Annotated in this window: 38 protein-coding genes and 2 pseudogenes (1 of these 40 only partly in view); 18 read left to right on the forward strand and 22 right to left on the reverse strand. The window is 70.4% G+C overall.

Annotation, left to right across the window (positions count from 1 at the left end; translation table 11 throughout):
* Positions 1-248 carry the 3' end of a DUF6624 domain-containing protein gene (locus ACIBL4_RS31125; RefSeq protein WP_399415107.1) on the forward strand. The gene continues 259 nt to the left of window position 1, outside the view, so only the last 248 of its 507 coding nucleotides appear in the window; the start codon falls outside the window, past its left edge; its stop codon occupies positions 246-248.
* A gap of 43 nt (positions 249-291) precedes the next feature.
* Here the strand turns inward: ACIBL4_RS31125 and ACIBL4_RS31130 are convergent, their stop codons facing one another.
* The 6 genes from ACIBL4_RS31130 to ACIBL4_RS31155 form a co-directional block, all read right to left on the reverse strand.
* The gene (locus tag ACIBL4_RS31130; RefSeq protein ID WP_399415108.1) at positions 292-1,503 is read right to left on the reverse strand and encodes an NAD(P)/FAD-dependent oxidoreductase; all 1,212 of its coding nucleotides are present in this window, start codon (positions 1,501-1,503) and stop codon (positions 292-294) included.
* 104 nt (positions 1,504-1,607) lie between these two features.
* A complete protein-coding gene (locus ACIBL4_RS31135) occupies positions 1,608-2,552 on the reverse strand; it encodes an RNA polymerase sigma-70 factor (protein ID WP_399415109.1) in 945 nt (314 codons plus the stop codon).
* Positions 2,553-2,571: 19 nt separating this feature from the next.
* Complete coding sequence (locus ACIBL4_RS31140; protein ID WP_399415110.1) at positions 2,572-3,576, reverse strand: TAXI family TRAP transporter solute-binding subunit; 1,005 nt, start codon at positions 3,574-3,576, stop codon at positions 2,572-2,574.
* Complete coding sequence (locus ACIBL4_RS31145; RefSeq protein WP_399415111.1) at positions 3,573-4,964, reverse strand: sensor histidine kinase; 1,392 nt, start codon at positions 4,962-4,964, stop codon at positions 3,573-3,575. The genes ACIBL4_RS31140 and ACIBL4_RS31145 overlap by 4 nt, the downstream gene beginning before the upstream one ends.
* A gap of 27 nt (positions 4,965-4,991) precedes the next feature.
* On the reverse strand, positions 4,992-5,651 hold the full coding sequence (locus ACIBL4_RS31150) for a response regulator transcription factor (protein ID WP_399415112.1): 660 nt from the start codon (positions 5,649-5,651) through the stop codon (positions 4,992-4,994).
* Positions 5,652-5,671: 20 nt separating this feature from the next.
* A complete protein-coding gene (locus tag ACIBL4_RS31155) occupies positions 5,672-7,021 on the reverse strand; it encodes an MFS transporter (protein WP_399415113.1) in 1,350 nt (449 codons plus the stop codon).
* 169 nt (positions 7,022-7,190) lie between these two features.
* Here ACIBL4_RS31155 and nshR point away from each other — a divergent pair, with 169 nt between their 5' ends.
* Positions 7,191-8,000 carry an NshR/TsnR family 23S rRNA methyltransferase gene (nshR, locus tag ACIBL4_RS31160; RefSeq protein WP_399415114.1) on the forward strand — a complete coding sequence of 270 codons (810 nt, stop codon included), beginning with the start codon at positions 7,191-7,193 and terminating at the stop codon, positions 7,998-8,000.
* A 7-nt stretch (positions 8,001-8,007) separates the two neighbouring features.
* Here the strand turns inward: nshR and ACIBL4_RS31165 are convergent, their stop codons facing one another.
* Positions 8,008-8,331: a hypothetical protein gene (locus ACIBL4_RS31165; protein WP_399415115.1), complete on the reverse strand. Its 324-nt coding sequence runs from the start codon at positions 8,329-8,331 to the stop codon at positions 8,008-8,010.
* Between the two features lie 74 nt (positions 8,332-8,405).
* On the opposite strand from ACIBL4_RS31165, the gene ACIBL4_RS31170 reads away from it, so the two are divergent.
* The 11 genes from ACIBL4_RS31170 (at position 8,406) to ACIBL4_RS31220 (ending at position 26,908) form a co-directional block, all read left to right on the forward strand.
* Positions 8,406-8,591, forward strand: coding sequence for a hypothetical protein (locus ACIBL4_RS31170; RefSeq protein ID WP_399415116.1), 186 nt, complete (start codon positions 8,406-8,408; stop codon positions 8,589-8,591).
* 501 nt (positions 8,592-9,092) lie between these two features.
* Positions 9,093-12,374, forward strand: a complete 3,282-nt coding sequence (locus ACIBL4_RS31175; RefSeq protein ID WP_399415117.1) for a putative bifunctional diguanylate cyclase/phosphodiesterase — start codon at positions 9,093-9,095, stop codon at positions 12,372-12,374.
* 90 nt (positions 12,375-12,464) lie between these two features.
* Positions 12,465-15,737, forward strand: coding sequence for an amino acid adenylation domain-containing protein (locus tag ACIBL4_RS31180; protein WP_399415118.1), 3,273 nt, complete (start codon positions 12,465-12,467; stop codon positions 15,735-15,737).
* The gene (locus ACIBL4_RS31185) at positions 15,734-16,522 is read left to right on the forward strand and encodes a leucyl/phenylalanyl-tRNA--protein transferase (protein WP_399415119.1); all 789 of its coding nucleotides are present in this window, start codon (positions 15,734-15,736) and stop codon (positions 16,520-16,522) included. The genes ACIBL4_RS31180 and ACIBL4_RS31185 overlap by 4 nt, the downstream gene beginning before the upstream one ends.
* Before the next feature lie 182 nt (positions 16,523-16,704).
* Positions 16,705-17,094, forward strand: coding sequence for a two-component system response regulator (locus tag ACIBL4_RS31190; RefSeq protein ID WP_399415120.1), 390 nt, complete (start codon positions 16,705-16,707; stop codon positions 17,092-17,094).
* Complete coding sequence (locus ACIBL4_RS31195) at positions 17,094-17,468, forward strand: response regulator transcription factor (RefSeq protein WP_399415121.1); 375 nt, start codon at positions 17,094-17,096, stop codon at positions 17,466-17,468. Before ACIBL4_RS31190 ends, ACIBL4_RS31195 begins: the two co-directional genes overlap by 1 nt.
* Positions 17,468-18,565 (forward strand): HEAT repeat domain-containing protein, encoded by a 1,098-nt coding sequence (locus ACIBL4_RS31200; RefSeq protein WP_399415122.1) that lies wholly within the window; start codon positions 17,468-17,470, stop codon positions 18,563-18,565. The genes ACIBL4_RS31195 and ACIBL4_RS31200 overlap by 1 nt, the downstream gene beginning before the upstream one ends.
* Positions 18,562-20,049 (forward strand): glycosyltransferase family 2 protein, encoded by a 1,488-nt coding sequence (locus tag ACIBL4_RS31205; RefSeq protein WP_399415123.1) that lies wholly within the window; start codon positions 18,562-18,564, stop codon positions 20,047-20,049. Before ACIBL4_RS31200 ends, ACIBL4_RS31205 begins: the two co-directional genes overlap by 4 nt.
* On the forward strand, positions 20,046-22,145 hold the full coding sequence (locus ACIBL4_RS31210) for an ATP-binding protein (protein ID WP_399415124.1): 2,100 nt from the start codon (positions 20,046-20,048) through the stop codon (positions 22,143-22,145). Before ACIBL4_RS31205 ends, ACIBL4_RS31210 begins: the two co-directional genes overlap by 4 nt.
* Positions 22,146-22,520: 375 nt before the next feature.
* Positions 22,521-25,310 carry a response regulator gene (locus tag ACIBL4_RS31215; protein ID WP_399415125.1) on the forward strand — a complete coding sequence of 930 codons (2,790 nt, stop codon included), beginning with the start codon at positions 22,521-22,523 and terminating at the stop codon, positions 25,308-25,310.
* A 59-nt stretch (positions 25,311-25,369) separates the two neighbouring features.
* Positions 25,370-26,908, forward strand: coding sequence for a diguanylate cyclase domain-containing protein (locus ACIBL4_RS31220; RefSeq protein WP_399415126.1), 1,539 nt, complete (start codon positions 25,370-25,372; stop codon positions 26,906-26,908).
* Positions 26,909-27,168: 260 nt separating this feature from the next.
* Here ACIBL4_RS31220 and ACIBL4_RS31225 read toward each other — a convergent pair whose 3' ends face one another.
* The gene (locus ACIBL4_RS31225; RefSeq protein WP_399415127.1) at positions 27,169-28,623 is read right to left on the reverse strand and encodes a non-reducing end alpha-L-arabinofuranosidase family hydrolase; all 1,455 of its coding nucleotides are present in this window, start codon (positions 28,621-28,623) and stop codon (positions 27,169-27,171) included.
* A gap of 364 nt (positions 28,624-28,987) precedes the next feature.
* Between ACIBL4_RS31225 and ACIBL4_RS31230 the strand changes: the two genes are divergently transcribed.
* Both ACIBL4_RS31230 and ACIBL4_RS31235 read left to right on the forward strand, forming a co-directional pair.
* Complete coding sequence (locus ACIBL4_RS31230) at positions 28,988-30,418, forward strand: endo-1,4-beta-xylanase (RefSeq protein WP_399415128.1); 1,431 nt, start codon at positions 28,988-28,990, stop codon at positions 30,416-30,418.
* 100 nt (positions 30,419-30,518) lie between these two features.
* Positions 30,519-31,820 (forward strand): RICIN domain-containing protein, encoded by a 1,302-nt coding sequence (locus ACIBL4_RS31235; RefSeq protein ID WP_399415155.1) that lies wholly within the window; start codon positions 30,519-30,521, stop codon positions 31,818-31,820.
* Between the two features lie 57 nt (positions 31,821-31,877).
* Here ACIBL4_RS31235 and adh read toward each other — a convergent pair whose 3' ends face one another.
* Together adh and ACIBL4_RS31245 are read right to left on the reverse strand one after the other, a co-directional pair.
* Complete coding sequence (gene adh / locus ACIBL4_RS31240; protein WP_399415129.1) at positions 31,878-33,395, reverse strand: aldehyde dehydrogenase; 1,518 nt, start codon at positions 33,393-33,395, stop codon at positions 31,878-31,880.
* 123 nt (positions 33,396-33,518) lie between these two features.
* Positions 33,519-34,751, reverse strand: a complete 1,233-nt coding sequence (locus ACIBL4_RS31245; RefSeq protein ID WP_399415130.1) for a transcriptional regulator — start codon at positions 34,749-34,751, stop codon at positions 33,519-33,521.
* Positions 34,752-35,053: 302 nt separating this feature from the next.
* Between ACIBL4_RS31245 and ACIBL4_RS31250 the strand changes: the two genes are divergently transcribed.
* On the forward strand, positions 35,054-35,356 hold the full coding sequence (locus tag ACIBL4_RS31250; protein WP_399415131.1) for a hypothetical protein: 303 nt from the start codon (positions 35,054-35,056) through the stop codon (positions 35,354-35,356).
* Here ACIBL4_RS31250 and ACIBL4_RS31255 read toward each other — a convergent pair.
* Positions 35,322-35,810: a hypothetical protein gene (locus tag ACIBL4_RS31255; protein WP_399415156.1), complete on the reverse strand. Its 489-nt coding sequence runs from the start codon at positions 35,808-35,810 to the stop codon at positions 35,322-35,324. The genes ACIBL4_RS31250 and ACIBL4_RS31255 overlap by 35 nt on opposite strands.
* A 261-nt stretch (positions 35,811-36,071) precedes the next feature.
* Between ACIBL4_RS31255 and ACIBL4_RS31260 the strand changes: the two are divergent.
* Positions 36,072-36,816: pseudogene (locus ACIBL4_RS31260) on the forward strand (peptidoglycan-binding protein); the annotation flags it as partial.
* A gap of 262 nt (positions 36,817-37,078) precedes the next feature.
* Here ACIBL4_RS31260 and ACIBL4_RS31265 read toward each other — a convergent pair.
* From ACIBL4_RS31265 to ACIBL4_RS31290, 6 genes are all read right to left on the reverse strand, one after another.
* Positions 37,079-38,329, reverse strand: a complete 1,251-nt coding sequence (locus ACIBL4_RS31265; RefSeq protein ID WP_399415132.1) for a glucarate dehydratase family protein — start codon at positions 38,327-38,329, stop codon at positions 37,079-37,081.
* The gene (locus tag ACIBL4_RS31270; RefSeq protein ID WP_399415133.1) at positions 38,326-39,234 is read right to left on the reverse strand and encodes a 5-dehydro-4-deoxyglucarate dehydratase; all 909 of its coding nucleotides are present in this window, start codon (positions 39,232-39,234) and stop codon (positions 38,326-38,328) included. The genes ACIBL4_RS31265 and ACIBL4_RS31270 overlap by 4 nt, the downstream gene beginning before the upstream one ends.
* Before the next feature lie 27 nt (positions 39,235-39,261).
* Positions 39,262-40,206, reverse strand: coding sequence for a carbohydrate ABC transporter permease (locus ACIBL4_RS31275; protein WP_399415134.1), 945 nt, complete (start codon positions 40,204-40,206; stop codon positions 39,262-39,264).
* On the reverse strand, positions 40,203-41,114 hold the full coding sequence (locus tag ACIBL4_RS31280; protein WP_399415135.1) for a carbohydrate ABC transporter permease: 912 nt from the start codon (positions 41,112-41,114) through the stop codon (positions 40,203-40,205). Before ACIBL4_RS31280 ends, ACIBL4_RS31275 begins: the two co-directional genes overlap by 4 nt.
* Entirely contained in the window at positions 41,111-42,430 is a 1,320-nt protein-coding gene (locus ACIBL4_RS31285; RefSeq protein ID WP_399415136.1) for an ABC transporter substrate-binding protein, read from the reverse strand. Before ACIBL4_RS31285 ends, ACIBL4_RS31280 begins: the two co-directional genes overlap by 4 nt.
* 221 nt (positions 42,431-42,651) lie before the next feature.
* Positions 42,652-43,044, reverse strand: a complete 393-nt coding sequence (locus tag ACIBL4_RS31290) for a DUF5997 family protein (protein WP_399415137.1) — start codon at positions 43,042-43,044, stop codon at positions 42,652-42,654.
* A 791-nt stretch (positions 43,045-43,835) separates the two neighbouring features.
* Here ACIBL4_RS31290 and ACIBL4_RS31295 point away from each other — a divergent pair.
* Positions 43,836-44,624: a LysR family transcriptional regulator substrate-binding protein gene (locus ACIBL4_RS31295; protein ID WP_399415138.1), complete on the forward strand. Its 789-nt coding sequence runs from the start codon at positions 43,836-43,838 to the stop codon at positions 44,622-44,624.
* Positions 44,625-44,669: 45 nt separating this feature from the next.
* On the opposite strand, the gene ACIBL4_RS31300 is transcribed toward ACIBL4_RS31295, so the two are convergent.
* The 5 genes and pseudogenes from ACIBL4_RS31300 to ACIBL4_RS31320 form a co-directional block, all read right to left on the reverse strand.
* Entirely contained in the window at positions 44,670-45,434 is a 765-nt protein-coding gene (locus ACIBL4_RS31300) for a DUF4142 domain-containing protein (protein ID WP_399415139.1), read from the reverse strand.
* A gap of 141 nt (positions 45,435-45,575) precedes the next feature.
* The gene (locus tag ACIBL4_RS31305; protein ID WP_399415140.1) at positions 45,576-48,407 is read right to left on the reverse strand and encodes a beta-L-arabinofuranosidase domain-containing protein; all 2,832 of its coding nucleotides are present in this window, start codon (positions 48,405-48,407) and stop codon (positions 45,576-45,578) included.
* Between the two features lie 128 nt (positions 48,408-48,535).
* Positions 48,536-49,231 (reverse strand): annotated as a pseudogene (locus tag ACIBL4_RS31310) (HAD family hydrolase).
* A gap of 43 nt (positions 49,232-49,274) precedes the next feature.
* Complete coding sequence (locus ACIBL4_RS31315; RefSeq protein ID WP_399415141.1) at positions 49,275-49,751, reverse strand: Lrp/AsnC family transcriptional regulator; 477 nt, start codon at positions 49,749-49,751, stop codon at positions 49,275-49,277.
* Between the two features lie 130 nt (positions 49,752-49,881).
* Positions 49,882-50,604, reverse strand: a 723-nt coding sequence (locus tag ACIBL4_RS31320) for an aldehyde dehydrogenase family protein (protein WP_399415142.1), incomplete at its 5' end; no start/stop codon positions are given.

Genomic DNA, 50,604 nt, shown 5'->3' on the forward strand with positions numbered 1-50,604 from the left:
GCGCCCTGCGGCTCATGGAGCAGGCGGTGTCGGCCGGCTCGGCCGGCGCGCGCGAGCTGGCCTTTCTGCGCGACCGCACCCTGGTCAACGAGGGCCGCAACCAGATCTACGGCACCCAGATCGCCGGTGTGAAGGACGGAGCGCCGGTCCCGTGGCCCTGCGAAGAGCCCGAGCGCCTGGACGAACGCCGCGTCGAAGTCGGCATCGAGCCCTTCGACGAGTACGTGGCCAAGTTCGCCATGACCTGACGCCCGTCGGGTCGTCGCCCCGGGCGCCAGGCCGCCGTGCGCGTCAGGCCGCCGTGCCGAGCGGCGAGTCCACCCGGGCCGGCTGCCGTACGACGTGACGCCTGCGGGTCGGCAGGCCGAGCATCGGGTGGGCGACGCCCCAGGCCGCGCCCTTGCAGACCAGTTCCTTGTAGACGGCGGCGAGCCGGCCCGTCAGGGCCGCCCGGACGGCGCGGTCGTCGGCGGTGACGTACTGGATCAGCCCTTCCCGTCGGCCCAGTGAGACGCACTGGTTGAAGTAGCGCAGCGGCGCGTTCGGGAGCTTCCCGCCGGTCAGGCGGGCCGCGATGGCGTCGGCGGCCTGCCACGCCATGGGTGTGCCGGAGGCGCACGACATCCGCAGCGGCTTGTCGCCCGGGCCCATGGCCAGGGCCGCGTCGCCGATGGCGTACACGTCCGGGTGCGAGACCGAGCGCATGGTCCCGTCGACCACGATCCGGCCGGTGTCGGTGACGTCCAGGGTGGTGGCCTTCGCGATCGGGTGGACGGCGAAGCCGGTGGTCCACACGGTGACCGCGGCCGGGATCGTCTCGCCGCCGGCGGTGGTGACCCGGTCGGCCTCGACGCCGGTGACCAGGGCGTTCTCGTGGACGGCGATGCCGAGCTTGCCGAAGACCTTCCGCAGGTGCCGGCGGCCCTTGGGTGAGAGCCAGTCGCCGAGTTCGCCGCGCGCGGCGAGGGCGACGTCGAGGTCCGGGCGGGCCTCGGCGATCTCGGTCGCGGCCTCCAGGCCGGTGAGCCCGCCGCCGACCACGACCACGGACTCCCCGGCGCCCAGGCGGGCCAGGCGCTCGCGCAGCCGCAGTGCGCCGGGCCGGCCGGCGATCTGGTGGGCGTGCTCGGCGGCGCCGGGGACGCCCTGGTCGTTCCAGCCGCTGCCGAGGGCGTACACGAGCGTGTCGTACTCCAGTTCCTCGGCCTCCGGCTCGCCGGGGCCGTTCGCGTCGACGACGGTCACGGTCTTGCGGTCGACGTCGACGCCGGTGACCTTCGAGAGCTTCAGTGCGACGCCGGTGCCCGCGAACATCTCGCCGAGGGGCCGGGGACGGAGGTCCTGGCCGGTCGCGACCTGGTGCATCCGGACCCGCTCGACGAAGTCGGGTTCGGCGTTGACGAGGGTGATGGCGACGTCTTCATGGTGCAGCCGTCTGGCGAGGCGGCCGGCGGCGGTGGCTCCGGTGTAGCCGGCTCCGAGGACGACGATGCGGTGCTGCATTTTCCGGGCTCCTGTCTTGAGCGGGAATCGCCCCCTGAACCGGGCGGCCCGCTGTTTCCTGACAGGAATGCGGTGTGAAGCAGGTCACATCATGGTCGGCAGGGTCAGAAGACCGTGAGCAGGGGATCGCCGTGGTCGGAGGCCGCCCACAGCCTGGTCGCGCGTTCGAGCTTGTCGGGGTTGACCTGGCTGCGGAACGCGGCGATGCCCTCGGCGGTGGCCTCCAGGCACATGACGCCGATGACCCGGCCGTCGAGGACCACCACGAGGGCCGGGTCGCCGTTGGCGGTCGTGGCGTAGACGTCGGGCGATCCGCCGACGAGGTCGCGCTTGGCCTTGCCGGGTTTGAACAGGCCCCGCATGAACTTCGCGACCGCTAGGGCACCCTCGAAGGCCCTGGCGCGGGTCGGGACCTTCCCGCCGCCGTCGCCGACCGCGATGGCGTCCTGGGTGAGCAGCCGCACGAGCGGCTCGGTCCGGCCGCTGGTGGCGGCCGCGAGGAACTCGTCGACGATCCGCCGCGCGGCGGCCTCGTCGACCTCGGTGCGGGCCCTGCCCTGCGCGACGTGCTTCTTGGCGCGGTGGAAGATCTGCTGGCTGGCGGCCTCGGTGATGTCGAGGATCTCGGCGATCTCCCGGTGCGGGTAGTCGAACGCCTCCCGCAGGACGTACACCGCCCGCTCGTTGGGGGAGAGGCGTTCCAGCAGGGCGAGGACCGCGAACGAGAGCGACTCACGCCGTTCGGCGGTGTCGGCCGGACCGAGCATCGGGTCCCCGGCGAGCACCGGCTCGGGCAGCCACTGGCCCACGTAGGTCTCCCGCCGCGCGCGGGCCGAGGTGAGCTGGTTGAGACACAGGTTGGTGAGCACCTTCGTCAGCCAGGCCTCGGGGACCTCGATGCGGTCGACGTCGGCGGCCTGCCAGCGCAGGAACGTCTCCTGCACGGCGTCCTCGGCCTCGCTCGCGGAACCGAGGAGCCGGTAGGCGATCGCCTCCAGGCGGGGCCTGGCTGCCTCGAACCGGTCCACGTCGCTCATGGTCAGGGCCATGACCAGGATCCTAACCGCGCTAGCCGTGCAGTTCGCGATAGGCGGCGACCGCCCCCGGATGCAGCGGGACGGCGCCGGTGGAGATCAGGCTGCGGACGTCGAGGAACTGGGTGCCGAGCGCCGGGGCGGGGACGAGACGGGTGGCCCGGCGGACCAGGACGCGGGTGAGGGCGGCGGCGACGGGGGAGGGGAGGCCGGGGCGGCACAGCAGCAGGTTGGCGACGCCGATGGTGGGCACCTCGGGGGTCCCCCGGTACGCCCCGGCCGGCACCGCCACCGCCTCCAGCCCCGACCCCTCCGGGCCGAGGCCGGCGCGCAGCCGGGGCAGCAGGCCGGACAGGGGCAGCAGACGGATGCCGGGGCGGGTGTCGAGCCCCGACAGCACGGGGAGCGGTACACCACCCGCGACCAGCAGCGCGTCGATCGCGCCGGCCCGCATCGCGCGGGCCGCCTCAGGCATCAGCAGATGCCGGACCTGTACGTCGGCGCCGGGGGTCAGGCCCGCCACGCGCAGCAGACGGTCGCCGAGCACCGCACCGCCGGACGCGGGCGCGCCCAGCGAGACGGTGCGGCCCGCCAGGTCGGACACGCGGTGGAGGGGCGCCTCGGCACGCACGGCCAGCTGGACGTAGTTCTCGTAGACCCTGCCGATCGCGCACAGCGGGACGCGGCGGCCGAACGGCGCGGTGCCGCCGTACGCCGCCCACGCGATGTCCGACAGGGCCAGTGCCACGTCGGCCCGGCGGGCCCGGAGCAGCCGTACGTTGGCCACGCTGCCCTCGCTGTGGACCACCTCGCAGGACAGCCGGGGGTAGACGGCCGTCACCTGGGCCGCGAGCAGCCGGCCGAAGGCCGCGTAGAACCCGTCGGTCTCGCCGGTCGCGATCCTCAGCTCTCCCTGCGGGCCGCTGTCCGCGCGCCGCGCGTCCGCCGCCGCCGAGCCCGCGAGCAGGCCGGCGACGGCCGCGCCGAATGCGGCGCGCAGGACGGTGCGGCGGGTCGTGGGGCGGGCGGGGCCGGTCATGCCGCGTGCCCCTTCGGGAGGACGACCCGGACCCGCAAGCCGTGCGGTTCGGCCGCCGTGAACTCCACGTGCCCGGCGTGACCGGCCACCAGCCGCTCGGCGATCGCCAGGCCGAGGCCGCTGCCGCGTACCTCGCGGTGGTGTTCCGAGCGCCAGAAGCGGGTGCCCGCCCGGGCGAGTTCGCCGGGGTTCAGGCCCGGTCCGTCGTCCCGCACCTCGAACACCGCGTCCGTGCCCTCGGTGAAGCAGCGTGCCTCCACGCGGGCGCCGCTCCCCGCGTACTTGATGGCGTTGTCGAAGAGGATGTCGGCCACCTGGGCCAGCTCTCCCTCCGGGCAGGCCATGGGGACGGCGGTACCGGGGGCGAACTCCAGGCGGACACCGGCCTGTTCGGCCACGGGCTGCCACAGCCGCACCTGGGCCGCCGCGACCGCCGTCGCGTCGCAGCCCGCTTCCCGCGCGTCCGTGACGGCCAGCTCACCGGCACGGTGCTCGGCGTTCGCCAGCGTGAGCAGGTCGTCCAGGAGGTGCTCCATGCGTTCGAGTTCGGACGTCACCCCGGTGTAGGTGCGGCCGGCGGAGGTGCGCAGATGGGGCTGGAGCGAGTCGATGCGCAGCCGCAGGGCGGCCAGGGGGTTGCGCAGCTGGTGCGAGGTGTCGGCGACCAGCCGGCGCTGCTGCTCCAGCGCGGTGGTGACCGCGTCGGCCATGCGGTTGAAGCCGGTGGCCAGCTGGCGCAGCTCCGGCGGGCCGCCCGCCCGCGCGTGCTCGGGCGGCAGTCCGGCGGCCAGGGTGCCGACCGCGCGGTCGAGGCGGTGCAGCGGCCGTACGACCCACCGCGTGGCCCGGCGGGCGAGCAGCACACAGGCCACGGCGAACAGACCGGCGCCGGCCAGCACCAGCGCCCACCGCAGGGCGATGTCGTCCGCGGCGGCCCGCACCGACGCCCGCAGCACCACCGCGCCGGACACCCTGGTTCCGGTGCCCACGGGCCGGGCGAGCAGCCGGTCGGCCCGGGACCAGGGCCGCAGCGTGCCCCCGGGCGAGACGGGCTGGTTGCGCAGCGCCGCGTCGACGAGCCGGGCGACGGCCGGGTCGGCGGCACGCAGGCCGCCCGTCTGCACCAGCGGGGCGCGGCGGGCGTCGACGACCACGACGGCCTCGCCGTAGAGGGCGGTGTAGCGGCGGACGTCGGCCGTGAGCGAGCCTGTGTCGTCGCTCTCGGCGGCCTGTTCGGCCAGCCCCGCGAAACGGTCGAGGTCGGCGGTGCGCGCCGCGACGAGCTGCTGGGTGCGCTGCGCGGCGGTGACGGCCAGCAGCGGGACGGCGAAGCCGGCCACGGCGAGCACCACGAAGGCCAGGACCACGGTGAGGACGCGGGTGCGCATGAGCAGGGCCTGCCGTCCGTGACCGGCTCAGTCGCCGAAGCGGTAGCCGAAGCCGCGGATGGTGGTCAGCACCTCGGGGCGGCCGAGCTTGGCCCGCACCTGGGTCAGGTGCACGTCGAGCGAGCGGGACACGGCGAGGAAGGCGTCGCCCCACACCTCGTCCATCAGCTGCTGGCGGCTGACCGCCGTGCCGGCCCGGGCCGCCAGCGCGGCGAGGACCTCGAACTCCTTGGCGGTCAGCCGCACCTCGGCGCCGCCGACCGTCACCCGGCGCGCGTCGAGGTCGACCTCGACGTCACCGACGCGGACGACGCGCGGCGCCGGGGCGGCGGGTGCCGTGGCGCGGCGGGTGACGGCCTCGATACGGGCCAGCAGCTCGGCCAGCCGGACCGGCTTGACCAGGTAGTCGTCGGCGCCGAGCCGCAGACCGCGTACCACCGACCGCTCGTCGCCCCGCGCGGTGAGCACCACCACCGGCAGGGCACTGACCGCGCGCAGCTTGCGCAGCACCTCCAGGCCGTCCAGGTCGGGCAGGCCGAGGTCGAGCAGCAGCAGGTCCGCCTGCCGGTGGCGGGCGAGCACGTCCTCCCCGCGCAGCACCCGGGCCGGCAGGTGGCCGTTGTCGTACAGCGCCTCGGTCAGCGCGCCCGCCACACCGTCGTCGTCCTCGGCCAGCAGCACCCGCACGGTCGCCTCCTTCCCGCTCGTCAGCCGCGAGACCGGGAAACGTCCTCGTCCAGCGGCGACGCGTCGGAGGTCTCGCGCATCCGAATGTAGACGAGCAGCGAGATCAGGACACAGGCGGTGACGTAGTAGAAGTACCAGTTCTCGTGTCCGGCGTTCTTGAACCAGAGGGCGACGTACTCGGCGGTGCCGCCGAACACGGCCACGGTCAGCGCGTACGGCAGGCCGACGCCGAGCGCCCGGATCGAGGTGGGGAACAGCTCGGCCTTCACCACCGCGCTGATCGAGGTGTACAGGGAACTGACGGCCAGCGGCCCGACCATCAGCAGGAACGCGTACACGGGGTCGCTGGTGTGCGACAGCAGTGTCAGCGAGGGCACCACCACCACGGTGCCCAGCACCCCGAACGCGATCAGCAGGGGACGCCGCCCCACCCGGTCGGAGAGCAGGCCCATGACCGGCTGGAGCACGACGAACACGAGCAGCGCGAAGAAGTTGATCCAGGCCGCCGTGGGCTTGGCGATGCCGCTGGTGTTGACCATGAACTTCTGCAGGTAGGTGGTGTACGTGTAGAAGAACAGCGTGCCGCCCATGGTCAGCCCGACGACGACCAGGCACTGCCGCGGGTAGGACAGCAGCAGCCGCAGGCTGCCGCGGGCCGGGCCGCCGCGCTCCTGCTCGCCCTCCGACGCGGCACGCTCGAAGCTCTCGGACTCGTCCATGCCGCGCCGCAGCCACAGCACGACCACCGCGCCGGCGGCGCCGACGACGAAGGCGACCCGCCAGCCCCAGGACTCCATCTGCGCGGGGCTGAGCACCTGTTGCAGCACGATCTGCAGGCCGAGCGCGGTCAGCTGGCCGGCGATGAGGGTGACGTACTGGAAGCTGGAGTAGTAGCCGCGGCGGCCGGGCGAGGCGACCTCGGACATATAGGTGGCGGAGGTCGAGTACTCACCGCCCACCGACAGACCTTGCAGCAGCCGCGCGGTGACCAGGAGTACCGGCGCGGCGACCCCGATCGAACCGTACGACGGGGTGAGCGCGACGATCAGTGAACCGGCCGCCATGAGCGTCACCGACAGTGTCAGCGCCGCGCGGCGGCCGCGGCGGTCGGCGTACCGGCCCAGGACCCAGCCGCCGATCGGCCGCATCAGGAAGCCGACGGCGAACACCGCGGCGGTGTTCAGGAGCTGGGCGGTCTGGTCGCCGGAGGGGAAGAAGACGGAGGCGAAGTAGACGCTGAAGGCGGTGTACGCGTACCAGTCGTACCACTCGATCAGATTGCCGATCGATCCGCGCACGATGTTGCTGACGACCCTGCGTTCGCCGCGGCGCGGTGTGCGCGCACGCTCGGCGGTGGTCTGTGTGGCCATCGGAACTCCCTTGTCTGCGGCCCGGGAGCACACAGAGTCGACGGCGCGAACAGGGTCGCTCAATGCCGGGAGCCAAGTCCTTACAGTCCCTTAGGGCTCGGGCACGTCGGGAGTTGAGATCTTGCTATCGTGAACCGCGCGGCCTCGAACGGGGAAGAACAGGACGACCATGACTGAGCTGGACATCATCGACAATCCGTCCGACCCGGCGGTGCAGCGGATCATCGACGTCACCAAGCCGTCGCGATCCCACATCAAGACGACGTTGATCGAGGACATCGAGCCGCTGACGCACAGCATCGCGGCCGGGGTGGAGTTCATCGAGGTCTACGGCAGCGACAGCAGTCCTTTTCCGCCCGAGTTGCTGGAGTTGTGCAGGCGGAAGAACATTCCGGTCCGCCTCATCGACTCCTCGATCGTCAACCAGCTGTTCAAGGGCGAGCGGAAGGCCAAGACGTTCGGCATCGCCCGCGTCCCCCGCCCGGCCAGGTTCAGCGACATCGCGAGCCGCAGCGGGGACGTCGTCGTTCTCGACGGGGTGAAGATCGTCGGCAACATCGGGGCGATCGTACGGACGTCGCTCGCGCTCGGAGCGTCGGGGATCATCCTGGTCGACAGCGACATCACCAGCATCGCGGACCGGCGTCTGCAACGAGCCAGCCGGGGTTACGTCTTCTCGCTTCCCGTGGTTCTCTCCGGCCGCGAGGAGGCCATCGACTTCATCCGGGACAGCGGCATGAAGCTGATGACGCTCAAGGCGGACGGCGACATCTCCGTGAAGCAGCTCGGGGACAGCCCCGACCGGCTGGCCCTGCTCTTCGGCAGCGAAAAGGGCGGACCTTCCGACCTGTTCGAGAAGGCGTCCTCGGCCTCGGTCTCGATCCCCATGATGAGCTCGACGGAGTCTCTCAACGTGTCCGTCTCTCTCGGAATCGCGCTGCACGAGAGGATCGACAGGAACCTCGCGGCCAACCGGTGAGTTTCTGTCACGCCGACTCACCGGCCGGGTCCGCGGCGGGCACCTCCTCGAAGGCGCGGCCGACGCCCTTGAAGGACTCGATGACGCTGACGCCTTCCGCGATCGCCTCGACCGCGAACACGCTCGTGGACGTCGGCGGGTAGCCGATGAGCTCGATCGCCCGGCTCACCGACAGCGGATGCTGCATGTTCACGCCGATGAATTCCAGGGCAGCCGAGCCGAATTTCTCGTGATAGGCGGCAACGACGCTCAAGGCATCGGGGTTCTTGGCCTGCGCAGTCTTGGCGCCTTCGTAGTGTGAGCGATAACTGAGCATGCGGAGGCTGGGCACGTGCGGGGGTTGCGCGGTCCGGCGGTCGTGGTGACGCCGCCCCGCGTGATCCGCTCGTAGCGCTGCACCTGGAGGTGCCGCACGTCGTCTCCCGCCGCGTACGAGGCGCACGCCCGCCGCAGTTCTTTCCGCACCCGGTCGCGTTCGGCCTCATGGTCGCGGCGCCGATGTGCGCGCTCCTGGAGTACGAACGTGCCGAGGGTGCCGACGACGGCGACGAGGGCGGCCCGATCTCCACCAGGAGGTCCCTTTCCTGGTGATGCCGGCGGTACGGCGGCGCGGCGCTCCGGTCAGTGTCGGGGGCCCTGGCACCTCGGTCACCGCCCGGGTCGACCTGATCCCGACACCCACTCCTTGGCCACGGCCGGCGTCGCCCTCAGATGTCCGCGCCCGCGTCGCCCGCCGCGGCCCCCGGCATTCCTCAAACTCGCCCGCTGTCTGATCAAAGGCGCCTGAAGGGGTGGACTGGCGGTCTGCCTTCAGGGAGGGCCCGGTCCGGTTTGCGCGTCCTCCATTTTCACGCATGCCGTGGTATCTCGCGAGGTGACGCGGTAGCTCTCCGTGCGCGTGCGGGAAATGGCGATCTCGGTAAGCTGGATGGAGGACACGTCGATATCTCGGTGTAGAAGGAGCCCGCACAACGGCGACCGTGTATACCGCAGACGGAGTATACCGGCGACGTGTATACCGGAAATCGTGTTCAGGGGCGACCAGGGCACGACCAGGGCCGAGTCCCGGCCCGGGGCCCAGGGCCCGGGAAGTTGCCCTCATGTCAGTCCGGCCCCCAAGGCTTCTCCGCCGCCCAGTGCCGTTCGCCCAGCTCAGCCGGTCCGACAAGTAGCCCTCTCAGGAGGTTAGTTGGGATGAACGCGCGACTGCGAAGCCAGGCTGCGATGGCCGCCGTCAGTTCATGCATCGTCGTGCTGACCGCGCTCTACTACGCATTTCCGGAAAAACGGCTGCTCTTCGTCGCCATTGGAGTGACCGGCGTCATCGGTATCGTCCTGGGTGTCTTTCTCAACCACCCGGCGCATCGACTTCCCTGGCTGTTCCTCGCCGCGGGGAACTTCGCCTTCGCCGCAGGCCAAGCCACCCAGATCATCCTCATCCAGTTGCTCGACGAGGAGATCCCGTTCCCGTCGATCGCCGACGGCTTCTATCTCGCCGCATATCCGCTCTATGCGGCCGGGCTGCTGGGCTTCGTTCACTGGCGCACAGGTTGGCGCGACCGGGCGAGCCTGGTCGACGCGCTGACGCTGACAGTCGGCCTGGCGCTGCTGTCGTGGCTCTTCCTCATCGATCCGTACGCCCGCGCCGCGGGTCTGACCTGGTGGCAGAAGGCGTTCGCCATCGCATATCCGCTCGGCGACATCCTCGTCCTGGCGATGCTGCTGCGGCTGCTCGTCGGCCGTGGCGGCAAGAGCCCCTCGCTCATGCTGCTCACCGCGGGCACCCTCGGCCTGCTCACCGCCGACGTGCTTTACGGCCTGATCCAGCTGAACGGAACGTGGCGCACGGGTAGCGCGGTCGAACTCGGCTGGGCCGTCCTGTACGGCGCCTGGGCGGCCGCCGCGCTCCATCCGTCCATGCGTCGGCTGACGCAGCCGGTGGCATGGCGAGCCGAGACCGGCACGGGCCGGCTGAGCCTGCTCACCCTGGCGTCGCTGATCGCCCCGGCCATCCTCCTGACGGAGGCGGTGCGCGGCGTGAGGTCCAACGTCGGCGTCATCGGGGTCTTCTCCGCGGTGCTCTTCCTCCTCGTGCTCTACCGCCTGTCGGGGGTGGTGGCGACCCACCGGCGGGCGGTCGGCCGGGAGAAGGTGCTGCGCAACGCGGTGTCGTCGCTGGGCGGAGCGGGCGAGCTGCGGGATGTGGCCGCCGCCGTCCACTCCGCGGTGACGCAGCTGATGTCCCACGGGCCGCCGCGTTCCGCGCTGCTCACCCTGCCGGACAGCACGTTCTGGGTGAACGGGGCGCACAGCGCCCTGGGCAGGCCCCCGGCCGCGCGGATGACCGCAGCCGTACGGGAACTGATCGCGTCCGGCGAGAACCGCCTGGTGACCCTCGACGGTGTGGGGCGCGATCTTGCCGCCCATCTCACGGGCTCGGACGAGGAGCCGACCCGCACCGGCCACGCGCTGGTCTGCCCGCTCACCGCGCAGGATCACCCCTCGGGCGATCCATTGATCGGCGTGCTGATCGTGGCCGGGGACGAGCAGGACCTGCTCGTGCTCCGCGACACGCTGGCAACTCTCGCCGCGCAGGCAGCACTTGCCGCGGCGCGGGTCACCCTCGCCCAAGAGGTCAACCGGCGCAACAGCGAGATGTACTTCCGCACGCTGGTGCAGAACGCCTCCGACGTCATCCTGATCCTCGACGACGACGACCGGGTCCGTTACGCCAGCCCCTCAGCCGGCCAGGTGCTCGGCGTTCCGGACCTGGAGGGCACCCTCCTCGTCGATCTGGTGCCACCGCAGGACAGCCGCGCGGTGGTCGAGACACTCGGCCGGATACGGAGCGGCGAGTACCAGAGCAAGCGCGAGCACTGGCGTATGCTCCGCGCCGACCGGTCGTCCATCGAGGTCGAGGTGAGGTGGAGCGACCTGCGGGAGGAGGCGACCGTCGGTGGAGTGGTGCTCACCCTGCAGGACGTGACCGAACAGCGCAAACTCGAACGCGAACTCACCCACCAGGCGTTCCATGACTCGCTCACCAACCTGGCCAACCGGGTGCTCTTCCAGGACCGGGTCAACCACGCCCTGGCGCAGGCTCAGCGCGACGGCACGGTGGTCGGTGTGCTCTTCCTCGACGTGGACGACTTCAAGGTCGTCAACGACATACACGGCCACAATGTGGGCGACGAACTCCTGGTCGCGCTGTCACTCCGGCTGCAGACCGCCGTCCGTGCCTCCGACACCGCCGCGCGCATCGGCGGTGACGAGTTCGCACTGCTGGTGGAGGGCTCCGCCACGACGGAGGGCGTGGAGCGTTTCACCGAACACCTGATGAGCGTGTTCGCCGAGCCGTTCCGGCTCAGTGTGGGGCCGATGAGCACGTACGCCAGCATCGGCGTCGCGACGACGGAAGACAGCATCGACTCGGTCGAACTGCTGGCACACGCCGATCTCGCGCTGTACTCGGCGAAGATGGCGGGCAAGCGCCAGTGGCGCCGCTACCACCCGGAACTGCAGAGCGGCATGGCCGAGCGTGCCAATCTGCAGGAGGCCCTGGACAGTTCGACGATCGAGACGTCCTTCCTGGTGCTTTACCAGCCCATCGTGGAGCTGGCCAGCGGTCGGATCGCCGGCTTCGAGGCGCTCGTTCGCTGGCCGCACTCCACGCGCGGCATGGTGATGCCGGAGCAGTTCATCACGCTGGCCGAGGAGAGCGGGCAGATCGTCCCGCTCGGTGCGTGGGTGCTCGACCAGGCCGCGACCGAGGCGGTCCGGTGGGAGGACTCCGTGCTGCGCGGCGGGGAGGCCGACCGCAACGTGCCTTACATCAGCGTGAACGTGTCGCCGCGTCAGTTCCGGGACGACGAGTTCTACAACGTGGTCCGGCGTGCCCTGGATCTCTCCGGCATCGCACCGTCGTCTCTCGTACTGGAACTGACCGAGAGCGTGCTGATGTACAACGACGAACGTATCCTGGCCGAGATGAATTCGCTCACAGACCTCGGTATCCGTATCGCGATCGACGATTTCGGAACGGGCTACTCGTCACTGAGCTATCTGCGTGAGTTCCCCATCTCGATACTCAAGATAGACAAGTCGTTCGTCGACGAACTCGGGCGCTCGCCGGAACAGTACGCCCTTGTCGAGGGCATCACGCATCTCGCCGACACCCTCGGCCTCACGGTTATCGCCGAAGGCGTGGAGAACGTGAGGCAGCAGGAATTGCTGATCTCCATGGGCTGCCGGTTGGCTCAGGGGTACCTCTTCGCCGAACCGGTCAGCGCCGAGGAGGCGGAGCAACTCGTCCTCGCGCCGCCGCTCGGCCGCCTGGCCGCATTGCCCGTGAGGCCCGTGGAAGGGGAGCGGTGATGGCGGCGGCCCTTTCCCGCTAGGGGCGCGGATCGTGCTCCGCAGGGCGCCGCGCGAAGGCAGGAGGCCCGAGTGACGGAACATGAACACATGCCGGCAGAGTCGACTGCACCGTGCGTCGTGCTGCGCAACGACGAGGAGCAGTACGCGATCTGGCTCGCCGACCGCCGGATTCCGGCCGGGTGGCGCCGGATCGGCGGACCGGAGTCCGCCGCGTGGTGCGCGAGTCTGGTCGACCGCCTGTGGACCGACATGCGGCCCGCGAGCGCCCGCGCCGAGGGGCGGCCCCCGGAATCCTGGCCGGGCACCGTGCCCGAGCTGGTCCGGGAGCGGGCGCGGCGTGAGCCGTCCGCTCTCGCGGTGCTCTCGGACGACGGTCGGCTCAGCTACGCCGAGCTGAGCGGCCGCGCCGACCGGCTTGCCCACCGGTTGCGGGAGTCGGGCGCCGGCGCAGAGTCCGTCGTCACCGTGTGCCTCGACCGCGTGCCCGAGCTGATCGTCGCGCTGCTGGCGGTGCTGGGTTCCGGAGGCGCGTTCCTGCCCCTCGATCCGGCGACTCCCCGGCAGCGGATGGTCGCACTGCTCGGGGAGACCGGCTCACGCCTCATCGTCTCGAGCCGCGTGCACGCCTCGATGTTCGCCGGGTGCGAGGCGCGGATCGTCTACGCCGAACCCCCCGGAGAACCGGCCACGCAGGCGCCGCCGGAGGCACCGCGGCCGGCACGCGGCCCCCGGCCGGACGACCTCGCCTACGTGATCTACACCTCCGGATCCACCGGGCCCCCCAAGGGGGTGATGATCAGCCACCGGTCACTGGCCCACTCGCTCACCGCGGTGGCCAGGGCATACGAACTGACGCCCTGCGACCGGGTGCTGCACGCCGCGGCGCTCGGCTTCGACACCTCACTGGAGCAGATCTTCGCCACGCTGATCAGCGGCGCGACGCTCATCCTCGCGGGAACACCGACGTGGGCGCCCACCGATCTGCTGCGCCGCCTGCCCGAGCTCGGGGTCACCGTCGCCGACCTGCCCCCCGCCTACTGGCACCGGATCGTCTCCTTGGCGGACCGCGGCGAGATCAGCGCCTCGCTGAGGCTCGTCATCGTCGGCGGCGAGATCGTCACCGCGAAGGACTGCCGCGCCGTTGTGCGCCGGATCCCCGGCGCACGGCTCGTCAACGCCTACGGGCTCACCGAGACCACCATCACCTCCACGCTCTGCGACCTGAACCAGGAAGTGCTCGCCGCGCCGGACACCGCCGTCGCCCCGGTCGGTAGGCCCCTGGAGGGCGCTCGTGTCCACGTGCTCGACGCCGAACTACGCCCGGTGCCGCCGGGCGAGCGCGGCGAGATCTACGTCGGCGGTCAGGGGCTGGCGCGTGGTGTCTGGCGGCAACCCGCCCTGACTGCCCGGCAGTTCCTGCCCGATCCGTACGGCTCCGCGCCGGGGGACCGGATGTATCGCACCGGGGATCTGGGCCGTTGGCGCTCGGACGGCAACCTGGAAGTCCTGGGCCGGATCGACGACCAGATGAAGATCCGCGGGTTCCGGGTCGACCCGGCCGAGATCGAGGCGGCGCTCGTCTCCCGCCCGGAGATCGGCCAGGCGATGGTGGTGGCCAGGACACGCGAGAACGGCGACCGGGACCTGATCGCGTACTACACGCCGGCCTCGCCGGCGGCGGCCGGCGGCGAGGCGGCGCTGCGCGCACGGCTGCGGTCGGCACTCGCCGAGGTCCTGCCGGGCTACATGATCCCGGCAGCGTTTCAGGCGGTGGAACGGCTGCCCGTCGCGCCCAGCGGAAAGCTCGACCGCAGGGCCGTGCCGCAATCCGGGACCGCGGCGACGACGGCCGGCGCTGACGACCGTCCCGTGCCCCAGGGGCTGGCCCAGCTGTGGTGTCAGATTCTGAGTGTCGACTACGTCCGTCCGCACGACGACTTCTTCGAGCTGGGCGGCAACTCGCTGCTGGCCATGGAGATGCTCGCCCGGACCCGTGTCATATTCGGCATCGGAGTCACACAGATCCGCGATCTGACCCGTTCGCTGCTGCGGCAGCCGATGCTCGCCGCGTTCGCCGAGTCCGTTCGCCAGGCACGTGCCGGGACACTGACCCACCCGGAGGGCGGAAGCGTCGACTTCGCCTCGGAGACCGATCGGCGTGTTCCGGCGGTGGGCCGTGACGCGCCGGTTCCCGATCACCGGCACCCCGGAGACGTCCTTCTCACCGGGGCGACGGGATTCTGCGGCGCCTACATGATCGACGAGTTGCTGCGCAGCACGACGGGTCGGATCCTCTGCCTCGTCAGGGCCTCGGACGAGCAGCACGGCATGGAGATGATCCGCTCGAGCCACCAGCGGTACGTCCTCAGCGATCTGTCCAGCGCGCGCGTCCAGCCGGTCGTCGGCGACCTGGGCAAGCCCGGACTGGGGCTGCCTCCCGGCCGGTTCGAGGAGCTGGGATCGACCGTCGACGCCGTCTACCACTTCGGCGCCCAGGTCAACTTCATCTACCCGTATCACGAGTTGCGCGCGGTCAACGTCGACGGAACATATGAGATCATCCGCCTCGCCGCCGGCAGGGCCGTCCCCGTCCACTTCGCTTCCAGCATGGCGGTGCTCGCCGGTTTCGGGCCGGCCGGGGTGCGCGAGGTGACCGAGAGCACGCCCCTGGGCTTCCCGGAATATCTGTCGGTGGGATACGTGGAGACAAAATGGGTCGCCGAGGCGCTGCTGAAGAAGGCATCCGACGCGGGCTTGCCGGTCGCCGTCTACCGCCTGATGGACATCACGGGCAGCAGCGGTACCGGCGTGATGAACACCAGCAGCGAAATGGCCGCCCTCATCAGCTTTATCGCGCGGACCGGTCTGTGCCCTGACGTCCGGCTGCCGCTGGACTTCCTGCCGGCCGACCACCTCGCCCGCGCAATCGGACACATCTCCACCCGCCAACCCGCGCGCGGTGAGGTCTACCACCTCACCAACCCCCGTCCCACGCTGCTGGATTCGCTGGCCGAGCGCATGCGCCAGTGGGGATATCCGGTGCAGAAGATCCCCTACGCCGAGTGGATCGCCGCTCTCGTCAAGTACGCGGCCGGGCACCCCACCGACGCGATCACGCCGTTCGTCCCGCTCTTCGTCGACCTGTGCCATCACGCCGACATCACCGTGAGCGAGATGTACTTCCAGGGCGTTTTCCCGGAGTTCACCCGCACCAACGCGGAACGGGCACTGGTGGACGCGGGGATCGACATTCCGCCCGTGGACACGGAGATGATGGACCGCTACATCCACTATCTCGAACAGCCCGAGCACGTCCGGCCGGTGAACAACCCCCGAGGGCAGGGAGCGGCACGGTGGTGAGCCGATGCCCCGGCTGGGAGGCACTGGACGTGCTGGCAGCGGCGCCCGACGGTCCGGTGGCCTTCTGCGCCGACCTCAGTCCTGCCGGCCTCCTGGCGGCGTACCGCGCCGGGGTCTATCCGTTCCCGGCATCCGACGAGTACACCTGCGCCCTCAACGAAGTGGTCTTCGCCGATCAGGTCCAGGAGGGCGGCATCCGGCTCGTGGGCGAGGAACTGGCCGATCCCTTCGCCGTCTCCTGGTGGTCACCCGACCCCAGGCCGGTGCTGCCCGTCTCGGCTGCCCACCTGAGCCGGAGCCTCGCCCGGCGGCTGCGCAACCGGTTGCCGTGGTCGACCAGCCTGGACCGGGGGTTCGAGCGGGTCGTCCGCGAATGCCGCGACGACCGTGCCCCGCTCTGGCTCACCGACGAGCTGATCGCAAGCTTGATCCGCCTGCACGAACTGGGGCACGCTCACAGCGTCGAGGTGTGGGAGGACGGCGATCTGATCGGCGGCGTCTTCGGCCTCAGGGTCGGACCGGTCTTCAGCATGGACTCGATGTTCTTCCGGCGCCCCGGCGCCTCGAAGGTCGCGGTGAGCGACCTCGCTGCGCGTTTCGCACAGGCCGGCGGCGAGCTGCTCGACGCGCAGCGGGACAGCCCGCACGTCCGCGACCTCGGCTGCATTCTCCTCCCGCGAGAGCAGTACGTGCGATACCTCCGCCGCACCGTGCGTGACAGCCTCCCGATGCCCACCGCCACCCTGCCCGCCCGCCGCCTCGCCCAGCCGGCGGCATCGCGCTGACCGTGCTCGTCGCGCTGCCCGGCGTGCCGGGCCTGATCATCTGCGGCCCTCTGCCGGAGCCTGTCCGTCGCAGTCTGTGAGGGGTGGTCGGTGTCGAACGGGGCAGTTGGTCTATATGTGGTGAAAGTGCACCATTGGTTCTAATTTATGACTGACGGTCTGACTTCGTGGAGAGGACGGTGATGTTCCCACCGCGCGTACTCGTGATCGAGGACGACCAGGATGTGAGCGCCCTGCTGGAGCGGCACTTCCGCGAGCGGGGATGCCCCGTGACCGTCGCGTACTCGGGGGAAGAGGGGCTCGGCCTCGCCTTCGCCGACCCTCCGGACATCGCGGTCGTCGACGTGATGCTGCCCGGCATCGACGGACGGGAGGTCGTCCGCAGGTTGCGGGCGGACGAGCGGACGAGGAGATGCCGTCTGGTCCTCTCCTCGGTGCTCGACCCCGAAGACCTGATCGGCCTCGCTGACGAGGTGCTGGCCAAACCGTTCCGGCAGTCGGCCGTGGCACGGCTCGTGGACTCCTATCGAAGCTCCGTGGCCCAGGAGTCCCAGCAGTCACAGGAGGAGTAATGGCTCATGTCCTGATAGCCGACGACGACGCGGACATCCGGGATCTGGTGGCGTTCAAGCTGACCCAGAGCGGTCACCAGGTCACGGCCGTGGAGGACGGAATGGCAGCGCTGCGGGCTGCGCGTGAGAACACGGTGGACCTGGCACTGCTCGACATACGGATGCCGGGCATGTCGGGTCTGGACGTATGCCGGGAGCTGCGCGCGGCGGCCCAGACCGCGACGCTCCCCGTCATCATGATCACCGCCCGGTCCCAGGAAGCGGACGTCGAGGTCGGCTTCGCGGCGGGAGCCGACGACTACATCATCAAGCCGTTCAGCCCGCGGGAGCTGTCCAGCAGAGTCACCGCGGTGCTCAACCGGGTGGAACGGTGATGCCCACCGGCCTCCTGAACGGCGCGTTGCTGGGCCTGCTGGCCGTCGTCTCGGCGCTGAGCCTGCTGATCGTCGCCAACCGCCTCGTTCGCAGGTACCGACAGCGCAGACGCGAGCGGATCGCGGCACCGGTGCGCGTTCTCCTGCTGCAGCTCCTGTGCGCGGAGGAGGACGAGCAGACCGAGCTGCTGCACCGGCTGGCGGAGACCGACAGACGGACCTGGGCCGCCCTGGAGCCGACCCTGACGGCGCTGCTGGGCAAGGTCGCCGGCGGAGCCCGTACGGCGCTGGTCCGCCTGTACGAGCTGCGCGGGGCCGTCGTGGACGCCGTCGCCGACCTGTCGAGCCGCAGCGCGGTCCGGCGGGGGCGCGCCGCGCAGGTGCTCGGTCAACTGCGCCACCGTCCCGCCGCCCCGTCGCTGTGCCGTCTGCTGGCCGATCGCGACCCCGAGGTCCGCCTTGCCGCCGCACGCGCGCTGGGCCGGTGCGGGGGACCGGAGTCCGTTCCGTACCTCCTCGAGGCCCTCTACGGACCGCGAGCGGTGCCGCCCGCCGTGGTCACCAGGGCGCTGGTCTCCCTGGGACTGGATGCACAGCGGAGTGTCGCCGCGGGACTGGAACATCCGGAGCCTCTCGCCAGAGCCGTGAGCATCGAGGTCCTCGGCGCGACCGGCGCGGTCTCCCATACGTCCGAGATCGTCCGCGCACTGCGCGAGGACCCCCAGACCGAGGTACGCATCAAGGCGGCACGCGCGCTGGGCAGACTGGGTATGCCCGACGGCCTGGAGCCGCTGCTGGCGGCTGTCCGGCCCGGTCAGTCGGTCGCCCTGCGCATGGTGGGCGCCGGGGCCCTTGGCGCTCTGGGAGCCGTCGCCGCGACGGGCCCGCTGGCGGAGCTGCTCGGCGATCCCGACCCACATGTGGCAGCCACCGCGGCTCGCGCGCTGCTGCAGCTCGGCCCGGAAGGGCAGGCCGCGCTGCACGCGGTGGCCGAGGACCGCTCCCGCCGACAGGCCGCCGCCCAGGCCAGAGCCGTGCTCGCCGAATCGGCGGTCGGGGCCGCACGCCACGACGTCCGCGCGGAGGTGGCTCTGTGAGCACCGCGGCCGACGAACCGTGGGCGTCGCTGCTGGGCGTGGCGCACACGTTGGTCACTGTGTGCGACAGCGTGGTGATCATGTACTTCGTGGCCATCAACACCAGTTATCTGGTGCTGATCCTCATCGCTCTCGGGGAGTTCGTCAGAGCGCTGCGCCGGGCTCCCTTCGCGGGCCATGACGAGGCCGCCACCAGCCCCCTCACCCCACCCGTTTCGGTGATCATGCCCGCGTACAACGAAGCGGCCGGCATCGTCGAAGCGGTACGGGCCATGCTGCTCCTGCGCTACCCGGAGTTCGAGGTCGTCGTCGTCGACGACGGCTCCACCGACGGCACGCTGGACGCCCTGCGGGACGCCTTCGACCTCGCCGAGGTGGAGTACGTGATGCCCGACGACGTCCCCGTACGCGGCAGGGTCACCTCCGTCCATCTGCCCAGGGGCGGCCCCGTGCGCCTGGTGGTGGCCCGCAAGGACAACGGCGGCAAGGCCGACACGCTCAACGTCGGGATCAACCTGGCGCGCTATCCACTGCTGTGCATGGTGGACGCCGACTCGATCCTCGACTCCCAGGCGCTGCTCTCGGTGGCCAAACCGTTCTGCGACGATCCGCTGCGGGTGGTCGCCTCCGGCGGCGTGGTCGGCCTCGCCAACGGCTGCACCGTCGTGGCCGGACGGGTGGCCGAGGCGCGTGTGCCCCCGGACGTGCTCGGACGAGTCCAGGTCGTCGAGTATCTTCGTGCCTTCCTGCTCGGCCGCACCGGATGGTCCAAGCTCGGCAGCCTGCTGGTCATCGCCGGGGCCTTCGGTCTCTTCCGCAAGGACGCGGTCGTGGCGGTCGGCGGGATGGACCCGGACTGTATCGGCGAGGACGCCGAGCTGGTCATCCGCCTCCACCGGCACATGCGCGAGCAGGGCCGTGACTACCGCATCGTCTTCGTCTCCGATCCGATCTCCTGGAGCGAGGCACCCTCGAAGCTGACGATCCTGGCCCGCCAGCGGCGGCGGTGGCACCGCGGCCTGACGGAGATCCTGCTCAAGCACCGCCGCATGATCGGTAACCCCCGCTACGGCCGCATCGGACTGCTGGCACTGCCCTTCTACGTGGTCTTCGAACTGCTGGCGCCGCTGGTGGAGCTCGCGGGACTGGTTCTCGTACCCCTGGGCGTACTGATCGGCGCGGTGGACGTGGACTTCCTCTGGCGCTTCATGCTCGCCGCCTACGCCTACGCCATCGTCGTCAGCATGGTGTCGGTCGGTGTGGAGGAGTACGCCTTCCACCGGTTCACACGGTGGCGGGACGTCTGGGGTGCCCTCGTCGGGGTGGTCGTCGAGAACATCGGATACCGCCAGCTGACAGCGTGGTGGCGGCTGCGCGGCATGTGGGACGCGTTGCGCGGGGCTCCCCAGGTGTGGGGTGCCATGACCCGTGCCGGATTCGACTCTCCCGGTCAGGAGAGGGTGAGCGGAGGTGATCGTGCATGAGCCGTGCTTCCAGACGGGGCAGCGGCCGGGTGGCGCACCGGCTCGGCCTCGCGTTCGGACTGCTCATCCTTCTGATCGCCCTGTCCGGAGCCGGTACGCTGATCGGCGCGCTGGTGCTGGACAGCCAGCGCGACCGGATCAGCGACCGCATCCACCCCGCCGAGATCGACAATCTGCGCCTGCTCAACGCGGGCATCAGCGTGCAGCGTTCGATGCGGGGCTATCTGGTCACAGGGGACCGGAGAGAGCTCGTCGCCTTCCGCGCGGCCCGGGACAGCATCCCGTCGATCATCGACGGCGTCCGTGGGCACGAGGTCGCGGACGAAGGCGATCTCGCGACGCAGCAGCGGCAGATCGAGGCGTACCTGCGCGTAGCCGCCGACCAGGCGCGCACCACTCCGGGAAGCGCGCAGGCCCTCGCGCTCACCCGGGAGGCCAGCCGGCGGTTCGGCGCGTTCGAGGTGACCAACGCCCGCCTGAACAAGCAGCTGAACGAAGAAGAGCAGCGTCTGGAGGGGCACGCCGACACGGTGATCCGGGCGGGCGTCGCTGGGCTCGGCGCGGCGCTGGTCGTGGCCGTCGCCGTGGCTGTGTACACGTCGGTGCGTGCCACGCGCGCCCTGACCGGGCCGCTGCAGAAAACCGCGTGGACGCTCGGCCGGCTCACTGCGGGAGACCGTGCGGCCCGGGCCGAGGTGACGGGGCCGGAGGAGATCAGGGCGGTGGCGCGGTCGGTCAACCTGCTCGCGGACGAGAGCGACCGGCTGCGGGCGGTCGAGCAGGAACGGGAGCGACTGTCGACGGCCGCGAGGGAGACCGGCATCCGTATCAGGGACCGCCTGGAGGTCGACTATGTCCTCGACGCGGCGTGCAACGGCATCGGCGAGACCCTGGCCGCCGACTACGTCTTCATCCTGCTCGCCGACAACGGCGGCTCCGAGTTTCCCGTGGCCCGGGTGTGGTCCGCGGAGCGGGGCCTGCTGCCCGACGAGGAGGGCAGAGGCATACCGACGCTCCCGGCGGACGTGGTCCGTGACCACTACCGGCGGGGAACGGCCTGGCTGGTCACCGACCTGCCCCAGTACGTGTCCGACACCAGACGGATGCCTGGGGCCCCCGGCTCCTTCGGGACGACCGGTATGCCGGCGGAGAACCGCGCTGCTGCGGCGGCGCTGGGCCTGTACTCGGTGGTGATCATCCCCATAGGGGTGGGGGAGGAACCGATCGGTGCCGTGTCCGTGGCCCGCACCAGCGCCGACCGCCCTTGGCGCCCGGTCGATGTCGAAATCGCCGAGTCCATGGCCGGCGGTGTCGGCCGGGCGCTGCACACGGCCCTTCTCTACGAGAAGGAGTCGGGCCTGGTGGACAAGCTGCGCGCCCTGGACAAGGCCAAGAGCGACTTCCTGTCCACCGTCTCCCATGAGCTGCGCACCCCGCTGACGAGCATCGTGGGATACATCGAGCTGCTGAAGGACGAGGACACCGGTCCGCTCTCCCCGTCCCAGCTGCACATGCTGGGCGTCGTCGACCGCAACGCCAACCGGTTGCGGGCGCTGATCGAGGACCTGCTCACGCTCTCGAGGATCGAGTCGGGAGCGTTCACCTCCCAGAAGGCACCGATCGACCTGCGACGGCTGGTGGCCTCGGCGGTCGACGCGATCAAACCGGCCGCCGAGGCCGCCTCGGTCACCCTGGAGACGCGGTGCCCCGAGCAGCCGCTGGTGCTGGAGGCGGACGGCGAACAACTCGACCGGGTCCTGATGAACCTGCTGTCCAACGCGGTGAAGTTCACCCGCGGCGGCGGGAAGGTCAGTGTACGAGCCGGCACGCAGGACGGGGAGGTGGTGCTGAGCGTGAGCGACACCGGCATCGGCATCCCCGCGGCCGAGCAGGAGAAGCTCTTCCAGCGGTTCTTCCGCGCCTCGAACGCCACCGATCAGGCCATCCCGGGTACCGGTCTGGGGCTGACCATCGTGCACACGATCGTGGCGAACCATGGCGGCCGGACGGAGGTGAGCTCTCAAGAGGGCCGGGGTACCACGATCACCGCCTGGCTGCCGCTCACCGGTACGGACGGTGGGGCGGGCTCCGCCTGAACGGCGCCCCCGTGGCCTCCCGGTGCGCGTGCGCCCGGCACGGCCGCGCCCTGACCGGGCCTCAGGGTCCAGCCGTCCGGGAGCAGACCAGTCCTTGCGCATCGAACCGAAGGGCCGTCAGGTCGGTGCGCTAAGCCATGGACATGAGGGTGCCTGGCAACCGGGCCACTCGAATGCCCATGGCCCGACCGCAACCCCGGCTCGGCGTCCGCTTCCTCGATTTGCGATCTTCAGTGGTTCATTCTTTGCTGGAAATGTCCGACGAGCGGATCGCTTGATCTCCGTCATCGCACGCCGCACCGAAACCGTCGCGACCGGTCTGTTCGGTGGTCCCGGCCGCGCCTTGTGGCCGTGCCTGACATGTGGAGGCGGACGATGGAACCGGAATCGACAGCCACGCCGAGGCAGTACGCGGCCGACGACGAGGAGCGGTTTCGGCTGCTGCTCAAGAACTCCCCGGACATGGTCTTCCGCCGCACGCTGGAGGGCGTTTACCAGGAGGTGTCCGCCGCAGGGGAGGCAATGCTGGGCCGCCCGGTCGAGGAGATCGTGGGAACGTCCGTGGAGTCCTGGGTGCATCCGGGCGATGTGGAGGAACTCGCGTGGGCGGAGCGGGATCTGCGCCGCGACGGCCGGGTGGCGGTGTGTCTGCGTCTGCGGCATGCCGACAGGCACTCGATGTGGACGGAGTTGACGTCCTGGGTGGTGCGGGACCCCGCGGGCGAGCCGATCGAAGTACGCGGGTTCATCCGGGGGGCGGAGGGTCAGCGGCGCAGGGAGGAAGCGCTGCGGCTGTTGCAGGATCAGGCACGTTCGGTCATCGAGACCGCCCGGGACGCCTTCGTCTCCATCGACGAGGACGGCCTGGTCATCGACTGGAACCTGAGCGCTGAGAGGCTGTTCGGGTTCAGCCACCACGAGGCGATGGGCCGCCCGCTGACGGAGACGATCATTCCTGAGCGGTACCACGCCGCGCACAGGGCCGGTCTGCAACGCGTGCTGACAGGCGGGGAGACTCATGTACTGGGCGGTCAGGTCGAAGTCACCGCCCGTCATCACGACGGCCACGAGATCCCGGTCGAACTGGCGGTGTGGCGGCTGAAGTCGGCGAAGGCGCGCTGCTTCAACGCCTTCATCCGGGACATCAGCGAGCGCAAACAGGCCGAAGCCGCTCTGGCGGAGGCCCGCGATCAGGCGATCGCCGCGTCCCAGGCGAAGTCGCAGTTCGTCGCCTCCATGAGTCACGAGATCCGCACCCCCATGAACGGCGTCATCGGGCTGAGCGACCTGCTGCTGGGCACCGAACTGGATGCCGAGCAGCGACGTTACGCCGAGGGCATTCAGGCCGCCGGCACGGCACTGCTGTCGCTGATCAACGACATCCTGGACTTCTCCAAGCTGGAGGCGGGCAAGCTGGAACTGGACGAAGTCGCCTTCAGCCCGCAGGTGCTGGTGGAGGAGGTCGTCTCGCTGGTGGCGCAGACCGAGCAGGCCCAGGGCCTGGAACTGCTCAGCGACTGCCATCCCTACCTGCCCGCGATGGTGCTTGGCGACGCCGGCCGATTGCGGCAGATCCTGCTCAACCTGGCGTCCAACGCGGTGAAGTTCACCAAAACCGGCGAGGTCGTGCTCTGTGCCCGCCCGGCCCCGTCCCGGCCACCCGCAGAGCAGGCGCCGTGGCTGCGATTCGAGGTGGCCGACACAGGCATCGGTATCGCCGAGGCCGATCAGGCACGGATGTTCGACGCCTTCTCCCAGGCCGATGCCTCCACCACCCGCCGCTACGGAGGCACCGGTCTGGGCCTGGCCATCTGCCGAAGGCTCACCGAGGCCATGGGCGGCTCCATCGGCGTCAACAGCCGGCCCGGCCAGGGCAGCACCTTCTCCTTCGTGGTACCGGTTCGCGCACCCGACGCCCCCGAACAACCCCCGGCCCCACCGCACCCCGACATCCTTCGCGGGCTGCGGGTCCTGGTCGTCGACGACAACGACACCAACCGGCTGATCCTCGACACGCAGCTGCGCAGATGGCACATCCAGCCGGCCATGGTCGCCGGCGGCCCCCAGGCACTGGTGGCCCTGCACGAGGCAGAGGCCGCTGGTCGTCCCTTCCACCTCGCCCTTGTCGACATGTACATGCCTGACATGGACGGCCTGGAACTCGCCCGCCGGATCACCACCGATCAGAACTTCGCCCGCGTGCAGCTGCTGCTGCTCACCTCCGGCCCCCCGCCGCCCGCCCCCGAGTTGCAGGCGGCCGGGATCGCCCAGAGCCTGTCCAAGCCCGTCCGCCAGTCGCAGCTCCTGGACGCCTTGGTCGAACTCGCCACCCGGAAAACGTCGGTGGCCAGAGCGGCTCCGAAAGCGCAGACTCCCGGCACGCCCCAGCCCGCCCACCGGGGCCATCTCCTGCTGGTCGAGGACAACGAGATCAACCAGATGGTCGCCCAGGGCATGCTCACCCGGCTCGGCTACAGCACGGACACCGCCGCCGACGGCGTCCAGGCCCTGCGCATGACCGAGGAACACAGTTATCAGGCCGTGCTCATGGACTGCCATATGCCCCGGATGGACGGCTACAGCGCCACTCGGGAGCTGCGCCGCCGGGAACGGGACCACGGCCGTCACCTGCCGGTGATCGCCATGACCGCCAGCGCCCTCGCCGAGGACCGGGAACGGTGCCTGGCCGCGGGCATGGACGACTACGTCTCCAAACCCGTCAGCGCCGACGAGCTGGAACAAGCCCTCGCGCACTGGGTCCGCCCCGCCGACCCACAGGCGGACAACGAGGACCTGCGCGCATCCATCGAGCGACGGCTGGACGAACTGCGCGGCGCCGGCACGCCGGCCGAGCACGAACTGGTGGACAAGCTGGTGGACCACTTCCTCGTGCGGGCCCCCGAAATGACCAGCGCGCTCTTCCACGCGCTCGACCGCCACGACACGCAGGAGATCGCAGATCAGGCACACAGCCTCAGAGGTGCCGCCGGCAACATGGGCGCCGACGGCCTCGCCGGCCGTTGCCAGGAGCTGGAAGAGCACGCGCGTGCCGGACACCCGGGCTCACTGGCCGAGACCGCTCCCCGTCTCCAGGACGAACTTGACCGTACCTGTCGCACCCTCGAGACGCTCCGCTCCCGAACTCCCGGCCGCCAACCTGGTTGAAGAGCCGCCCGCACACCGCCGCCCGGGCGCGTACGGGCCGGAGGAGGGAAGGAGAACCTGTGGGCAAGGGTCAAGTCCTGTCGCCCGCCCGCCGTGATGCGGCGGTCTGGGCGTATGCGGCGGCAGGGACCGCGATCATCGTCGTGTATCTGGTCACTTCCTCCCCAGCGCGTTACATGCTGCCCGTGCTGGTAGCCGCCTCGGTCGTCTTCGCGATAGCAGTGGGGCTCGCCAGGAACAGGCCCCCATCGTTCGTTCCGTGGTGTCTCTTCGCGGCGGCCATGGCACCGTACACGGTGGCGGACGCGATCTGGGGCACGTACCAGGTCCGCGACGCAGACGTTCCCTTCCCGGGTGTGGCCGACATGCTGTACCTGGGCAGCTACCTGTTGTTCGCCGCGGGCCTGGTGACATTGGCCCGGCAGCAGTCGGGCCGTCTGCACTGGGCGGGGCTGCTGGACGCGGGCATCGTCACGCTGGGGTTCTGCATTCTGTCGTGGGCGTTCATCATCGCCCCCTACCTGCGCAGCGAGCTGTCCGCGTGGCCGCTCGCGGTGTCCATCGCCTATCCCGTCGCCGACCTGGTGCTGTTGTCCGTGGCCGCGCGGCTGATGCTCACCACCGGCAAGCGCACTCCGTCGTTTCTTCTGTGCATCGGATGGCTGCTGGCCCTCCTCGCCGCCGACGGCCTCTACTACGGAACGATGGCGACGACCGGGACCGCGATCGCGGAGGACGTGTCCGAAGTGGGGTGGATGCTCTCGTCCCTCCTGCTGGGGGCTGCGGCGCTGCACCCCTCGGTCGGCCGTCCGATACAACTGTCGGACGGTAAGGAGAGCATGCCCCGGAAGCGACTGTCGGTCCTGATCGCGCTCATCCTGATGGGGCCGTTGATCGTGGTGGCCGACGTCGGGGGTATTCGGTACCAGCCCGTGAACGTCACGGTGATCGTCGGCATGCTGGCGACCCTTTCGCTGCTGTTGGTTCTGCGCATCGCGTTCCTGGCCCAGTACGCCCAGAGCAGGGCCACCGAAGCGCGGACGCAGGCCCACGACCTCGCGGCATCACTGCGAGAACAGGAAGAGCTCCAGAAGCAGCTGAGCCATCAGGCGACCCACGACCCGTTGACGGGTCTGGCCAATCGAGTGCTGCTGGACGAGCGCCTGGAGGTCGCCCTCGGCCGGTGCTCCGCCACTTCCCCCGCCGGACTGCTGGTGCTCGATCTCGACGGCTTCAAGGAGGTCAACGACACGCTGGGGCACCCGTCCGGCGACGGACTGCTCGTTGACGTCGCACGGCGGCTGACAGGCAGGGTCCGCGAGCAGGACATCGTGGCCAGGCTCGGCGGGGACGAATTCGCACTGCTCGTGGAAGGCGTGGGCGCGAGCGCACTGCACGACTACACCCTGCGGATCCTCGACTCCTTCAAGGACTCCTTCACCCTCCCCCATGGCCATTCGATTCACGTGACAACAAGCATCGGAGCACGGAGCATCACCAGGCCGATCACGCCGGCAGAAGCGCTGAGGGACGCTGACATCGCCCTGTACCGAGCCAAGACCGCAGGCAAGAACCAAGCCGCGTTCTCGGGCGTCTAGAAGAAGCCCAGCTTCTTCGGCGAGTAGCTCACCGGCAGGTTCCTGGTCGCGGATGTGTTGGCCCGCCCGGGAGCGGGTGCCGTGGTGGCCAGGCCGGCGAGGGCGGGCTGGTCGATGCGGACCAGGTGGTGGAAGCGTTGCCCGCCCTCGCGCCCCGTCGCCGTATGAGTGCTGACGTGGTCGCGTGACCAGGGCGGGCTCGGCCTTCCGCCGAGCCCGCCACGCCGGTTCCCTACCGGAACCGGACTCGTGTCACGCCGTCAGCGCCGCAGAGTCAGCAGACCCGGACGGTAGGGCCATTGGCTGTAGTCGCCGCCGGAGTTGGGGTTGCGTCCCTGGTAGAGGAACTGCAGGTTGCAGGGATCGACGGTGAAGGTCTGATCGGCGCTGGTGCGGATCAGTTCGCCATGGCTGATGTCGTTGGTCCAGGTGGCGCCGCTGTTGGCCTTGCCGGCGAAGGGGTTGCTCTCGGTCGCGGCCTGGGGTGTCCACGAGCCGTTCAGACTGGTGGCCGTGAAGGAGCGGAAGTAGCGGCCCTGCGAGCCCCTCGCCTCGACGATCATGAGGTAGCGGTTCTGGCCCTGGAGCTTGTAGACCTGCGGGGCTTCGAACAGGTTGTCCGCGGTATCGCTCATGATCGTTGTGTAGCTCGAGCCGAAACTGCCCGGGAAGTTCCCGATCGGCATGCTGGCCCGGTAGATCTTGCCGTTGTCACCGGCGAAGAACAGGTACATGTTCTGGCCGTCGGCGATGAGCGTCTGGTCGATGGGGCCGGTGCCGGAGCCGGTGATGCTTCCGGAGAAGAGCACCTTCTGTGCTGACCAGCCATTGGGGTTGGTGGGGTCGCTCGACGTCCGGTAGGAGAAGGCGCTCCCACCGCCCCACTGGTAGGCGAGCACCCAGATGTTCTTCGGCGCGAAGTAGAAGAGCGTGGGCGCGACGGTGGAAGCCGACATCTTGTTCTGGCCGGCCGAGGCCATCTCCGGCCAGTTGGTGAACAGGCCGAAGTTCATCGAACCCCAACCCTCTCCCGTGCCCGCGGTGCCGTGCGTCGTCGCGTAGACCAGATGCTTGCCGTTGTAGGGGGCGACGGTGAAGTCCTTGAGCGAGGCCCACCCGGCCTTGGGCTGCGCCAGCGCGCCCGTCGATGTCCAGCGGTAGGTCGACGGAAGATCACACGTGCCGGGGTTGCCGCCGCCGACCTTGACGAGCTGCCACTGCTGGTTGGTGCCGCCCCAGTCGTCGTACTGGACGATGTTCGCGTTGTCGGCGGTGGAGCCGCCCTGCACTTCGAGGGCCTTGTTGCTGTGGCGCGCGATGAGCCGAACGTAGCCGTCCGAGCTGTCGGCCAGCCGCCACTGCTGGTTGGTGGCGTTCTGGTCGGCCCACTGGACGATCGCGCCGCCGTTGGCGGTGGACGCGTTGTGGACGTTCAGCACCTTGCCCGAGTGGCGGGACTTGATGCGGTACCAGCCGCCCCCGGAGTCGACGAACTGCCACTGCTGCTGGTTCTGATCGTTCCTGGTCCACTGGGTGATGCGGGCGCCATCGCCGGTCGCCATGTTGTAGACGTCCAGGGCCTTGCCGCTGTTGCGGTTGACCAGCACGTACGAGGCGCTGGGGTCCACGGTCGCGGCGCCGGCGGGCTGGGCACCGAGGAAGGTGGCCACGAGCAGCAGGGGCGCAAGGACGGCGAGTAAGCGTCTCAGAGGCATCAGGGGCACTCCTTTGGGGGCGGGGGTGAGGGGAACCCCGAGGAACCGTCTCGAAACGTTTCGAAGAATTCCCGGAAGCTGTGACGCCACAAGCTAGGAATGGGAGGCCCTCCGGTCAAGGCCTGTTGCCGATCTGTCCACAAACAGCGCTTCGCTGTCCTCGAATGTTTCGGGTGGAGAATCGAAAGTTCTTCTGCGAGGAGTATTGACGATGCATCGTCAATACCTCAATCATCCGGTCTGAGAAACCGGCCGTAGTTCGAGATGTCGAACCGCTTCGGCCCTGAGCAATCTGTGCTGCACGACAGGCGCCACTTCCCCAGCGCTTCAGTCCTTCCTTGATTTCTCCCTTGGAGGCACAGTCATGGGCTCGTATGCCCTTCCCAGACCCGTTGTCCGCCGGAAGATCCGCGGCCTGCTGCCGGCGCTGGTCGTCGGCGTCCTCGGTGCGGCCGGCGCACTGGTCGCGCCGCCGCCCGCACACGCCGCCGAGAGCACGCTCGGTGCCGCGGCGGCGCAAAGCGGCCGCTACTTCGGCACCGCCATCGCCTCGGGCAGGCTGGGCGACTCGGCGTACACGTCGATCGCCAGCCGTGAGTTCAACTCGGTGACGGCCGAGAACGAGATGAAGATCGACGCCACCGAACCGCAGCCGGGCCGGTTCGACTTCTCCGCCGGTGACCGCGTCTACAACTGGGCGGTGCAGAACGGCAAGCAGGTGCGCGGCCACACCCTGGCCTGGCACTCCCAGCAGCCCGGCTGGATGCGCAGCCTCAGCGGCAGCGCGCTGCGCCAGGCGATGATCAACCACATCAACGGCGTGATGGCCCACTACAAAGGCAAGATCGCCCAGTGGGATGTCGTGAACGAGGCCTTCGAGGACGGCAGTTCGGGAGCCCGGCGCGACTCCAACCTGCAACGCACCGGCAACGACTGGATCGAGGTCGCCTTCCGCACCGCCCGCGCCGCCGACCCGGCCGCCAAGCTCTGCTACAACGACTACAACGTCGAGAACTGGACCTGGGCCAAGACCCAGGCCATGTACCGCATGGTCCGCGACTTCAAGCAGCGCGGCGTGCCGATCGACTGCGTCGGCTTCCAATCCCACTTCAACAACGACAGCCCGTACAACAGCAACTTCCGCACCACGCTGCAGAGCTTCGCCGCCCTCGGCGTCGACGTGGCCATCACCGAGCTCGACATCCAGGGCGCCTCGCCCACGACCTACGCCAACGTGACCAACGACTGCCTGGCCGTCCCACGCTGCCTCGGCATCACCGTCTGGGGTGTGCGCGACAGCGACTCCTGGCGACGGGAGCACACGCCGCTGCTGTTCAACGACAACGGCAGCAAGAAGCCCGCCTACACCGCCGTCCTCAACGCACTCAACGGCGGTTCCACCACGCCCCCTCCGGACGGCGGACCGATCAAGGGCGTCGGTTCGGGCCGCTGCCTGGACGTGCCCGGCACCAGCACCACCGACGGCACCCAGCTCCAACTGTGGGACTGCAACAACGGAACCAACCAGCAGTGGACGCACACCGCCGCCGGTGAGCTCAGGGTCTACGGCAACAAGTGCCTGGACGCCGCCGGCACCGGCAACGGCACCAAGGTCCAGATCTACGGCTGCTGGGGCGGCGACAACCAGAAATGGCGCCTCAACTCCGACGGATCCATCGTCGGCGTCCAGTCCGGCCTGTGCCTCGACGCCGTCGGAGCCGGCACCGCCAACGGCACCCTGATCCAGCTCTACTCCTGCTCGAACGGCAGCAACCAGCGCTGGACCCGCACCTGATGGGACCTGCCACAGACGAAAGGCTGAGTCGATGAAGACCTACGGTGCGGCTTCCCCCGCCCCTCCGCCCAGACAGCGCTGGTGGTCCCGGGTCGCCGCCGTGGTGGCCGCGACCCTCGCGATCGGCATGCTCGGCGTGGTGAAGCCGGCGCCCGCCGAGGCGGCGACGGTGGACCCCAATGCCTGGTACGTCCTCGTCAATCGCAACAGCGGCAAGGCGCTGGACGTCTCCGGCTCGTCCACCGCCGACGGCGCGCGGATCAGCCAGTGGACGCGCAGCGACGGAGCCAACCAGCAGTGGCAGTTCGTGGACTCCGGCGGCGGCTTCTACCGCCTCAAGGCCCGGCATTCGGGCAAGGTTCTGGACGTGGCCGGCGCCTCGACCGCGGACGGCGCCGCGATCCAGCAGTGGGCCGACCACAACGGGGCCAACCAGCAGTTCCGCCTGGCCGACTCCGACGCGGGCCACGTGCGGCTGGTCAACCGCACCAGCGGCAAGGCCGTGGAGGTGCAGGGCGCCTCCACCGGCGACGGCGGCAACGTCGTCCAGTACTCCGACTGGGGCGGCGCCAACCAGCAATGGCAGATGATCAAGCTGTCGTCCGGTGGCGGCGGCGGATGCGGCAGCGCCCCGGCTCTCACGAGCGGTACGCACACGATTCAGAGCGGCGGCAAGAGCCGCAGCTTCATCCTGAGGGTTCCCGCCAACTACGACAGCAGCCACCGCTACCGGCTGATCTTCGCGTTCCACTGGCGGGGCGGAACCGCCGGCGACGTCGCCTCGGGCGGCACGAGCGGGAGCGCCTGGTCCTACTACGGCCAACAGGAACAGTCGAACAACAGCGCCATCCTCGTCGCCCCCCAGGGTCTCGGCAACGGCTGGGCCAATTCGGGCGGTGAGGACGTCACCTTCGTCGACGACATGATCCGGCGCATCGAGAGCGGCCTCTGCGTCAACCCGGCACAGCGCTTCGCCACGGGATTCAGCTGGGGCGGCGGTATGAGCTACGCACTCGCGTGCAGCCGGGCGAACGTCTTCCGGGCCGTCGCGGTCATCTCCGGCGCCCAGATCAGCGGGTGCAGCGGCGGCACCCAGCCCATCGCCTACTTCGGAATCCACGGCATCAGCGACAACGTCCTCAACATCGGGCAAGGACGGTCCCTGCGCGACACCTTCGTCCGCAACAACGGCTGCACCCCCCAGAGCCCGCGCGAGCCCGCGCCGGGCAGCCGAACGCACATCACCACCAGCTACTCGGGCTGCCGTGCCGGATACCCGGTCCAATGGGCCGCCTTCGACGGAGGCCACATACCCGGTCCGGTCGACGGCTCCTCCGGCGAAAGCGGCGTCACCACCTGGACCAAGGCAGAGATCTGGAGGTTCTTCGCACAGTTCCAGTGACACACCCGCACCACTGAGTGGAGCCAGGATGATCCTGGCTCCACTCTTCCCGGCGCTCTAGAAGAAGCCCAGCTTCTTCGGCGAGTACGACACCAGGAGGTTCTTCGTCTGCTGGTAGTGGTCGAGCATCATCTTGTGCGTCTCGCGCCCGATGCCCGACTTCTTGTAGCCGCCGAACGCCGCGTGGGCCGGGTACGCGTGGTAGCAGTTGGTCCACACCCGGCCCGCCTTGATCTCGCGGCCCAGGCGGTAGGCAGTGTTGCCGTCGCGGGTCCAGACGCCCGCGCCGAGGCCGTACAGGGTGTCGTTGGCGATCTTCAGGGCCTCGTCGACGGAGTCGTACGTCGTCACCGAGACCACCGGGCCGAAGATCTCCTCCTGGAAGATCCGCATGTCGTTGGTGCCGCGGAAGATCGTCGGCTCGATGTAGTAGCCGCCTTCGAGGCCGGGAACCGCGCGGGGGGTGCCGCCCGTGACCAGTTCGGCGCCTTCCTTCCTGCCGATGTCGAGGTAGGAGAGGATCTTCTCGTACTGGTCGTTGCTCGCCTGCGCGCCGATCATGGTGTCCGGGTCCAGCGGGTCGCCGCCGCGAATGGCCTTGGTGCGCTCGACGCAGCGGGCCATGAAGTCGTCGTAGATCGACGAGGGGATCAGGGCCCTGGACGGGCACGTGCAGACCTCGCCCTGGTTGAGGGCGAACATCACGAAGCCCTCGACCGCCTTGTCCAGGAAGTCGTCGTCGGCGGCCATCACGTCGGGCAGGAAGATGTTCGGGCTCTTGCCGCCCAGTTCGAGCGTGACGGGGATGATGTTCTCGCTCGCGTACTGCATGATCAGGCGGCCGGTCGTCGTCTCGCCGGTGAACGCCACCTTCGCCACGCGCGGGCTGGAGGCCAGGGGCTTGCCCGCCTCCACGCCGAAGCCGTTGACCACGTTGACCACGCCCGGCGGGAGCAGGTCGGCGATCAGCTCCATGACGTAGAGCAGGCTGACCGGGGTCTGCTCGGCCGGTTTGATGACGACGCAGTTGCCTGCGGCCAGCGCGGGGGCCAGCTTCCACGTGGCCATGAGGATCGGGAAGTTCCACGGGATGATCTGGCCGACCACGCCCAGCGGTTCGTGGAAGTGGTACGCGACGGTGTCGGCGTCGATCTCCGCGATGCTGCCCTCCTGCGCGCGGACGACGCCGGCGAAGTACCGGAAATGGTCCACGGCCAGCGGGATGTCGGCGGCCAGCGTCTCGCGGACCGGCTTGCCGTTCTCCCAGGTCTCGGCGACCGCGATCTTCTCCAGGTTCTCCTCGATGCGGTCCGCGATCCTGTTGAGTACGCGCGCCCGTTCGGCGGTGGACGTACGGCCCCACTGGTCGGCCGCCCGGTGCGCGGCGTCCAGGGCCAGGTCGACGTCGGCCCCGGAGGAGCGGGCGACCTCGCAGAAGACCTTGCCGGTCACGGGGGTCGGATTCTCGAAGTAGCGGCCCTCGACGGGGGCGACCCAGTCGCCGCCGATGAAGTTGTCGTAGCGGCGGGCGAGGGTGACGATGCTGCCGTCCGTTCCGGGCTGCGCGTACACCATGGCGGCTCTCCTCGGTGAGATGACGGGCGGGTTCCGGTTCACGCCGTCGTGACGACCTCACTGTGCTCCCGGGAGGTTGGCGCAAGGTTGGCGTCGTGACGTGCAGTAAGCCGCGCCGTGCCGTCAGTCGCGCCGGGCCGTGGTCAGGCGGCCCCGCGCGATCGCGCGGCGGGTGTCGTCCGGGCCGAGCAGGCGCAGTGCGTGTTCGTGGATCTCCGCGTCGTACGGGGCCCGTTCGCCGTAGCGCAGGGCGTGTTCCGGGCGGGTGCTCGCCAGGACGGCCTCACGTACGGCCACTTCGAGGCGGGTGCGCCACTCCTCGATGCCGGGGGCCTCGGAGCGGGGGAGCAGCGGACCGCCGTAGAGGCGCAGCGCGGTGTCGGTGTCGCCCTGCTCCAGGGCGCGCAGGACGTCGGCGGCGTCGCAGGAGACCGGGATCGTCAGGGCGTAGCGGCGGGGCGAGACGCCGCCGCCGAGGGCGCGGCGCAGGTGGGAGATCTCCGCCTTGAAGGTGGACGCGGTGACCGGCCGGTCGCCGTACAGGGCGGCGCGCAGCCGCTCCGGGGAGAAGCCGTCGGGTTCGAGCGCGAGCAGGGTGAGGATCTCCACCTGGCGCGGGCGCAGGGGGAGCGGGCGTCCCTCCCGTGCGGTCGGCACGGTCTGTTCCGTGCCGAGGCAGGTGAGCCGCAGCTGTCCCGGACGCGGCTGTTCCGTGGTGAGGCGGGCCTCGATCGTGGACACCAGCGTGCGTACGGTGGACATGGCCAGGGGGTGCGAGCGGTCCCAGGTGGTCGACAGGTCCAGTACGCCGAGGACGCGCCCGTCCGGGCCGTGGACCGGGGCGCAGTAGCAGACCCAGCCGTGCAGGGCCGACACCAGGTGCTCGGCCGAGAAGACGGAGCTGGGACGGCCCGTGCGCAGGGCGAGGGACAGGGCGTTGGTGCCCATGGCCTGCTCGTCCCACCGGCCGCCCGGCGCGAAGTTGACGCGCTCGGCCCGGCGGCGCATGGCCGGGCCGCCGCAGGTCCACAGGATGGTGCCGGACTCGTCGGTGACCGCCGTGACGAACCCGGCGTCCTCGGCGATGCTGCGCAGTTCCCCGGCGAGGCCCGAGACCGGCCGGTACAGCGGTGAGGACGTCCAGCGCTGGTGGACGGCGCCGCCGTCGGTGACCGGGGCGCTGTCCCGCCCGGGGTCCACGCTGCTCAGGGAACGCGCCCAGGACTCGGTCACCTCGTGGCGCAGCGCGGCGCTGCCGCCCGGCCGTGCGCCCGCGACGCTCAGCCGCGGCACCCAGCGAGACCACTCGTGCTCCAGCACGGCCCTGCGCTGCCGGAGGTCAGGGCGCTGTGACATGGCCTCTCCCTGCCGTCGTACGTCGTACCGGGAGGACCCGGTTCCGGGCGCGGTGCCGGCCCGGTCCGCGGTCTGAGGTCAGTGTTACCGGATGCGGAGGGGCGGGGTCGAGGAGAGTGCCCGAATGCGTGGAGCCGACAGAGTGCGCAGGGCCCGGGAACGACCCCGCCCTGAACGGGCGACCGCCTGACTGGACGTTTGTCCGGTGTCCGCGTGCCGCCGAACGGGTGACGGGTTCACTCGACCCGACGGACGGGGCCCGGCCCGCGTACCACCGGTGCGCCGCGTCGCGTTGCCCCGGCATGGACAGTACTGAGACGGTGCGGCGCCCTGCCGGGAACGACGCCGCTCCCCGGTCGTTCGCCGAACTCACCAGCGGGTACGGAGGTCATCCGCCCATCTACGCGGCCCTCGTCGCCGAATGGCAGGCCATGGGCCACGCGGTCCCGGAGCACCGTGACGGCCAGTGGGTCTCCTTCGCGGCGCCGTCCGCGAGCGAGACCTGGGCCGCCCTCACCACATGGACCGCCGGCCGGCACCCGGGGACGGCCGTCCTCGACGGCGCTCGCCTCACCAGCCGTCGGCCACCGCGTGCTCCGCGCTGACCGGTGCCAGCACGGCGAGGGCCTCGGTGGCTTCCCGCAGGGCCGACTCCAGCGTGCCGGGGGCGTGCAGGCTGCCCGTGCCGTCCGGCGGGACGAGCCATTCCAGGCGCCCGGCGGGCCGGTACGGCGGCGGCACGGCGACCCAGGAGCCCCGGCCGACGTGCCGGACCCCGGAACCGACCCACTCGCTGACGGGGTCGGGCGGCAGGAAGAAGCCCACTCTGTGGGCCGCGCAGTCCACCAGGGTGGGGCCGGGCAACTTCAAGGGGTCGCGCCACAGATAGTCCAGGGCGAGCAGGCCGAGCCGGTCGGGGACGCTGAGCACGTCCCAGTACCGCCCGGCCTCCACGAGCACGGTCCCCGTGCCGTAGTCCCACTCCCGCTTGCACTCCTGGGGGTCCCTCGCGGCCGCGGCGAGCCACTCGACGGCTTGCTTCCACATCACGCTCTGCATGGCCACCCCAGGCACAGTCGGCCGACGCCCCCGACGGGCGCACGCTGGACACGGGCCGGTGACCCGCGGAGCCTCGGGCGCCGCATGCCGGTCCGGCACGGGCCATGCTCGTAGATTTTTCTACGCGCTGGAAGGGGTGGCGCGGTCTGGCGTTTCGGCCGGGCATGTCCCGGTCGAAAGGGGGCACCCGCAGGTGGATCCCGTAAGGCATCGATCAACTCCGTGCGCGTCCATGCCGCCCCGCTGAAACCGGCCATCGAGAACGGCGTGATGATCCACCACACCGTCACCTCCGGAACCGCCGCCTCCGTCGACATCTGCTACGACGGCTACTCCAGCCTGCCCGGCCCGCTGTGCCACGGCGTCATCGACAAAAGGGCCACGTGCACCTGGTCGGCAACGGCCGCGCCAACCACGCCGGCCCCGGTGACGGCGACGTCCTGCGCGCGGTGATCAACGAGTCGAAGCTGCCGGCCGACAACGAGGCCGACACCGACGGGCAATCGGCACTTCTACGGTTTCGAGTGCATCAACCTCGGCAACGGCAAGGAGCCTTGGCCCGAGGTGCAGAAGGAGGCCATCGAGAAGGTGTCGGCGGCGATCTGCCGTCACCACGGCTGGTCCGAGCGCTCCGTCATCGGCCACAAGGAGTGGCAGCCGGGCAAGGTCGCCCCGCGCGGTTTCACGATGGACAGCATGCGCAAGCGCATACGCGGCCGGCTCAAGGGCGCCGGAGGCGGCAGCAAGCCTGCCCCCGCCCCCAAGCCGGCCTACGAGCCGTTTCCGGGCGCCGCGTTCTTCCACGCGGCCAGCACTCACCGGTCATCACGGCGATGGGCCGCCGCCTGGTCGCCGAGGGGTGCAGCCGCTACGAGGAGGGACCGAGCCCCGACTGGAGCGAGGCCGACCGCCGGTCCCACGCGCTCTGGCAGCAGAAGCAGGGCTTCTCCGGCAAGGACGCCGACGCCATCCCGGCAAGCTCACCTGGGACCGGTTGAAGGTGCCGAAGTGCCTAGGGGGTGTCCGCAAAGTCCCGCCTGCCCGGCGACGCCCGGCACGCTCCCCCACTGCCTTAAGGGCGTGGGAGGTGCCCCCACTTGCCGCGCCGGGCGACCACCCGTGTACAACCAGTACGCGGGCGTCCGCCCGGCACTCCCCCCAGAGCACGCACCGGACGCCGCCGGGCCCGCCCTCCGGGCGGACGGCGGGACTTTACGGACACCCCCTAGCGACCGGGTGCGCCCCTCCACGTGGAGGGGCGCACCCGGTCACCAGCGGGGGAGCCGCAGCTCGTACTCCGGCTGGATCCGCCGCATGTAGCCGGTGTCGTCCCTGCCGCGCATCCCGGAGTCGACGTACCGCCGGTGCAGCTGCTCCAGCTTGTCGTGGTCGAGCTCGACGCCCAGCCCCGGCCCGGTCGGGACCCTGACCTCCCCGTCGCGCAGCTCCAGCACGCCCGGCACGATCACGTCGTCCGCCGAGTTCCACGGGTAGTGCGTGTCGCAGGAGTGGTCGAGGTTGGGGATGGCCGCGGCGACATGGGTCATCGCGGCGAGGCTGATGCCCAGGTGCGAGTTGGAGTGCATCGACAGGGCGAGCCCGAACGCCTCGCACACGGCGGCCAGTTCCCGGGTGCGGCGCAGCCCGCCCCAGTAGTGGTGGTCGGTGAGCAGCACCTGGATCGCGTTCTGCTCGACGGCCGGCTTCAGATGCTCCCAGGCGATCACGCACATGTTGGTCGCGAGCGGCATGGGGGAGTCCTTCGCCACCTCGGCCATGCCCTCGATGCCCCTGGTCGGGTCCTCCAAGTACTCCAGTACGCCGTCGAGTTCACGGGCGACGTACGTGGACGTCTCCACCGTCCACGCCACGTTCGGGTCCAGCCGCAGCGGTTGCCCGGGGAAGGCCTCGGCCAGCGCCCGGATCGCGGCGATCTCCTCGTCGGGCGGGAACACACCGCCCTTGAGCTTGAACGACCTGAAGCCGTACCGCTCCTGCATCAGCCGGGCCTGCTCCACGATCCCGGCCGGGTCGAGGGCCTCGCCCCAGTCGTCGGCGATGGCCGCACGGCCGTCGAGCGCGGGGTGCTCGGCCCACTTGTAGAACAGGTACGCCGCGAACGGCACCGAGTCGCGCACCCTGCCGCCCAGCAGATCGCTGACCGGACGGCCGAGCAGCTTGCCCTGCGCGTCGAGACAGGCCACCTCCACCGCCGAGGTGGTCCAGCCGCGCTCGTGGGAGCTGGGCACGGTCGGCAGCAGGGCCGCGTCGATCGCGGCGGCGACGGCGGTGGTGTCGAAGACGTCCATGCCGGCCACCACCTTCGCCGCGGCCTGCAGCCGCTCCAGCCGGGCCGTGCCGCCCGGGGATTCGCCGAGCCCCACCGTGCCGTCCCCCAGCACGAGTTGGAGGATGATCCGCAGCGCGAGCGGCTCGTGCACGCCGTTGGAGTTGAGCAGCGGCGGGTCCCCGAAGGCGATCGGGGTGACGATCAGCTCCCGGATGCGCGTCCGGCTCATGCGCCGACCACCTCAAGACCACGGTCGATGAGTTTGGACAGCCGGGCGAGGTGCTCCGGTGCCGGATCCAGCAGCGGAGCCCGTACGCCGCCGACGTCCAGGCCGCTCAGCGTCACTCCGGCCTTGACGAGCGATACGGCGTATCCGGGGACCTCGTCGCGCAGGGCGACCAGCGGGCCGTAGAACTCGTCGAGGAGCCGCGAGACCAGCGCCTCGTCGCCCTCGGCCAGGGCCCGGTGGAAGGCCAGGGCGATCTCCGGGGCGAAGGCGAACACCGCCGAGGAGTACAGCTCGACGCCGATGCCCCGGTAGGCGGGCGCGGTCATCTCGGCGGTGGGCAGGCCGTTGAAGAACTGGAAGTCCTCCGCGCCCGGCACGGCACGCACCGCGCGGATGACGCGGTGCATCCGCTCGATGTCCCCGATGCCGTCCTTGAGTCCGACGACCCCGGGCAGGGCGGCGATCTCGGCGGCCGTGTCCTCGGTGAGCCGGGCGGTGCCGCGCTGGTAGAAGACGACGGGCAGTCCGGTGGCCGCGGTGACCTCCCGGACGTAGCGCACCAGGCCCTGCTGCGGGGCGCCGACCAGGTAGGGCGGCAGCAGCAGGATGCCGTCGGCACCGGCGCGCTCGACCCGGGCGGCCTGGTCCCGGGCGACCGGCACAGGACCGCCGGCGGCGGCGAAGACCGGGACACGCCCGGCCGTGGTCCGCACCGCGACCCGGGTGGCCCGCTCGATCTCCTCGGCCGACAGGGCGTGGAACTCGCCGGTGCCGCATGCGACGAACACGCCTCCCGCGCCCGCGGCGACACCCGACTCGATGTGCTGGGCGAGCCGTTCCTCGTCCAGTGAGCCGTCCGCCGCGAACGGCGTGACCGGGAAGAACAGCACTCCGTGGAACTTCATGTCTCCCTCATATGTGGGGGTGGGTGGTCAGCCCTTGGTGGCACCGGCGGCGATGCCGGTGACCAGCGAGCGCTGGAGGAGCAGATAGACGATCAGGCTGGGGATCAGGGCGATGACCGCACCGGCCAGCACCACCCCGGAGCCGACCTCGGGGTCGGTGCGCAGGATGGACAGGGCGACGGTGACCGTGTAGTCGGTGGGGTTCTTGGCGGCGATCAGGGGCAGCAGGTACTGGTCCCAGATCATGATGAAGCCGAGCACCCCGGCCACGCCGAGCGCGGGCTTGCACAGCGGCAGGATGACCTGCCACAGCATCCGCAGTTCGCCCACGCCGTCGATGCGGGCGGCCTCCTCGATCTCGTCGGGGATGTCCTTCATGAACTCGGTGAGCACCATCACCGAGAAGCCCCAGGCGCCGAGCGGCAGGATGACTCCCCAGACGGTGCCCTTCAGATCGAGGCCGACCACGGGCACATGGCCGAGGACCAGGGACAGCGGGATGGCGATGACCTCCTCGGGGAGCATCATCGTCAGCATGAACAGGGTCAGGATCAGCGCCTGCCCGCGGAACTTGTGCCGGGCCAGGGCGTAGGCGGCGAGTGTGCAGACGACGAGCTGGAGCAGCAGTCCGCCGCCCGCGATGACCAGGGAGTTGCCGAAGTAGTCCCAGATGCCGCGCTCGCCCGCCACCTCGAAGTTGAGCAGGCTCGGGTGGTGGGGGAGGAACGACAGGGTCGAACCACTGGCCTTCTCGCTGAACGAACCGGAGAAGACCGTCACGAACGGCGCCGCGAAGACGCCCAGGGCGAGTACGCAGAGCAGGACGCGCAGCGCCCAGGCGAGGCCCGGCCGGTCGCTCCAGCCGAGGGCGGTGTCGAAACGGGCGGGGGTGGTGCGCTGCTTGCCGGCGGACGTCCCCGCGGGTGAGGCGGTCACCGGGGTCCGGACGGGGTCGATGGCGGGCGCGCTCATCTCACGTCTCCCCTCTTGCGGAAGTAGTTGACCGTGACGGTGAGCAGCAGCGTCACGCAGAGCAGGAGCACGGAGGCGGCCGAGGCGCCGCCGATGTCGTTGCGGGAGAAGCCGAGGGTGTAGGCGCGGGTCATCCAGACGTCGGTCGACCCGGCCGGACCGCCGCCCGTGAGGACGTACACCTCGGTGAAGACGCGCAGTCCGCGGATGGCGGCGAGGGTGAGGACGATGCCCAGGGCCGGGCGGATCGCGGGCAGGGTGATGTGCCGCAGCCGCTGCCACAGCGACACCCCGTCCATCGCGGCGGCCTCGTACAGCGAGCGGTCCACGCCCGCCAGTCCGGCGAGGATGATCACCATGTTGTACGGGGCGAGCATCCAGATGCCCATCGCCATCGTCGCCCACAGCGCCGTATCGGGGTTGTCGAGGTAGGGCACGGGCCCCAGACCGAACAGTCCGAGACCGCTGTTGATCAGGCCGTCGGAGGTCGGGTAGTACATCAGCCGCCACATCTCGCCGACCACCGCGGTGGCGGTGACGACGGGCAGGAAGACGGCGGTCCGGATGATCCGCAGCGAGCGCGCCTGGCCTTCGAGCAGCAGCGCCAGGAGGACGCCGGCGATGATGCCGCCGAGGGACATGCCGATGCCCAGGACCAGTGTGTGGCCGATCGCGTCCTGGAAACGGTGGTCGGTCAGGACCCGCGTGTAGTTGTCGAGGCCGACCCACCGGTCACCGAGGAAGGGCCGCACGTCGAAGAAGCTGAGCCAGACGCCCTTGCCCATGGGGAGGAACTTGAAGACCAGGGCGAGCAGCAGACCCGGCGCGAGGAACAGCCAGGGCAGTACGGCCTTCTTGCTGAGGAACCGGGCTCTGCGCGGCCCGGGTGTCGTCACGGTCGCGGTCATTTCAACAGGTCCTGGTCCTTGAGGTCACCGGCGAGGGTGTCGTTGAGTTCCTTCAGGCCGGAGCGGACGTCGCTGCCGCAGTACGTGAAGATCGCGTTGAGCGCGTCGGCGGTGTCCTGCTTGACCGGGGCGAAGTCGGGCGCGTTGGGGAACTGGACGGAGGCCGTCTCGTAGGCCTTCTGCACCACGCTCCAGCGCGGGTCGTCGCGCACCTTGGCCGCATCCAGCGTGGAGTTGACGGGGATGCGCACGACGGGCTGGTGGTCGCCGGTCATGGCGAGCGTCTGGCCCTCGGGGGAGATCAGGAAGGCCGCGAGCGTCTGTTCCAGCCTGGCCTTCCCGGTCTTCGCGCCGAAGTAGACGTTCTCGCCGTCGGCGAGCACGTCGTTGTTGCCGGCCGGGCCCGACGGCGCGGGCAGCACCTCGTACGTGGCCTTGCCGAGCGCCTTGTCGAACGTGGAGATGTTGTACGGCCCGGTGAGGTACATCCCGGCGTTGCCGTCCTGGAAGTTGGTGGTGTTCGCGGTGACGGAGGTGAGGGCGCTGGGCTGGATGACACCGTTGTCACCGCAGAAGAGGTTGTCCTTCATCCAGGTGACGGTGCGCAGGGCGGCCGCCGAGTCCATGGCGGGCCGGTAGCCGGTGCCGTCCTTCTCGATGATCCGCACGCCGCCCTGCCACAGCCAGCTGGCGCCCCACCAGGCGACATAGCCGTTCTGCGCGCTGCCGGGCACGACCATGCCGTATGTGTCCTTCTTGCCGTCCCCGTCGGGGTCGCGGGTGGCGAAGGCCTTGGCGAGGGCGAGCGTGTCCTGCCAGGTCTTCGGCTGCGGCAGGCCGAGCTTCTCGCGCCAGTCCTTGCGGACGAACAGCGTCATGGCCTGGCGGGAGTAGGGGATGCCGTAGTGCCTGCCGTCGCGGCCCACGGTCGACGACCAGGACTTGGCGGTGATCTCGTCGTGTCCCGCGATCGAGGTCGGGGTGATTGGCTTGAGCAGGCCCTGGGCCTGGTAACTGCCCATCAGGGCCGTGTCGTTGATCATGACGTCCGGCAGGTCCTTGGTGGACGCCCGGCTCTGCAACTGCTGGTCGAAGTTCATGACCGGCTGATAGTCGATCTTGATGCCGGTCTTCTTGGTGAAGGCGGCGAACACCCTCTTGTAGGTCTGCGCGGAGTCCGGATCGCTCCGGGTCCACACCTCCAGCGTGTTCGGATCGCCGGCCCGGGCGCTGCCGGAACCGGAGCCGCAGGCGGCCGTTCCGAACAGGAGACCCGAGACGGCGAGCGCGGCAGCCAGGCGTCGGCGATCCCGCATGGACGGCTCCGTTGCTCGTTCATATCCGTGAACCAACTTCACGAATCTAAATGATCGGCCAAGCTAGGATCGTTTCATCACCACGTCAATACATGGCTGAAATATTTCACCGAGGTCACACAAGGCCACACGAGGTCACACGACGCCGTGCGCGGGCCCCGAGAACGACAGCGGCCCCAACCGGATGGACCGGTTGGGGCCGTGTGAGAGAAGGTTCGAGATCAGCCGCGCTGCTCGGCGCGCTCGGCGTTCTTCTCCTTGAGACGGGCCGCCTCCTTGCGGACCTCCGCCTGGGTGGCGCGCTCCCGCTGCAGCCACTCGGGGCTCTGCTGCTTCAGCGTCTCGATCTGTTCGGTGGTGAGGGCCTCGGTGACACCGCCCCGGGCGAGACCCGCGATGGAGACGCCGAGCTTCGCCGCGACCACCGGGCGGGGGTGCGGGCCGTTGCTCCGCAGGTCCTGAAGCCACTGCGGCGGGTTCGCCTGCAGCTCGTTCAGCTCGGCGCGCGAGACGGCACCCTCCCGGAACTCGGCGGGTGTGGCCTCGAGGTACACAGCCAGCTTCTTCGCCGCGGTCGCGGGCTTCATGGTCTGGGTGCTCTGGTGCGACGTCATGCCGTCCAGCGTATCGAGCGCGTGCACGACCGCTGACCACGGCCGGTGCCTACGGCCGCTGACTCCTGCCGCTGACTCCGGCCCCTCGCTCCGGCCGCTCGCCCGGCCCCTCGCCCTGGCCGTCGACCACGGCCGCTCGCCACAGCCGCTGACTACGGTTGCTCGCCCGAGTGATCAGACAGCATGGCACGGTGCCGGCCGTGGCGTGAATCACCTGATCCACTGCCCCGCCGTCGACTCCGCCCGCTCGCCCCGGCCGTAGGCCTCGGCCGCTCGCCCCGGCTGGTGACTCCGGCCGCTCGCCCGGCCGCTCGCCCTGGCCGTCGACTACGGCCGCTCGTCACAGCCGCTGACCACGGTTGCTCGCCCCCGCCGTCGACTCCGCCCGCTCGCCCCCGCCGTCGACTCCGCCCGCTCGCCACAGCCGTCGACTACGGCCGCTCGCCCTGGCCGTCGACTCTTGCCGTTCGCCCCGGCCGCTCGTCCTGGCCGTCGACTACGGCCGCTCGCCACAGCCGCTGACCACGGTTGCTCGCCCCCGCCGTCGACTCCGCCCGCTCGCCCCGGCCGTAGGCCTCGGCCGCTCGCCCCGGCTGGTGACTCCGGCCGCTGACTCCGGCCGCTCGCCCTGGCCGTCGACTACGGCCGCTCGCCACAGCCGCTGACCACGGTTGCTCGCCCCCGCCGTCGACTCCGGCCGCTCGCCCCGGCCGTAGGCCTCGGCCGCTCGCCCCGGCTGTCGACTCCGGCCGCTGACCACGGCTGCTCGCCCCGGCCGGTAACCTGGCCGGGTGACAGGCTCGGAAGAATCATCGTCGTTCCGGCTCGTGTACGTCCCCGGGGTGATGCCCGACAAGTGGGTGCGCGTCTGGAACGAGCGGCACCCCGACGTCCCGCTGGCCCTGACGCAGGTGCCCGCCGGAGCGGCGACCGGGCGGCTGCTGGACGGGGACGCCGACGCGGGCCTCGTGCGCCTCCCCGTCGACCGGACCGTCCTCAGCGCGATCCCCCTCTACACCGAGCAGACGGTCGTCGTGGTGCCTCAGGACCACCTGGTCACGGCCGTCGACGAAGTGTCCCCGGAAGACCTGTCCGACGACATCGTGCTGCACCCCCTCGACGACGTCCTCGACTGGGAGAACCTCCCCGGGCGGCCCGCCTTCGAACGCCCCGCCACGACGGCCGACGCCGTCGAACTGGTCGCGGCGGGGATCGGCGTGCTCGTCGTCCCCCTGTCGCTCGCCCGCCTCCACCACCGCAAGGACCTCACGCACCGCCCCCTCAAGGACGCCCCCGAGTCGAGCGTCGCCCTGGCCTGGCCCGAGCACGCGACCACGGACGAGGTGGACGACTTCATCGGCATCGTCCGCGGCCGCACGGTCAACAGCACCCGGGGCCGCACGCAGCCCCCGGCGCAGGACAAGCCCACGGGCGCCGGCCGGGGCGGCGCCCGGCGACAGCCGGTGCCCGGAAAGTCGGCGGATGCGAAGCGCGCCGGCAAGAGCGGGCAGTCGGGCGGCCGGAGCGGACGCGGCGGCCCCAAGGGCGGCAGGAACGGCAAACCCCGCCGCCGTTCGTAGTCGCGGGGTTCGCCGCCGGTGAAAGGCCTCCCGCCCCCTGTCGGCTCACCCGGCCGACGGGGAGGGGGAGGGTGCCCCGTAGGACGGATTGGGAGCGACCGTCTGCAGGTCCTTGAGGTCTTCGGGGACCGGCAGCACGCGGACCGGCGCACCCGCCTGCGGAGGCGGCGGCGTCGTCTGGTCCTGGGGCAGCTTCGCCGGGGCTGTGATCTGGAAGCTGACCTGCTCGTGGTTGACCAGACCGGTCTTCTCCAGGACCGAGATGTGGTCGAGCACGGTGTCGTTGGTCTGGTCGGCGAGCATCCGCACGAGGCTGTTCCGGGTGGTGGCCCGGATCTTGGCGACCGTCGGGAAGATGCCCCCGTGCGCGACACGCATGATGGTCACCGCGGTGGAGTCGAACTCCTTGCCCGTGCTGCCTTCCGCCGTCGCCACGAACTGCTGCTGCTGCGGAGACGCCTCGTTGGGCAGGGTGATGCCCAGGTCCGTGGAGATCTTGCGGCAAGTCGCGTCGAGCCGGCCGTGACCAACGAGCAGATGCTCGCCGGCTTCCTTCATCGCCGGAGTCGTCCCCCGTTGGAGCGCCAGTTGCCCCAGCGGGTACTCCCACAGACCGGCCGCGCGCACGCGGACCACGAAGTCGCGATCCGCCTCGGTCAGCGGACCCCACTGAGTGTTGGCGATGATGCGGTCCTGACCGGAAGCCGCGTTTTCTATGCCCAGCATGCTCGGGTAGGCGAGCGCGGTGAGCGTAAGGATCAACGCACCGCTCACGAACGCGGTTCCTGCCGTGCTGCGCGAGATGCGCATCGTGCCTCCTGGGATATGAACGGCCCAACGCCAGGAGGTACGTATGCCGGCGGCGAAACAATCACCGCTGCCGCAAAAAATTTCGTGAACCGGCCGGGCCCGGTGCTGAGGCGTTACGGCACCGGACCCGGCCGGAAAGGCTCAGGGCCGGTACGAGGCCGCGCCGGCCGTGCTCACCACCTTGTCGCCGTCCGCCCTGCTCAGCAGCCCGGCCGTCACCCACGCGTCCACCGTGGACCGCACCCGTGCCACCAGCGCCCCCTTGTTCCGGAACGGCGCCTCCGCCCAGACCTCGTCCAGCAGCGTGGTGCCGTCCGGCTTCGCAGGGTTGGCGACGCCCGAGTCCCGGCCGCCGAAGACGACCTTCGGCTCCGAGCGCCGGAAGTAGGCGTGCGTCGGATCCTCCGTGCCCTCGAAGAACGGCGCCCACTCGGTCCGGTCCAGCGTGAAGTGCAGCGGCTTGCCCGCAACCGGCGTGAGGGAGTGCGACAGATCGCCCGACAGCCCGGCATCGCGGTACAGCCCGACCTTCAGGTACTCCGTGGCGGCGTCGCGGGCGACCAGGTTGACCGGGCCGTGGAACAGGGTCTGCAGGGACGGGTCGTCCAGGGCCTTCTCCACCCGCGTCCGGAACGGCATGGCGATGCGGACGGTGTCGCCGGCCCGCCAGGTCCGGGACACGTCGAAGTAGCTCCCGGGCTTCGGAGTCCCGGACACCGCACGCCCGTTGACGGTCACCCGGAACCCGGCCGTCGCCCACGACGGCACCCGCAGCCGCAGCGTGAAGGAGGCCCGGCGGCCCCCGAAGGCCAGCGTGCTGCCCTGCTCCTGCGGATACCCGGTGGTCTGCGTGACCGTGACGCCCTTCTCGGCCCACGTCAGCGTGGACGGGCTGTACAGGTTGACGTACAGGGCGCTGCCGTCGGCCTTCGCGAAGTACACCGAGTCCTGGTACTTCGTGGCGCTCTCCATGCCGGTGCCCTCGCAGCAGGTCGTGCCCTGCTTGGGCGTGTAGTCCCGGACATGACCGGGCGTCAGCCCGATGAAGTATGTGACGAGCGGCTTCTCCGCGTCCGGCTTGTCCTGCTTCGAGCCGAGCACCTGGTTGTACAGGGCCCGCTCGTAGTAGTCCATGTACTTCGGGTCCTGCTCGTGGAAGAACAGGGCCCGGCTCAGCTTGAGCATGTTGTACGCGCAGCACGTCTCGGCGGTGGCCCCGCCGATGGTGCCCGCGATCACGTCCCGGGCCTTCCAGAACTCCCCGGTGCTGGTACCGCCGATGCCGTACATGCGGTGCGGTACCACCATGTCCCAGAAGTTCTTCGCCGCCGTCAGATAGCGCTCCTCGCCCGTCTCGTCGTGCAGCCGCACATAGCCGGTGAAGATCGGGATGTGCTGGTTGGCGTGCAGCCCGTCGAGGATGTCGGTGTTCGCCGCGCACGCGTCGATCAGCCGGTCCAGGTCGAACAGCTTGGCCAGCGCGAGGTGTTCGGCCTTGCCGGTGATCGTGTGCAGGTCGCAGATCGCCTCGACGATGCCGCCGAACTCGCCGCTGGAGAAGATCCCCCACATGCGCTGCAGCGTGGACTCGGGCAGCTTGGACAGCCGGGAGTGCATCCAGTCGCACATGCCGGACGCGAGGTCGAGGGCCCGGTCGTCGTCCGTGGCGGTGTACGCGTCGAGCAGCCCCCTGAGGATCTTGTGCGCGGTGTAGTACGGCGCCCACACCTTGGTGTAGTCGGAGCTGGTCCTCGACTCCAGGTCGATGAACTGCGTCTCCGGGTACGCCGCGAGGAACCCGGGGTGGCTGGGCCCGCCCCAGGTGCGGCGCACGGTGGCGGTCAGGCCCCGGCCGGAGGCGTCCGCGAACGTCCCGCCCGCGCTCTCGTCGAAGGCGTACGACGCCAGATCGCCCCGGCCCGTCGAGGCGTCGGCGGCCCGGCGGCTCTGCAGCTCGGTGATCTCGGCGGCGGTCAGTGCCCGCGAGAAGACGTTGAACTCCTCGTAGGCGCCCGCGAAGACCGGGTCGGCGGAGTAGTTCGAGCGGCCCAGCCAGTTGTTCTTCAGCGTGCCGAGGGCCGCCGGGGTGAGGCTCATCGCGGTGTTCCGCGCGACGGCGGTGCCGTTGACGTAGAGCGTGCCGGTGCCGCCCGCGATCGTCACCGCAAGGTGGCTCCACTGGTTCAGTGGCAGCGCGGCCGTGCCGTTCAGGGCCTGCTCGCCGCCGGCGCCCGACGTGGTGATGGCGAAGCGCGGCACCCCGGCCTGGTTGCGGGCGGCCAGATACAGGTAACGGGTGGTGTCGTCGCCGAAGTCGCAGACGCGGGCCCAGTCGGCGTCGTGCGTGGGACGCACCCAGACGGAGAGGGTGATCGCCGAAGCCCCGCCGAGCACGGCCGCCGGCAGATCCACGTACTGGTAGGAGCCCCGCACCTGGTCCGCGCCGGTCCCGAACTTGCCGGGGACGCTCAGCACCGCCGGGTCCCGGCGCAGCGCCGCGCGCACCTCGGTCAGGGCCCCGACCATGGTGCCGATCCGGTCGGCGAACACCGGTTCCTTCGTGCCGCGGTACGCCTGCGCCAGCATGGTCAGGAAGTGGCCGGTGTAGTGCCCCCGCAGGTTGCCGTTGGCCTCACCGTCCAGCCCCTCCCAGCCACCGGGGGCGACCGCGCCGCCGGTGGAGAGACCGGCGTTGGCACGGAACACCTGGAGTAGCCGGTTCACGTCGTAGCCGCGGGCGTGGTCCAGCATCAGCTGCCGCTTGTCGGCGAAGAGGCCCCGGCCGAGACCGACGTCCTCCAGGCCGAAGGGCCGGACGGTCCAGGCGGACGGGACGTCCATGGCTGCCGCCGCGACGGCCGCGGCCGCGGGAGCCGCCGTGGCCCGCCCGGCCGTCGTCTCGGAGAGCGCGGGCGCGGCAGCGGCGATCGCCGCTGCCTGAAGAAGGGTCCTTCTGGAGAGGGGCCGTGCCATGTGTGCTCCTCCACGGGTCCACGGGTCCACCGCACTCGGCATGGTCGATATGTCGAACACTGTGCGGATAGTCGACCAGACCCTAGGGACGGGACGGGGGAGCGTCAACGGGGCGGGAGGGGTGAAGTTCAGGAAAGGCCGGCCGAGTCCAGGAGCCAGTCGTATGCGGCTCGTGCCGTGAACTCCTCCTGGCCGCCCCGCAGGAGCAGACCCGCGGTGGCGAACTCCGGCGCGTCCGCCTGCGCCGGGACGTATGGGATCGCGATGCACCGCATCCCCGCCGCGTGCGCGGCGGCGGCGCCCGGGGCGGCGTCCTCCAGCACCACGCAGTCCGCCGGGTCCGCCCCGAGACGGCGGGCCGCCTCCAGGAAGACGTCGGGGGCCGGCTTGCCGTGCGCGACCTCGTCCGCCGAGACGACCGTCCGCAGATGGGCGTCCAGGCCCGTGCCCGCCAGGACCGCCTCGATGGCCTCGGGCGCGGACCCCGAGGCCACGGCCATCGGCACGCCTTCGGCCGCCAGCAGCTCGACGAACGTGCGCATTTCGGGGTACGCGCGCGTGGACCCGCGCGCCAGTTCCAGATAGCGGCGGTTCTTGGCGGTGAACAGCTCTTCCACGGAGGCCCGCAGGCCGTACCGCCCGATCTAGTCCGCGACCGTTTCCTGCGTGCTGATGCCGACGTACCGCTCGTGGTCCGTCCAGCCGAAGTCGGTGACGCCGTGCTCGGCGAGGGTCTGCCGGCCCGCCTCGTAGTAGTTCGGCTCGCTGTCCACGAGCGTTCCGTCGAGATCGAAGATGACTGATATGCCGCCGAGCTTGCTCATGGTTCCAGCATGTCAAAGACCATGATCCGCAGACCGCCGGTGGTCAGGACCGGACCGCGCGACCGATCGACTCCACCAGTGGCAGCAGCCGGTGGGGGACGCGCTCGCGCAGCGCGATCTCGGTGCGGGTACGCACGACCCCGGGCAGGCTGATCAGCTTCTGGACGACGTCCTCCAGATGCGCGTTGTCCCGCGCCACGACCCGAGTGAGCAGATCCCCGCCGCCCGTGATGGAGAACGCCTCGACGATCTCGGGGACCGCCGCCAGTGCGTCGCCCACCTCGTCGAGATGGCCCTGGGTGACCTCGATGTGCACGAACGCGAGCACCGGATGCCCGAGCGCGGCGGGGGAGAGGGCCGGTGCCGTACCGGTGATCACGCCGTCGCGCTCCAGACGGTCGAGCCGGGCCTGCACCGTGCCCCGGGCGACACCGAGGATCCGGGCGTACTCGCGCACGCTCGTGCGCGGCTGCTCCAGCAGCAGCCGCAGGATGCGGGTGTCGAGCTCGTCCACGGCCATGCCACGCCCTCCTCGTCCGCCGGCCCTGCCACGGCCGCTCCGCGGCGGCTCCGGCTGTACCAATGGACCAGTCTAGAAGGAGGCTGTTGAGCCAGTGGCGCCGGTGCGGCCTCGGGCGACCGTAGCGTCGCTATGCCACGGGGACGGCGATGTACTTGTACTCGAGGAACTCGCCGATGCCGACGCGTCCGCCTTCGCGGCCGAGGCCGGACTGCTTGACGCCGCCGAAGGGGGCGGCGGGGTTGGAGACGAGGCCGGTGTTGAGGCCGATCATGCCGCTTTCGAGGCGTTCGGCGACGCGCAGGGCGCGGTCGAGGTTCTGGGTGAACAGGTAGGCGGCCAGGCCGAATTCGGTGTTGTTGGCGGCGGTGACGGCCTCGTCCTCGGTCTCGAAGGTGAGGAGGGCGGCGACGGGGCCGAAGACCTCGGTGTCGTTGATGGCGGCGTCGGGGGAGATGCCGGTCAGGACGGTGGGCGGGTAGAAGTAGCCGGGGCCTTCGGGCAGTTCGCCGCCGGTGAGGACGGTGGCGCCGCGCTTGACGGCGTCGCGCACCACGTCGTGGGCCTTGCTGCGGCCGGCCTGGTCGATGAGGGGTCCGACGTCGGTGCCGGGTTCGGTGCCGTCGCCGACCTTCAGGGCGGCCATGCGGGCGGCGAGACGGGTGGCGAACTCCTCGGCGACGCAGGTGTGGACGTAGATGCGGTTGGCGGCGCAGCAGGACTCGCCCATGTTGCGCATCTTGGCGACCATGGTGCCTTCGACGGCGACGTCGAGGTCGGCGTCGTCGAAGACGATGAGGGGGGCGTTGCCGCCCAGTTCCATGGAGGTGCGGATGACGGTGTCGGCGCACTG

The organism is Streptomyces sp. NPDC050416 (assembly GCF_044458845.1).
Taxonomy (GTDB): domain Bacteria; phylum Actinomycetota; class Actinomycetes; order Streptomycetales; family Streptomycetaceae; genus Streptomyces.

Coding starts and splice junctions, on each gene's coding strand:
- ACIBL4_RS31190 (WP_399415120.1), top strand. CDS start 16,705: ATGTTCCCACCGCGCGTACTCGTGATCGAGGACGACCAGGATGTGAGC.
- ACIBL4_RS31285 (WP_399415136.1), bottom strand. CDS start 42,430: ATGCGGGATCGCCGACGCCTGGCTGCCGCGCTCGCCGTCTCGGGTCTC.
- ACIBL4_RS31300 (WP_399415139.1), bottom strand. CDS start 45,434: ATGCGCATCTCGCGCAGCACGGCAGGAACCGCGTTCGTGAGCGGTGCG.
- ACIBL4_RS31280 (WP_399415135.1), bottom strand. CDS start 41,114: ATGACCGCGACCGTGACGACACCCGGGCCGCGCAGAGCCCGGTTCCTC.
- ACIBL4_RS31215 (WP_399415125.1), top strand. CDS start 22,521: ATGGAACCGGAATCGACAGCCACGCCGAGGCAGTACGCGGCCGACGAC.
- ACIBL4_RS31145 (WP_399415111.1), bottom strand. CDS start 4,964: ATGCGCACCCGCGTCCTCACCGTGGTCCTGGCCTTCGTGGTGCTCGCC.
- ACIBL4_RS31315 (WP_399415141.1), bottom strand. CDS start 49,751: ATGGCCGTGGACGAGCTCGACACCCGCATCCTGCGGCTGCTGCTGGAG.
- ACIBL4_RS31305 (WP_399415140.1), bottom strand. CDS start 48,407: ATGGCACGGCCCCTCTCCAGAAGGACCCTTCTTCAGGCAGCGGCGATC.
- ACIBL4_RS31245 (WP_399415130.1), bottom strand. CDS start 34,751: ATGTCACAGCGCCCTGACCTCCGGCAGCGCAGGGCCGTGCTGGAGCAC.
- ACIBL4_RS31250 (WP_399415131.1), top strand. CDS start 35,054: ATGGACAGTACTGAGACGGTGCGGCGCCCTGCCGGGAACGACGCCGCT.
- ACIBL4_RS31230 (WP_399415128.1), top strand. CDS start 28,988: ATGGGCTCGTATGCCCTTCCCAGACCCGTTGTCCGCCGGAAGATCCGC.
- ACIBL4_RS31225 (WP_399415127.1), bottom strand. CDS start 28,623: ATGCCTCTGAGACGCTTACTCGCCGTCCTTGCGCCCCTGCTGCTCGTG.
- ACIBL4_RS31255 (WP_399415156.1), bottom strand. CDS start 35,810: ATGCAGAGCGTGATGTGGAAGCAAGCCGTCGAGTGGCTCGCCGCGGCC.
- ACIBL4_RS31265 (WP_399415132.1), bottom strand. CDS start 38,329: ATGAGCCGGACGCGCATCCGGGAGCTGATCGTCACCCCGATCGCCTTC.
- ACIBL4_RS31270 (WP_399415133.1), bottom strand. CDS start 39,234: ATGAAGTTCCACGGAGTGCTGTTCTTCCCGGTCACGCCGTTCGCGGCG.
- ACIBL4_RS31140 (WP_399415110.1), bottom strand. CDS start 3,576: ATGACCGGCCCCGCCCGCCCCACGACCCGCCGCACCGTCCTGCGCGCC.
- ACIBL4_RS31290 (WP_399415137.1), bottom strand. CDS start 43,044: ATGACGTCGCACCAGAGCACCCAGACCATGAAGCCCGCGACCGCGGCG.
- ACIBL4_RS31275 (WP_399415134.1), bottom strand. CDS start 40,206: ATGAGCGCGCCCGCCATCGACCCCGTCCGGACCCCGGTGACCGCCTCA.
- nshR (WP_399415114.1), top strand. CDS start 7,191: ATGACTGAGCTGGACATCATCGACAATCCGTCCGACCCGGCGGTGCAG.
- adh (WP_399415129.1), bottom strand. CDS start 33,395: ATGGTGTACGCGCAGCCCGGAACGGACGGCAGCATCGTCACCCTCGCC.
- ACIBL4_RS31130 (WP_399415108.1), bottom strand. CDS start 1,503: ATGCAGCACCGCATCGTCGTCCTCGGAGCCGGCTACACCGGAGCCACC.
- ACIBL4_RS31135 (WP_399415109.1), bottom strand. CDS start 2,552: ATGGCCCTGACCATGAGCGACGTGGACCGGTTCGAGGCAGCCAGGCCC.
- ACIBL4_RS31210 (WP_399415124.1), top strand. CDS start 20,046: ATGAGCCGTGCTTCCAGACGGGGCAGCGGCCGGGTGGCGCACCGGCTC.
- ACIBL4_RS31195 (WP_399415121.1), top strand. CDS start 17,094: ATGGCTCATGTCCTGATAGCCGACGACGACGCGGACATCCGGGATCTG.
- ACIBL4_RS31155 (WP_399415113.1), bottom strand. CDS start 7,021: ATGGCCACACAGACCACCGCCGAGCGTGCGCGCACACCGCGCCGCGGC.
- ACIBL4_RS31180 (WP_399415118.1), top strand. CDS start 12,465: ATGCCGGCAGAGTCGACTGCACCGTGCGTCGTGCTGCGCAACGACGAG.
- ACIBL4_RS31200 (WP_399415122.1), top strand. CDS start 17,468: ATGCCCACCGGCCTCCTGAACGGCGCGTTGCTGGGCCTGCTGGCCGTC.